Source organism: Bacillus sp. AR2-1, assembly GCF_008368755.1.
Classification (GTDB): Bacteria; Bacillota; Bacilli; order Bacillales; family Bacillaceae_G; genus Bacillus_A; species Bacillus_A wiedmannii.
In genome coordinates this window covers 1-57,671 of record NZ_QORY01000043.1, presented here as the reverse complement: position 1 = coordinate 57,671, position 57,671 = coordinate 1, and the positions used below count along the sequence as shown (strand labels likewise).

Here is a 57,671-nt window from a genome sequence, read left to right as displayed (position 1 = left end):
TAAATTAAAAGGAGGTTCGTGCTTTTTAGTACATGCTATTATTACAACCGTTCACATAAGTGCTACCGGAAGAAGCGTAAAAAATGCGACTGTGATTGTCTTTGTGAACCTCGCTATCAAACGTTAACATCTGGACCTTTATTTCGCAATTCGGACACCGACTTCATTCAAGTTTCTGCGCTTAATCAAACAGACGAGCCACAAATTGTAACTATAGCGGTACAAAATTACCAAGATACTTGTGTTGGTGATGTATTTCCCTCTTATGAATATCTTTGTGGGGAGTTAATTAACAATGATAACGGTGGTTCAGATGATGACGTAGGCAATAAGAATGGTAATGGATAATGTATCTATTGCGAACCCGAAGGAGTAACTCCGTTTATTGGTCCAGTTACATTTACGATTCCACCTCAGCAACTTTTTAGCTTAAGGGTGTTTGCCCCCCAAGAACCTATTTTTCACAAGACCCTATATACGTAGTTCGAGTGACACAGCCAGTAAATCCGGCTATTCCAACAGACGCTGCACTACCACTAGACCCTGTCCGACTAGTTATCATAAATACATGGGGCATTAACTTTGGAGGAGTGATTCAGCAAGGGAATACGATGTTGAACGGGCAGTTTTATCCAACCGATCTCCCCAGTTGAACCCATTTAATACGTTATAAACTAAAACAAGCCGACAGGACGGCTTGTTTTTACTTCACATACACATAGGCTTCATTTGCATTTATATAGTATGTTTTTCCTTCGCTATTGTGAAATATACACCCAAAAAACGTACCCAAAGATAAGATATTATTTAAAACGAGAATATTTTTCTTCAACTAGTGTTTGTTGATAAATGTCGCAACTAGTAGTTCTCTCCACTATCCCTTAGAAATTAGCATAGTTTGTATGAATTCTATATCTAGTAGAAAGCTCTCTATCATATAAGAGTATAACAATAGATTAATAAACAAGCAGTTTTTTTACTAAAACATAGAATAGTATGAACCCTAATTGAAGGGAGGTATAAAAGAATGTCCTGGAATAATGATTGCTGGAGTTCTAAGAAAAATCATTGTTGTGATGATTGGTGGAAATCTAAAAATAAGCATCATTGTGATGACGATTGGTGGAAATCTAAAGATAAGCACAATTGCGATGACGATTGGAAGTTTAAGCAAAATAAGTGTCGTTGTAAATGTTTCTTTATTTGTTGTCATTGTAAAAAGAAACATTGTTAAGTTTTTGAGTGCCAGCTTAAAGACAAAGAACATGTCTTTGGGACTGATAAATACTAGGTTATAGTAATTAAGAAGACCGTCTCTAAATGGGACGGTCTTTTCTATTTCTGTCTTAAATAACTATACTCTATTGTCCAAGCTTCCCTCCTACTCTTCGCATAGCATGTACTAAAAAGGAGGTGCGTGATTAATATGTCAAACTTTTATTACGACCGTTCACATAAGTGTTATCGGAAGAAACATAAAAAATGCGACTGTGATTGTCAATGCGAACCTCGCTATCAAACGTATACATCCGGCCCTTTATTTCGTAATGCAGATACGGACTTCATTCAAGTTTCTGCATTTAATCAAACTTACATAGTATGCCTTTCCTAGTAGTTATGGATAGTAATCGAAATTTATTTGTAATCTATCTAAATATCCAATTATCAATAAATATTGATTTAATTAACAAATATAAATATAATATTAATTGCTATATTTATATTTATTAATGAAATAAGTAATTAATTTGTAAAAAAATTAATTAAAAGGAGCTCACTAATGAAATTCAAACAAATTATTATAGCAGGCGCTGTTCTTGCTACATCAACGTTTACCTCTTTAACAAATGCACAAGCTGAGACTGGATTTCGCGATGTTCCTTCAGATCATTGGTCTTATAATGCAATTATGGATTTAAAAGAGAAACAGATCTTTGCTGGTTATGGAAATGGTATATTTGGTTTTGGTGATCCCATCACACGAGGTCAAGTTGCTAGATTGTTATATACTTATATGCAACCAGTGACTGATCCTACTGACCCTCCTTTCAAAAATCCATTCAATGATGTAAAAGGTACTATGTTTGAAAAAGAAATTTTAGCGATTGCTAAAGCTGGAATTATGAATGGATATGGTAATGGTAAATTTGGCCCAGATGATACTTTAACTCGTGAACAGTTGGCTGCTGTATTAAAAAAGGCTTTCAGATTAAGAACATCATCTATAACTACATTTGAAGATGTTGAAAAAAATTATTGGGCTACTGACGCAATCAGTGCACTTCAAGAAAATAAAATTGTAGTTGGAACAGGAAATAATATGTTTGAACCTAAAAAAATTGTAACTCGTGAACAATATGCACAGTTTCTATATAATGCAATTAATTTTGTAGAAGCAAAACCTGAATTACCACCGTTTGATCTCCCTAGCTCTATGATTACAAGTGAATTTCATTACGACAGTAGTAGCTGGACAAACAGTTCACCGTTGCTAATAAATTCTGTATCTAAAGAAGCTCAAAATCTAATAACTAAAATAAACAATAATTATAATGAAGATTTCAAATACGAAAGCGTATATATCAGCGGCGGCCAGATGGGCGATGGTGAAAGGGTAGAATTACTTTCCTCTAATCCTAATTTAGGAAAGATTTATGATTATGGACAAGGGCAACTCTATTTAGTAGGTGAGAATGAAAATGATTTCATGATTACATTTATAATTGATAAAGCTACTGTAGAGTTAGCAAAAAATTGGATTACCTTAATAAATTCAGATTTAAATCTAGATAAAGAAATTAACGATATTGTTGCATTACCTTTCAAAAATTCAGGGGAGCGAGATTATCACGCATACTTAGATAAGGGTAACTACAAAATGGAGTTAGGCACAATGCTTGCATCAAATGGTTATGAAAGAATATACATAAATGTTAAAAGAAAATAATTAATAGATAAAAAAACAAGGTTTTCATTGGAAACCTTGTTTTTTTAATTCACTTTAGATATTCATAGTATCACTTATGCACATCTATCCATCCGATAAAGTAACAAGTAGCTAAACAGAAATATTTAATACATTATTGAACGGGTAGTTTACTCCAACTTATCCATTTCTACTTGGTGCCCATATTCCTCAGCTAATCCCACTTAATACGAAATAAATAAAAAAGCCGCCCAACAGGACTGTTTTTTTTAATAAAACTATTCTTTTGTAAGGGAATATTTAACATATATAGACTTCATTTACAATTAAGTAGATTCTATTTCACGCGAATATTATTATATTAATCTAAAGTTTCTGTATCTACATTTTTTTCTTTTTGTCTCATAATTTTAATTGGGAAAGGGAGGAAAAAAATGGTTCAAATCAAGGTAACACCTGAAATGCTAGAAGAAGTCGCAAATCGTGCAAGTAATACCAGAATCGCATTAGAATCTATACATAATAATTTATGTAATGAAATTGATCATTTGTGTTTTCAATGGATTGGTGCCTCTAATCAACAATTCATTCAAATGTTCAATGATGCGAGACCAAAAGCTTTTACATCTATCAATTCACTTATACAAGTGGAAGAAGATTTGAAACGAATTGCCGAAAAATTCCGCAATACAGATAATCAAGATGTTACAATGGAAAAAGGTGCAATGTGTGGACCACTATCATCAGAAAAAGAGGGTTTTGATGGTAAAAAACTAGCTAGGGATATAGCGGGTGAAATAAGTGGTGAGTATGATGTTCGTCGTGTTTGGGATGGTATTGATCCATCTACTGGCGAAAAACTTTCGGGGTGGGAACGTGCTGGAGCAGGTGTCATGGCTGTAGCCGGACTTACACCCTTTGGAAAGATAGCTAAAGTAGGAAAAGGAGTTAAAATGACTGCTAAGGCTACTGAGGCTGTAAATACAGCTAAAAAAGTACCTGTTGGGAAAGCCAGCGGGACTAAGTCAATTATTTCATCCGAAATGGAAGAGAAAATTCTTTTGGGACAGAGAAAAAATCCTAATAAAAATGAAATTATTGGAGGACATTCATCAAATATTAAAAATAGTCATCCTAATTATGCTACAGAGACGATTAAGGTCAATCCAAATGGTACGAAAGATATCAAATATACGACTCAATTCCCTGACGGGAAATTGGCTAAAATAAAAAATAGTACAATATTTCCAGATAGTTGGAGTGATACAAAGATTTTAGATAGTATAACTGATATAGGTAACTCTTCCCCGTTAGGTATTAGAGGGAGAGATGGAGCAACTTTTCATAGGGAAATTATTGACGGCGTAGAAATTGATGTAATAAAAATAGGTGACAATGTGGTTAGTGGATATCCAACAGGTCAAATTAATGCACCATTACCAGGTGGATTTACCAAATAGAGGAGGAACATAAATGTATGAAAAAGTAGATGCAGTATTATCTGAAAATAGCTCAGATAACTACTTCTATGATGATGAATTTATGTATGTACAAGAGTTGATAAGTGAATTTACTGAAAATGATTGGGATAAATTGCTTCAAAATCTAAAGGACAGAGATGATAAATATAAAATTAGATTAGTATATTGTATAGATGAAGATACTGGGATGAATGGATTCAATTTATTACTAGATTTACTCAATGCGAATGATGAATTAGCTGAATATGTAATAGACTCTTTGCGTTCTTTTAACAATGAAGAATATAAAAAAATAATCGCTTCCAACAAGAAAATAATGGATAAAGCAGAGAGTCTACTGAAAAAATCGAGTCTGCCAGTTAAAAGAATTTTAGAAGCATTTTTACAACAAAATACACAGTCTTAGTATTTATATCTTTAGAAACAGAATTGTTTAAACTAAATAAAAACGAACTCTATTATTCGATTGGCGTCAAATAATAGAGGATTGACTAGTAAGTGTATCACCTGAAATTCCCAGAAGCGTATGGCGTGAAGCTGAAGCATCTGAAATAGAGCCTTCACATTGCTTGATATTTTTTGCCGTTCTTTATAAATACTGGCTGCAAAGTGAATCTTGGCTGTAATTCAAAGCTGGTAATTTCACCTGCAGCTTGCCGTATTTTTAATCCGGAGTAATAATCGGCTTCAGCTTTACTATCAAATACATGACCGTCTAGTTTAACTTTTTTATTGTTATATTTACTCATAACTTTTCTCTTTCGCTTCACTAATTAACTGAGTGATTTTATATACAGTATTTTGTGCACATTCCATGTTTCTTCACCCCTTGAATATTTTTCAAAAATCAATACATACTATTTTCAAGCCGCTTACTCCACGGCTGGTACTTCCTTCTTTTACAGTAAGAGGCAGATTGGTTCATCACTTTTCTAATTCTTACTGTATATTTTTAAAAATATCGAAAATAATACCAACAAGCTGTTTGAACTAGCAGCTTCACTCTTCTCGCAATGGGAATGCAATTTATCACAATTAGCTAACTCATTCGACTAACTGGCAGACAACCGAAAATGTTGTCTGCTTTTTGTATGGAATTTTTCATTTTACATATACTACTTTTGAGCCTGTTGCCAATGCAAGCCATTTGGTGTTTTGAATTCCGACTAAGCTTTTTGTTGCATAGATTATTACATCTTTGACAACACTGTTTTAAAGCGCGTTTTCTGGTTATTCGTAGTTCTAATCCAGAATAATTTTTCTCCTATAAAGGACGGCAGGTACGACTGCTCGTCCTTTTTTACTTATACCGCATACTCTCCTTTTTGGTAGTTTTGCACCACTTTCCCCTCATCATCGTAGTAAGCAATTTCCCAAAAAGGATGACAGTTGTGCTTCTCAATTTCTCCATCGAACAAAACGAACAAATGAGTTTTCCAGTTTCCGACGATCGTACCCCACATGCCAGCTATATTTACTCGCATACCCATGTAAGCGAAATGCAGGTTGCGATAATTCTGCATTCTCTTGAAAGCTTTCTCTGCGCTGTACATGCGCTTGATATCAAAAACGCCTTCATTCTCGCACTTTACAAACTTCATAAATTCAACCATTGGCATTGTTAGAAATCTTGTTCTGAACTTCTGCCAGTACAGGAATCTTGCTTTTCCTTCCGTTTCCGCTACTACAAATTCTTCATTTGGCCAATGTTCGAAAATAGTTGTGAGTTTGAATTTGTAAAGGACCACCATTCTTCCACCTCTCCCTTAATTCGCAATCAACTTACGGAACAATTCTTCGTTTCTTGTGTCTAGTGCATGATCGATAAGTTGTGCTTTGGCGAGTTTTTCTAAATCATTAACTACCTGTGCTAGTTCCAATCTTTCAGTAAAAGGTATATCTGTTTCATCAGATACTTCACCTTCTAATACCTCAATGAATAACGGATATCTGAATTTATCAGCGAAGTTTAATTCAATAAAAATTGTTTCTTTTTGATTAAAACGGATCTGATCAAAAGCTTTGTCTGGATCATCAGAAACTAAATTGTTTTTATAAAATTTAAATGGTACTGTTTTTGTGCATTGCGTAGACATAAACAATGAAATTGGTTTATCGAATTTAACTCGTTCTACAAAATGAACCCTTTTTAATGCCCCTTCATTTTTCAGTAAATATTCCAAAATCCAAAGGCACTCTCTCCACTTCATTTTGTAATGCTCTTTGAACCATTCAATAAATTCACGCTTTTTCTCAACCGACACGATGCTCATGCAGTAACCCCCTTTTCCATCCTTCAAATTTTTCTATCCAAGCATTCCAATTTTCTTTTTGCGTTGCTGCTTATTTGTCCCATTATTGATCCACTCCTTTTTTCTCCGCTTGTTTTTGTTTCCCATCTAAAATTTCAACCGCATTGGTTAGAGCTGAAGGTAAAGTGATTCCAATACGACCAGCATTTACTAACAATGAAAGCAATTCATTCCCGATGAAAAAGAAAATCGTTGCTTCACGAATTACACTGTTTGTTCCCATAATTGCATCATCTTGAGTGGCTGCTGCGACCAAAAGAAAAAGCACCACCTTTTTGGCGATGCCTTTAAAACCAACTTTACTTTTTAACTCTCCATTAATTCCTGCTGCGAATACACCGGTAATATAGTCAATTGCTGCCATAATAACAAGAACTTTCAACGTTGTATCCCGTCCTCCCAAAAAGTATCCGCAGAAGCCACCGAATAAAACTATAAATGCTTTCAGTAATACATCCATACGATCCATCTTTTCACTCCTTATTTATAATAAAAAAAGAGAGACGCTTGTCCCTCTCTTAATAAGTACTTTTATTTTTATATTTTAAATCATCCCTTTTAATATTAAACCCAAAACTGACATAGTGATTGCGCTAATAATAATTCGCAAAATCCAAGTTGTATTCATGCTAATCTTTTCTAATTGCTTATTAATTGTTGCTATGTCTTTCTCATTAATTGTTGTGCGGGTTTCTAAATTACGAATATCTCGCATGATTTCTTTTTGTTCTGCTTTTAAACTATCAATTTTCACATAAACATCTTCCAATACGTTCACATCCTTTTATCATCTTAATAAAGCAATCTTTACATGATATGAGACAACCTTATTCATGGTGAATTTATCGCAGGAAATCCCATACAAAATCCGTATTTTGTGCAAAATAAAAACAGCTTACGGCTGCTCTGATTTCTCATTTATTAATTTTCGAACTAACTCTTCTAACGTTGCTATCTTGTTGTTTATTAATGTAATCTCTTATAAATAAATTATGAATCGCCTTTAAATAAGGCGATTTTTTATTTTTTAAAATCAATAACAATCACATAAAAACGTTACTATTAATCGGAAACAATAAATTTCTTAACTTGATGGTAATGGATCATTATGTTCCTTTGACGAATTACGCTTCTTTTTATGCCGTTTCTTCACTTACTCATATCTTCTATTTTATGTAACTAAGCCAAATACTTTATCGCGGTCTGGACTACGCTGTCTCGCCATCTACATTTCACCTGTCACCTCACGTTCAAGTTTTTATATTTTCATGAGTTCACTACTTATGCTGATTGCTAAATAAATTTTATTTAAAAATATTTCTCGTTTATTTGTTACGAACTTCCTTTTGGTTTGTATATAGCAATGTAAGATAAAAAAGAGCTAAGGGAGTCGGGACATGAACCTTAAAATCAAAACACCAAACGGATTTAAATCAGATTTTTACATTTCACCAGAATTTATTAGCACTATCGGATTATCCATCTTATATCTCCACCTAGCAGGAATCATTTGATTCTTACTTTTCTTTTTCGTTCGTTTGTTTTGTTAAACGCTAAATCCAATTGAGACTGCGCCTTTCAAATTATTAAGTATTAAAAATCTTAATAAAAAAGAGTGCTATAAAGATATGCACTCTTTTAAAAGGCTTTACCAATCTCGACGATCATCACGATCACGGTCATGATTACGTCTGCGACGACACTCATCACAATCGCAGTCACGTCTACAATGACAGTCGTTAAAATCGTTTCTTCTGCGTCTACGACCGCATCCGCAAAATACTAAATCATCCCAAAATCTATTGCAATCTCGAGAATGTCCAAAATTATTGTTGCATCTCATAGATATGATTCCCTCCTCTAAAAATAGAATTCATCATATTCTATGAATAAAAGTTGAAAACAGCTTGTTTACTAGCCTATGTTTTTTGTTTTACACTAATAATATTCCAATTTGCAAGTCTGCCTCGCTCCTTATCTTTCCTTAACAACAAACAAGACACCAACCAGATCATGGCAGCGTCTACGATAATTGATATTGGTCTTATCATTCGGCATCATTCCTATTTCTTAAATAAAACAGAATCAACGATTGTTAAAACTACCCAAGCTATTCCGAGAAACACTGCAATTATTGGCGTCAACCAGAAGTAGTGATACCATTTTGTGTAACTACTCATCTTCCACCATTCATGGAGTGGATTAAGCCCTATCATTTATAACAACCCTCCCCCATTTTGTTCAATAAAAAGAGAGCACCTGCGCCAGTAGATGCTCTTAATGTGATAAAGAGTTTCTTATGAGTATTGAAATAAGGTAGATACAAGCGAGTGAGCCTGTCCTACACTCTTCAATATATGTAAAGGGGCAAACGAAAAAGAGCAATCCCCTATATATAATTAAAGCACCTGTATATCAAACGTTTATATCACCAATCAACCCAGCAAATATACCAGGCTCAATAAGAAACACAAAAGCCACGACACTCACACATCGTGGCTGACTATATAAATTCAATTGGTCTTTTCGTCCTTCTTGCGGATTCTTACCGCCCTTGCCCGTTCTCCGGTAACGTTTTGATAAAGGGGCTACGCTATCCCCACACTATTCTTCTTTCAAAGAACTGTATAGATATAGAGTAATATTGATTCTGTTTTGAGAAATCCCCGGAAACGTTCCCTTTTTATCGAAAAAAAGCCCTGCATTTATGCAGGTCAAATATAAATTAGTGACTTTACTTAGATAAGATTACTGATGGATTTCATATCACTTATTCTGTTGGAGACGGAAATCTTGCAGCTTCAAAATGCGTACTATTTTCTACAGTAGAGATAACTCCAGCTACGCTACTTTGTGCAAAAACCTCGACTACATCCCCAGCATTCAATTGAATTATTGATGAAACGGCAACAACATTAGCAAAGTTTATTGGACCAAAAAAATCATTATCTATTGCAATTGCTGGATTTCCATTAACTCGAATTTCTACCCGCGCTCTATAGTTTACGTTTAGATTATTGGGAATGAACGCAATTGTTCCAATAACAGAATAAACACCTCTTGTCTTTGGTATAAAAATGGATGTTGCAGGGTTATATTCATTTGCTAAATCAAATTGTTCATTTTGGAATAAGACTTTTACAAAAGTATTTGCTGGCACAATCTGATTAACTGTGCTCACAGCTCTAAAAGCAGATGCTCTTACAAGATTGTATTGGTTATCATCAGAACAACAATTCACTTTTACATTAACCCAAGGCTTTTCATCATGTTTTTTATCACATTTGTCATAACTCTTACTACTTTTATGACAATCATGATATTTCTTTTTGTTATCCTTACAATGATCATAGTAGGAATAAGACATACTAGTTTCCCCCTTTTAAATTTATTACTACATACTATGTAAGATAGATTGAAAAGGTTTGGACGAGCTATTATTATTTTTAATAGAATTAAAAAACCCTACCAATTGGCAGGGCAGGGAAATAATATAACATGTAAAGCGGAACAACCTCATCTTAACCAATCTATACAACATTACAAAATATTAGAATCCCATTTCCGATACCTCAAAACTAAGTTTATATAATCCCCACAGCTGTAGCTATCAACTGAATATCACTTTTTTCCTTCTGATAAAACGGATCACGCTTTATCATTAATTCGTTGTACACAAACGAATCTTTAACCTTTCGATTCCCTAAGTACTTCATTTCAATTATCCTACGTTCCTCTTCATCAAGAGATGTTACAACGTCCGTTCAATTTGTTTAACACGTATCTCATGATTCTTTTCGTCACCTTTCATTTTAGGAAAAAGAACGATGCCCCCCCGCTCGAGCCAGTTCTTCTTGATTTTTCATCCGGACGCACAATGCTTTGTAGTTTTTCAGCTCCTTCACCACAAGTCTATGCATCTCCTTTTCATCGATGTCTTTAAAAAATGACAATTGATTCATACGATACGGTTCCCCTCCGTTCGATCTACTCACTTATAAACGAATTATTTTGTTTAAATTTATACAGCATCTATTAAACACATAATAATTATAATTTTTTACTAGTATACAAGCCGTATCTTTTAAAAGAAGCACAACATAGAATAAAATACAGGACAAGACTTTCAAAAAACTTGTCTGAGTTTATTCTCAAAAAAGAGGTGAACATAAATGCCTATCGTTAAGCCCTTTATAGCTGGAAGACGATTTGTAAGTACAGCAGCAACAGGGACTGTCGCTGGAGCAGATTTAACTTTTGCTAACACAGACTTCACTGATGACACTGGTGCTGTAACAACATTCCCTGCTTCTTATGCTTTTTTAACACTTTATATTAATGGCGTTATTCAAACAGGGGATACTATTACTGGTGTGACTACTACAGCTGCTACTATTGTAGGAGGAGCTGTCCTAGATGGAGGAACTCCTATCGCAATCGAATTTACAATAACGTAAATTTAGTTATCTTTTTAGAGGTTTCATTAAAAGAAACCTCTAATTTTAAAAAATGAAGTTAATTTTAGTAGCAACTACATAATGCGGTGCATATACTATTATAGGATGATTGGTATTTATACTCACTCTTGAAAAGAGCACTTATATGGTGCTCTTTTTTAGTTTTAAACTAATACAAAATGAAATTTTTACCACATAGCTAATTGTTAAATATTTTACGCTTATACATTATAATGGAATAGTTATTGTATATTGGCATTAAGAGGAGCGTCTTGATTAAGCGCTTCTCTTTTTTTATAAAATAGCGTTTTTGTTCAAAATGATGACCTTATCTATTCGGACACATTTACAAAAAAACTCATGATATGGTTAATTAGTCGATTACCTCATTACTTGACGATTACCCTTAGAAGCCCCGCAAACAATCGGGGTTTCTTTTATTAAAATAACTATTTTGTTGCATTTCCCAAGGGTTGAATTCCGAATCCTCTTTCTTTATTAAACTCCTTCATCTTTATAAAATTCTTGTAAACTCCCATATGAGTTTATAGTCATTTTCTCCCTCGCCATTGGTAAAGCTGCACTAACGCTAATAGAAATACTTATAGGTAATGCAATTTGCATTTGTTTCACCTTTTGGCTACATTTCACACAGAACTTGTCATTTGTTCCATCTTCCATGTCAATCCACTTATGTTTGCATTTCATTCTGTCCCTCTCGCCTTTAGATAATTTTCTGCGAATCGTAATTTCTGATCAATATACGAATCATTTTCTTCTCCACCACTTGCCAACCAATCTCTTACATGATTATGAATATCTTGAAGAACTACTAAAGGTAATTGTGAAGAAAGCTTATTTATTTGCTCTAAATATGTCATTTCTTTCTCTCTCCTGAATAAAACTCAAAATTCCGTCAATACTTTAGACACATGGTTATCTTTCTCCGATTTTCTTATAAAAGCAGTTAGCTTTTGCTAGCTGCTCTTTTATTTGTGACCAAGTGAAATCTTTACTAAAAATAATGAACTTTCAAAGCTACTGAATTGTAAATATAAATACACTACTATATATCTATAAAGGGGCGTTTTTATATAAATCCATATCAAAGAATATCTTTTATAATGATTATTTTAGTACCACTCCTTTTCTTAACTGTCACCCTAGTAACTGGTCGATAGGGGTTCTTCTTTTGGAGCCTACTGCCTAGTTTTATAAGTGGGATAATAGCTTTCAACTCTATAAAAAAAACACGACAGTAGAAAAAAACTTTACAAAGTGTGCCTTTACAAGGCGCTCTTTTTTACATGTACTTACCAAATAGTATTTTTATTGAATTTTCATTGACTTTACGTTGACCTTTTGTTGACTTTTTCTTCACATTTAAAAGAAACGAACATACGATATTGTATGTAGTCTCTCCGCTCATAGGGATCTACCTTTCTTATCGAAGAGCATGCTTATATGTGTGCTCTTTTTACTTACAATGAAATAACAATTTTATTTAATATCCATTTCCTCTTGCATAAGAACTACAGTTTTAAACATTACTTGCTCAAAATCTTTTTCATCCATGTATGGCTTTACAATCTCTAGAATCGCAATAACCCATTCAAATTTGTTCACATTCTCACTTATATAACTACATATAAATATTAAGTTTCTCATTTAATTAACCTAGTGTTATAATGCAAGAGATTGATAATCATATTTATCTATTAAAGAAGGGTTCTCAAATTTCAGCACCTTGACGCATACCGTTAGGGGCTGAACTACTTTGTTGCGATAAGAATGATGTAATATTTATCATTTACAATAATTTTACAATAAAACTAAAAAAGAACACCTTAAGTCGGTGCCCTTCTTGCAAATATCAACCTTTATGTAATTGAACATACAGATAAAACTAATCCCCCAAATGTAATTGCACCTAGTAATCCTAATACAAATCCAGTTATGCAAATACAATCAGCAAGACAAATGGAAGACTGCGATAATGGAACAAATGACCTACTTGTACTCGATCCATATTGTTTTATTTTCTCATAATTCATATCTAAAATTAATTGTAGACATGCTATACCTTCCTCAATAGAATGAAGAGATTCTTTTTCTAATCGATCCAATAATTTACTATTAAAAGTAATTGGAAGAGGATACCGTTTATCTAATTTCATATGTTGATAAATTAATTGTAAACGAGATAATATATTATTTTTCTTTTTTTCACATGTTACTGTGTGTTTCATTTTATTAAATTCATTTAATAACAGTGTCAATTCATCTCTGTTTCCGTATAAATCCCTTGCTATTTTTCTCTTTAGTTTGTACGAATGGATAATAGATTTAAGTTCAATCATTTTAATACACTTCCTAATAGAATTTTACTTACCTCAATATTTTAAAAATAAACAGTACTTTTAAATCTTATTTAAAATACACTCAAGTATCTTCATTTACTATCGATTAACATTACATTAATCTTACATAGTTGTAATAATTGCTTTCGCTACCCACTAACTAGAAGCAACAGATTCCTTATTTGATGGTAAAAATATAAAAAAGCAATGATTAGGTTTTAAGTCTAGTCATTGCTTTATATATCTTATCTTGATTTACAACTAAAAATCTAAATATCATTCTTTCACTTGAATGCTACATGTGTTTTTATTAAATTCTTTAATAAAAATTATATAATACTTCACTATTGGATTCCTTTTTTCTCTTATCAATATTCATATGTTACAATAGTACCAGTTGTATCAGTAGTACCATTAAAACCACTAAAACAATTAGAACAACTACCACAGCCGCCACAGCCGCCACAACCTCCACAACCTCCACAACCAAAACAACCGAAGCAACCAATACAACGGAATCCACCACAACGAAATCCACCACAGCGACCTGCACAACCTCCACAACGACCACAACCGCCACAGCGACGAGCAGCATCTTCAATATAGTAATATGGATATTGGTTTTGTTGGTCCCAATACACAATATTTCCAGATTGGTAATCATTAAGGCTTAACGCTTGTAGTTCTTGTTGAAACTTATTCATTTTCATTACCTCCGTTTATAAACTTCAACTTTTCCAATGCTTTCTTATATTTCTGTTCGTTAAATCTAAGTAGAAATAGCGCTATAAACTAAGTTCAATACGTACCCCTACAAAATATGACCTATCACTAGATAATGCACCTTGTTCATATACCTATTTTTAGGTTATTTTTTCCATAGGCTCATTTTTATAAATTGAAAAAAGACGCACTTAGATTGATGCGTCTTTTTGCGATACTTCTTTTGTGAAATCATATACATAAGTATTATCCATACCCCTACTCATTATCCAATGACATCTTCTACTTCTGTATTCACTGGCCACTTTTCTAAAGTATAAGCCATTTCCCAAAATGAATATTCATATTGACTACTAATAATAAAATGCTGTTTCATTCGCTTCCGGTCAGACTTTGTCACTTTTTCAGCGATAGTATCTAACCGTGTAATTTGCTCTTCAACTAATGTACGGAACCAATCAGATCCATAAGCAGAAATCCATTCGTTATAAATTGGCTCTTCTGGCTGACATTCTTTTAAACGCTCCCCAATTTCATAATACAACCAATAGCAAGGTAAAATTGCTGCAATGATATCGCCTAAATGTCCTTCATACGCAGCACGATACATATGTGAAGTATAAGCGTATGCAGTTGGAGCAGGGATAAAATTATCTTTCTCTTCTTGTGTTATCCCTAGTTTCTTCGCAAAGTTCTCATGTAAAGATAATTCCGCCTCGTATGTATTTTGAGCATGGTGTGCCATACGAGCTGTCGTTTCTAATTCCAGTGCTTTTGCAGCTCCTAAAGTTTGTACTCTAGCGAAGTGACTCAAATAATATGAATCTTGAAGTACGTAATAGCGAAAACTAGCTAAATCTAACGTTCCTTCACCAAGTTGTTTTACAAAAGGGTGATGAAAACTAGCTTCCCAAATTGAATCTACTTCTTGACGTAATGATTGTGAAAATGTCATTTAAATCCCTCCAATAAAGTATAAAATTTAAGTATTTACCCACAGTTATTAAATCTGTAAAATAAAAAAACTTTCTTTACAAACGTAAAGAAAGTGAAATTGACAGTATTTATTCATAAAATAGTAATGTCTTCCCACTTCCCTACGCTAGTATTAACCAGATCAGGTACTAAGAGTCTCAAATTCTCATTTGATCTCAGCCTATAATAGGCCCCCCTAGTGGATAAATATTTAATTTTCGTATTGTATTCATCATAACATACTTCATGTTACTGTCAAAAGTATTCATGATAGCGCTTCTTAAAATCCTTCTTCTTTTCTTGCTTTTAATGAAGTTTCAATAATCATATCTAATAGTTTACTATAATGAATACCAGCTGCATCTGCACTTTTCGGTAGTAAACTTGCTTGTGTCATCCCTGGTAATGTATTAACCTCCATTACATATGGAATTCCGTCCTTTACCATCATATCCACCCTTGCATAAACGCTGCATTTCAATGCTTTATAACAAGCCAGTGACGCTTTGTTTACACGTTCCTTCAATTCTCCTGGAAGTTCGATAACTTCTTCAATTGTACTAACATCATCATATTTTGCATTGTAATCAAAGAACTCAGCTGCATGTCGGATTGAAATAATAGGTAACTGTTTTCCATCAAAAATTGAACATGTAATCTCATCACCTTTTATATACTTCTCTATTACTACTTCAGAATCCCATTCAAACACAGTTTCCAGCATTGAAATTAATTCATCTTTATCATATACAATCTTTACCCCAACACTTGATCCACCAGAGTTTGGTTTTACCACTAACGGAAATCCTAACTTCTCTAATTCATCAAGATTTAGATCCGCCATTTTTGTAAGTTCAATCCAATCGGGTGTTTCTATACCTTCATAGCGTAAAATCTTTTTCGAAATATTTTTGTCCATACATATACCGCTAGATAACATATTGCTCCCGCTATATGGAATACCTAAACTTTCAAGCGTGCCTTGAACCGTCCCATCTTCTCCATATTTTCCGTGTAATGCAAGCAGCGCAAAATCAATGTCTTTCGCTTTTTCGATTAAATCCATTTTTTCATTTAACGTAATTGGTACGATTTCATATTTATTTTTATCTAAATTTGCAATCATTTCATTTCCAGTCATAATTGATACTTGTTTTTCAGAGGATACTCCCCCCATAATAACGCCAATTCTCATTTCCTCAACTCCAAATTTCAGTTTTTATTGTATCACCGATTATTTTGATTCCACGAACTATTTCTTCTTCTTTCAGACGTGAAAATCCTAATCGAAAAGTAGTCGCTCCTCCTCCATCAGAATAAAAAACATCTCCTGGAGAAAATGTAACCCCTTGCTCATAACACTTTTGTAAAAGTGTGCGGGCATGAATTTTTTCTTCTAACTCTATAAATAAATGAAGTCCACCATCACCGGTCATTCTTTGAAACGGAATGTACTCGTTACACGCCCCAACAGCTAATTCATATTTCTTCTTATAAACTGATCTTGCCTTTTTTAAATATTTTTCAAAATATCCTTCATGTAAATATTGAAATAGAACAGCTTGATCTAACGTAGATGTGTGAATCGTTCTTGCTCTTTTTACACTTTCTAAATGATGAATCAGTTCTTTATCGGCGATGATCCAGCCTACACGTAAACCAGGGAAAAGTACCTTTGAAAAGCTACTAATATAAATTACATTATTACCAGCGCCAGCAAAAGTTAATAATGGTGCTAAGTGTGAACCTGAATAACGTAGCTCTTCATTAAATCCATCTTCTATAATAGGAACCTTATATTTGGAGAATAATCTCATCAGTTCCGTTCTTTTCTCCGAACTCGTAACAATACCGGTTGGATTATGATAGGAAGGAATTAAATATGCGAAATCAAACTCTTTTTCACGCAAACTTTTTTCTACTTCGTTCGTATCGATGCCATCTTCATTCATATTAATTCCGTGAACTTCAAGTCCATGTAAACGGAAAAGCTTCAATGCAGCATGGTGAGTTGGATTCTCACAAATAACCCGCCCTGATTTCTTCGATAACGAGGATAGCACGATGTCTAATCCTTCTGTAAATCCATTTGTAATTAAAATATCTTTGTTCGAAATATCTACACCTTTCATTTCCATATAATGAAGTAGATAATTCATTAAAGGTCTATAACCTTTTGCGTATCCGTAGTTTAATACGACATCCCCTTCAATGGACATACGAGTAAGAAAAGCTCTTTTGAAATTTTCCACATCAAATAGCTTTTCGTCCGGAGCAATGCTATTAAAAACAATCATTCCTTTTTCCCAGCGAACACCATGTTTCATTAAATCTAATTCATCCGCTAATAAGGTAACTGTATTAAGTTTATGTTTCCAATCTATTTCAACAGACGAAGTGTTCGATATATCAACCTTCGCTACAAAATTCCCTTTCCCTTTAACTGCATAAATGAGTCCTTCTTGCTCTAAATCCGCATAAGCAGCGAGTACAGTATTTCTGCTCACACTTAGTAATTCACTTAGTTCCCTAGTTGAAGGGATTTTTTGATCCCCGAGCAAATGACCTTTCATAATCATCTTTTTCAAATAATCTTTCAATTGAATATAAACGGGACGATCTTTCACAACTTTAAAATCTTTAAACAATTCCTTACCCCCTGCAATCATTTTTGCATATTTATTTCATTCTCAAAAGGTCCACTACATATGTATTTTTTATAAAGGGCGGTACGGTCTTATAAAGTGGAACTTTAATCAATGGGGCTGATTATCACCCACTGATTATTATCCCTTAGTAACAGGCATTTTACTGCCTATTACTAAGGGATAAATCTTTGCGGTATAAGTTAATTACATCTTTTAAAGCTGCTGCTGCGGCCCCACGTGGATTGGAAGCACCACCAATTGTAGTAACTTGCCCCATCGTATCTGTAAAGAACGTAATTCCTTTTTCTGTTCCATTTACTTTTGCTAGTGGATGATCTTTATCTATTTCGTACGGTTCCACATGAAGAGCCACTTTACCATCCTTATCCTTATATGCTGAAGCTATTAATTTAATATATTTATTTTGTTCTTTAGCATTTCGAATTTGTTGTTTTGTAACATGTTCAATACCCTTTATATGTATATCAGTAAGCGTATTTTCTGTTCCCATTAAACTGTTTGTCAAAAGTAACAATTTACACGCACTATCAGAACCACTTACATCTAATATTGGGTTCGTTTCAGCAATTCCTTTACTTTGCGCTTCTTTCAGTGCTTCTTCAAACGTAATATCTTCCTCATTCATTTTCGAAAGGATATAATTTGTAGTCCCGTTTAATATTCCTTCTATTTTTTCAATATGGCAACCAGCTAAACTAAATTGACCAATATCAAGTGTCGGTAATGCCGCCGCAGTTGCACCACTATATCGAATTCGTACATTTGCGATTTTTGCTGCTTCATTTATTTCTCTCCAGTTTGTAACGAGTGCGCCTTTTGAAATTGCTACAATATCCATATGGTTCTCAATCGCTTGTTTTATATATTGTTTTCCTGGATTTCCATCTTTAAGGTTTGTAACTGTTGATTCTACTAATACAGTTCCACTTATGCTAGTTGTTGCTCGTTCCTCTGGATGATGTTCAATGTATTCTTCAATTGCAGCGCTACCGCCACCATACATTAATAAGTGATGAATAGATAATCCATCCTCATTATGTATTGCAACATTTCTACCTAATACAGCGCTTACCACTAAATCTATTCCATATGATTCATTTATATATAAATATTTTTCATTTAATAATTTTATAAACTCTCTTCCTACTGTCCCATATCCAGATAATACAACTTGAACTTTCATAATATCCCCCCATATTTTTCTACCATATCCCTCTTTCAATATAATATAAAGCGCCCTCGAATTCCATCGAGAGCGCTTTATTATTACCTATTTCGGTAATCTTGATAATTTTTCTGCAATTGTTCTATAAAACTCTTGAATGCTAGAAAAACCTAACGTATCTGAAACACTAAGTCCTACCATATCGAGATGGTCCCAATTTGCTTTTGTTTCAATATGATTCCATTTCCCAATCTGTAAATGCTCATTACTATTTACAATAGCATTAGATGAGGGCGCGACCATAGAATTTGTATTTACTACACCGTCATTTTGCCACCAAGAAGTATCAATTAATGGTCGATTTTCTTCATATCTTGCATAGGAACCTAAGAAAAACGCATTACCCATTAACACCTTATTCATCGTTATATGAGGTAGATGTAAACCTGTTATAGGTGCCGCTTGTGATGCATGACCACTATATGATAAGTAATACACATCTGATTGCGTTTTTACCCAATTATTAAGCTCCTTTGCACCATCTGTACTTAAATCCCATTGACTTATATCTTTTGTATCTTCCCAAAGTGAACTATTTACAATACGATCAGTATATTGGAAAAAAGACTCTCCAGTATTCTTTTTTAACCCCCATTGATCCAATTTAAAATCATATAACGATAAATTATTATTCCCTCCAAAACTTGCAGCTGTAATGAGTAAATCTTTAACGAACGGTAGTAGAAGACTACCATCCGCAAGTGTCGTGCCATTGTGAGGAGTTGCTAATGTTGTCACACTATGAACATATGATTTCTTGCCCTCAAATAGTGGTGATATATTCGTGTTCGGATGATTTTTCACATGATTTTTTTCTTCAAAACTACCTTCTTTTAATAGCTGTACTAATGTTCTAATTGTTTGTCCGCCCATGCTATGCCCAACTAAATGAACTTTATTTGTTTCACTCCAATTCGGTGCAAAACCACTATAAGTTCTACCAAAACGATTATGTCCATGTTTCTCAGCATGTGCGGCACCGTAGTCTACTGTACCTCCATTAATTTGCGCATATAATTCACATGCACGATCCCAGTTACTAGAAACTGGTCCAACAGCAGCAGTATGTACTGTATAGCCACTTCTTTTTAAATCTTCTTGTATATCATGAACACCACCCCAATATTTAACCCCTAACATTTCCTCTCTACCCCACCCAGCAAATCCATTCACTAATATGATAGGATAATCATTTTGTTGTTTCTCTTCAGCGTAAGTTATTTTTGCTGCGAATAAAAACACAGTCCCTATTGCGAATAAACATATTTTTAAAAATAATTTCCCCATGCTTCCTCCCCCTAATAAAACGTTTACATTTCCCTATTAAAAATGAGTTCTTAACTTAAACATAATGTAAAGTATTTTATATACATTGTATATAGAGAAAACATACACAAATGTTGATAAATATTAATTCAAGTGAGGAATTACTTTTTACAATATAACTTGTAAATCTAATTATTTAAATTTATAATTAAATATAGGTTCCTTATATTAAATAGCTTTAATAATTATAAGAAAACTAATTTTATTACTTAAGGAGGAGGAAAAGGCATGCAAATCGGATTAAATATTCATACGTTATCTCAACCTACTAAAATAACTCCATCTAATCTTGAGCATAATACTATCTCTTCTACTAAACTTGAAGATAAAAAATCAAATGATCCCATCAAATTTGATATTCGTTCATCTGAAAAAGAAATGAAACAACCTGAGCATAAATTTAACGAATTAGATTTATGGAAGATGTTAAAAGATAAAGGTGTTCCTTTATGGATCATACTTGAAATGCTACAAAGGTCTCGTAAGGAAAAAGAATCTCAAAATAATTCAGTTCAAAATTCAAATGCGATTGAAGAACCGAGCGAGACGCGATTAAATGAAGTAATGTAAACTATGTTATCTAAATGGTCTAAAATTAAAAAGAGTTCAGGGCTGATAAAATTCCTATCAACCTTGAACTCTTTTTTATGATTTTTCTCCAATCGTGACAAATTGAACTGATACTTCTTCCTCAAAATCTTTAATTAACTTTCTTACTTTTACATATTCATTAGTCAATGTATTATCTGTCGACATTTTAGGTTTTTCGTCACCTAAAGATTCTTTCAGATGAAGAAGTTGCATTTTTGTTTCATTTGCCTGTATTTCTTTATATACACTATTGCTCGCCACAATTACATACCATAGTGTTCCATAATTTCGATTATTACCAAGCCAAGCATCACTATCATATGTAACTGGTATCACTTTTCCTTCTATTTCAATACTTTTTATATTCTTTTCTTCTTCATTTATAAATAATAGTGAACTTTCTTTTGGAAAACTCGGTAACGTATCTAAAGGTTTAGAATGAGATGAATGATCTCTTTTACGAAAAATTTTTGCTTTAATCATCGCTTTTGCAGTAGATGCATTTAATATCAAAACCCTTTTTTGGTCAAATCTACCTGTTTTCACCGAAAAAACTTCATGTTCTTTCGTATTTTCCTTATAACGATTCATAATTGTTGAAGTATGATTCTCATCTCCAATGATTAATACGCCGTTAGCTGGAAATCTGTTTTCATTTTTAGAGCATGCACTTAAACTTATTAAAATTAATATACTTAATATGAAAATAGAGAGTGGTTTTTTCATCACAGTTCCTTTCATAACTCAAATTGTTTTTTTACATGCTTTTCTACAATCTTACTTGCTGATATTCTCTACTGTTCCATAGTTTTATAAAGCTTTTGTAAGTAACGCCAACGAGTTATAAAGAAATATAAAACTTGTATACATATAAATGAAATTAAAATTATGATAGAGCTATTCATAATAGAAAAATCGACTAATTGTTGTAATGCCATATAAGCGACCACAGTATGAATCACTGCAACTATAATCGGTAAGAAGAACATTAATACTAATTGTCTTGTTACAACTTTTTTCAACTCTCGTTTACTTAATCCCATTTTCGAAATCATCTTATATTGCTGCTGATCGCGGTCCAAATCAGTATATAACCGGAAATAAATAAAACTAGCAGCGAAAGTAAAGAAGACGATTCCAACTAAAACACTTGCCATAAGTAATAACCCATTCGTTTGTTTTGCACTTAACAACTCTATAGTTAGTGCTCTAAATTCAAAATGTATGTCTCTAGGATCTTGATCGAATATGTCACTTAATTGGTTTGAAATCTCTTTCGTTTTTATCCAATCATCTACAACAAATCCATAAGTTCGATATTGAATAATATTTTCAAAATCTAGATTACTATTAAGCGGAATTTCATCATACACATGATCTTGAATCGCAATATTAATCCCTTCCGTATCGTGTGGCAAAACTAAATTATCTACAGTTTTTTTCACATGAAATGTCTTTGTCCAATCGCCTTGAATGACTTCAATATTCTTTTTATAATCACCATTTTTAAACTCTTGTTTTTGTGATACGACTCCAGGGATTAATAACATTTCATCTTCTTTTTCAATCGTTTCTTGTTGGTACCCGAGTGCTCTCGCAAGTTCGTTATATTCACTTAACTTCATTACATTTACATTACTTTCTGTATAAATATCTGAAGTGGAAGCCATTCGATATGGAATATTAGAATCAGCAAGATGTTTTTTTATAATCGAGAGATGTTTATCCGTTATTTTATTTTTATCAGGAGCTGTATACAGAAATGTATACGGGTTTGTCATCCTTACCAAATCTTTGTTTCCAAGAGCTGCTGTCGTGCCAATTGCTGTAAAAGCAACTGCTGAAATAATAGATACTATAAAAAACATTGTTGCATTATCTTTCATACGGTATATTAATTCTGAAAATGTTAATATATTGGTTCTCTTTAAAAAGAAAGATTCACTCCTTTTCACAAGATGCAATATATAAACGCTACACTGTGTATATAAAAAGTACGTTCCTATAATTACTAGGAGAACACCCATTCCGAGCGTAATAAAACTATAACTTGGGATAAAGCGAAATACTAAAATATAGCCATATCCTATACTAAATAAAGAAAAAATTGATAATAAAATTGACGATTTCGGTTCAGGCTTTGGCTTTTCCCCTGCTTGAATAAGTTCCACAAGTTCTGTTACTTTTATCATTTTAAAAGTAACTAGCGAAACAATTAAAAATAAGAATAGAAACGTGATGCCAGTTAATAATACCGCCTTTACTGGTATATAAAAAGGTAAGCCGTTACTAATCATTAATACACTGGCACTTATTAATAAAACTAGTTTAGAAAATATAAGTCCAATAAGAACCCCTATACAAATTGAACCAAGTCCAATTAACATATTTTCAATTAACAATAACTTCTTAAGCTGTCTCATTGACATACCTTGCATCATTAAAATGCCAAATTCTTTCTTACGCGTTTTTAAAAACGAACTCACTGAATATAGAATGAAGAAGAATGAAAAGACAAAAATCAAACCTTGAGAAACTTCAAATCCTAATGTACCAAATGTACTTATTGTTTTACTTGTCGATTTCAACTCCCCCTGTAAATCAGGATGGAATAATAAAAGAGCATACGTAAAGAAAATCATTATAGAAAATGCACTACTTAAAAAATGGGCAGCATATGTACGCTTATTACGAAAAATATTATTAAATGCGAATTGACGAAAAGTCATGCCTTTTCCCTCCTAACAAAGAAAGGACATCCATAATCTTTTGATAAAATGCTTGCCTGCTTTCACCACGATAAATTTCGTTATATAGTTGACCATCTTTAATAAAAATTACTCGGCTGCAAAAACTCGCTGCATACGGATCATGAGTCACTAACATCATCGTAGCTTTTTCTTCCTTATTTAGAGTATCTAACATCTCCATTACATCATTTGAAGATTTAGAATCTAAATTCCCTGTTGGTTCATCTGCGAGTAATAATTGCGGCTTATGAACAATTGCACGAGCAATTGCTGTTCTTTGAGCTTGGCCTCCTGATATTTCAAACGTTCTTTTATTCAATATATCTGTAATATTTAATTTCTCTGCGATTTCTTGTACGCATTTGTTCATTTCTTGCACAGAAACGCCATCTAATGTCATCGGCAATACGATATTTTCCTTCACTGTAAGCGTGCTAAGTAAATTAAATGATTGGAAAACAAATCCTAATTGTTTCCTACGGAATAAAGCTAAATCTTCTGATGATAACTGGAAAGGATTTGTACCGTTTATTACTATTTCTCCTGAGGACGGAGAATCGATAGTAGATACCATATTTAATAATGTAGTTTTCCCGCTACCAGATGGACCCATAATCCCTACAAATTCGCCTTCTTGAATCGATAAATCAATATCTACTAATGCTTTAAAAGGTATTTTCCCTTTATATACTTTACTAATATTTTTCGCATGTAAAATTTCCATTTCTATTCTCCCTTCATTTGCACTTCTCACAATAGAGTGTAAATGAATTCTCTTATAGCTCATATTGATTCATCTTTCATTTATCTTACACGCTTGTAAGATTTCTAAAAAAACTGATAATAATACTATATACAAATTAAAATTAACGCATAACTATCTTATAATAATTGTATAGTGATAGGAAATACAATTGTATATCAAACCTTTATTATAAAAATGAGAAAAGACCGATTGCTTTATCGGTCTTTTCCTTCCCAAAATTATATTTTTAACTAACGCTTTTAATTGAAATGTTTTTGCGTCACCATTTTAATTCTTTTTCACTTTATAATACCCTCTACAAAAAATTGATTGCTTCGGTTTGATCGCAATTAACAAAGAATTGTATATGTCTGAAGCAGAAATTATTGCGTTTATCCAACATACAAATAATAAGATTGACCTAAAATTGCCTGATACAAAAGATGATATAATGCCAGGAATGACCGATAGTACAATAATAGGTAAACTCATAAAGATCCAAAAACGCGTTTTGGATAGAATTGCATTTGTATTTAGCCAAAAAAATATTCCGCTGCAAGTTAAGCTAATATCCCCCATTTTATTTATAACAATAACGTGTAGATATTCATGAATGATGAAGACTAAAATACCTAAAATGATAAGATAAAATATATTAATATGAGTGAAACTTGCTCCAAAATAATACGGTATTAGAAAAATAATGATTTGAAGTACATATACAAACTTCATATAATATTTTCGGTGCCAATCATTTTGTATAAAAGGAGTCCATTCTGACAAATCCATACTTATTTGTGGTAAGTAACGAAACCAAAGTATAATAAGCTTTCTCCTCCCTTGTTTAAACTATTTCATACTTTTAAAAAATGTAATCCACTAACACTTAACCGTTAATTTTAGATACAAACTCCTTTATGCTTTTATTAAAGCTTAAGGTAATTCATTTACAGAATTATTAGAGTGAAAATTTAGTGTTTTCACAAATAAACACTTTCGACAAAATATTCCAAATCCCTTTTCAAATATGTTGTTTATAAAATGGTTCTTGCATGTACAACTTAATACATCTGTTTTCGGTGAAAAGCACACAATGCAAAAAAGCTTAGAACTTTAGCTCTAAGCTTTTTAATGATTTCATTACATTTTCGCTCCTTTTAAAGAGCGCTATTTTTTATCCATTCGGATTTACTCAATACATAATGATTATAAATTTGATTTTCTATCATCTGTTGACCCAAATAAGTAAATCTACATTTTTCAATGACCTTATTTGATGGTGCGTTGTTTATTAATGCAATTGCGTTAAGGACATCCACATTTGTATTTTTAAACAAATAGTCAATCAGTCCTTTAGTTGCTTTCGTTGCATATCCATTATTATGATATTCACTTGAAACAGCATACATAATTTCTCTATTCGGTGCAGGAAGCTCATCTTTCATACTTGTGCAGCACCATCCAACAAATTCATTTGTCGTTTTCTTAAATATTCCTAGTCTTAATATGTGATCATCTATGTTAGTCGTAGTTCTCACTGCATTAAGAAATGCTTTATTTTCTGGTATTTCATAATTTGTAACCCAATTAACTCGTTGTTCTTTCGTTGATTTCCAGTCCGGTAAAAACTTTTCTATGTCCGGTTGATTTGCTATTTTATAAATACTTTCTGCATCTTTGACCGTAAACTCTTGTAGGTATATATCACCACAATCTATTTTAAATAGCTTAGTCAAACCCTCTTCTCCCATGTCTAATCCCCCTTACTTACGTTAAAGCGCCTTAATCTGCTTCGTAAGTTCCATAAACCGTTCATCTAGTTCTTTATATTCTTTGTCTTTAGGAGTTAAAAAGCTTAATTTCCCTAATACTTCTTGTCTTTCTGTTTCTAACGTTAAACGTAGCTCTTCAATTTCATCTCTTGTTTTCGTAGGTTCTTCGAGCTGCTTTTGTATCGTATTGTTTACAAACACAAGTTTTGCCGTAGTTGTTTTCTCCAAAAAATATCGATCGTGAGAAACGATAACAAGTGTTCCATTATACTCAGCTAATGTGTTTTCAAGCTGTTCACGTGATGGCAGATCAAGGTGATTCGTCGGTTCATCTAAAATAAGTACATCTTTTTCATCTAAAATATAAGCCATAAGCTTACATTTTACTCGTTCCCCCATACTCATATACTCAATCGGCTCTTTCCATTGAGAAGCTTGAAAACCTAAATGTTTCATTAAATTTTGAACTTTCCCTCTTTCTTCAAATGACTCTTTATAAAATAAATCTTCTGGTGTTTTATCAAGTGGTAAATCAAATACTTCTTGTGTTAAATAACCAATGTTTGCTGATGGTGAAATCCATACTTCTCCTTCAGCAGTTTCTGTTCCCATAATCATCTTTAGTAACGTTGTTTTCCCACTACCATTCGGTCCAATAATCGCAACCTTCTCACCGTGCTGAATTGTAAAATTAACGTTTTCAAATAATGTTCGTTTATTAAATTCTTTCCGCAATTGTTTTACTTCTAAGAAACGTTTTCCTACTTTTTTACTCGCTTGAATAGAAAATTCAACTGAATAATCTTCTTTCACACGTTCTACTTTCGTTTTCTCTAGCTCTTTTTCAAGACGTTTTCGTTTCGATTTAACTTGCGCGTCCATTCGCTTCGCCTTTACACGATAAAATTCTTTAACACCTTCTTGTTTTGTAGACTGCGCATGTGCCTTTTGTGACCATGAACTTAATTCTTTTATATGTGTTTCTACTTGTTCTATTTTCTTTTGTTGTTTTTCATATTCACGCTGTTGCTTCATTCTTTTATGTTCACGTGCTTTCATATAACTCGTATAATTCCCGCTATGATCAATTAATTTCTTATCCTCAATTGACCATATTCTAGTCGCAACAACATCTAAAAAATATCGATCATGTGATACGACGATAACTGTACCTTTCATATTTTTTATTTGTTTAATAAGAAATTCCGTACTCATCTCATCTAGATGATTTGTCGGTTCGTCTAATATTAAGACATTAGGATTTTGGGCAAACCCTTTTGCTAATCGAACTTTTAGCTTTTCACCACCACTTAAAGTAAGGAAATCATTCGTTGGCACGCCCCATTTCGCAAGTAGTTCTGCTTCTTTTGCAATCATATCCTTGCTAACGAAAGATTCTTTTTCTTGTTCAACATATGCAGTTGTCATATTCATTTGAAGCCATTCAACAGTACCTTTTGACGGTTCAATCTTCCCATTTATTAATTGAAGTAATGTTGATTTACCAGCCCCGTTTTTACCAATTAATCCGATAACATCCCCTTGTTTTACTGTCACATTCATTTTCTCTAACAAAGTATTTTCCTTTATTTCAACATAAACATCATTTAATTTTAATAGTTCTTTCATAATACCGATCCCTTTCATTAAGGGAGAATAAAAAAATCCTCCCAAATAAATTTGGCAGGATTAGTCGTTAAAATATTTATACCCAAATAAGCTATTACACAACATAAATAGCAATACCGTTGTATGGAAATTGGGCAGACTAATCCTATTTTTTAGAAATTGAAATTTATTGAATTTCAACATTTAAAAATAAGATTAGTTAATCATCGTCCACCCATCATTCCTTTCCGTCGTTAGTAACCATATTGTACCATGATAGTACTGTATGAGTAAATGCAATTATATGTGCTATTATAAAGTTTGCTTTCTTCAAGGGCTATTTATCATTTCTTAAATTCATTTTGAACAAACAGCATTTATTGTACTACTTGCTTTATATTTCCCCAAAAAGTAAAACCCTAAGTACCCCCTCTTATATAATTTTTATATAAATTTATGATTAATTATATGTTATTCGTTATCCAATAATATCTTATTGTTTTTCGATAAATTTTTATTGATTACTCTCCTATAATAAGATATTATATGTTTACAGAAAATATTAATATAAGGATTGAATTTATGGACAAAACATTAAAAATTACAAATTCAAATATTATTTTAAGGATCGTTCTCATCCCGATTATAGTAGGAGTAATTGTTGGTATACTAACTAAATTGGGGCAAGGTATACTTCCAGGAAATTGGAATTCATTAGTTAACCTAGGAAGCGTTTGGTTAGTTCCATCCTTTTTCGTGGCTAGCTTGAGTTATTCTAAACGTACAGCTATACTTTCTGGCATCCTTGCGCTACTCGGCATGATATTAGGCTACTATGGTTATGCAATAGTTATTAAAAATGTAGCTCACTCTATTTATTTTATATCTGTATGGATTGTATGTGCATGTATAGGAGGAACTATCTTTGGAATTGCAGGTTTTCTATGGAAAGATACTACAAATCCACTTCATAAATTCGGAAGCGCGCTTATTAGTGGAGTTTTTGTAACAGATGGACTTCACATTCTTTTACATTTTGAAGACTATAGTCACATGTTACCTGTTGGATATACCGAAGTGATAGTCGGGATTATCTTGATTCTTGTATTAGAACGCTCTAATGCTAATCGAATTTCTTCTTTCTTAATGATGGTTCCTATCACTATTTTAGGATTAATTGGATATAAATTATTAAGTTTGTTTGCTTAATATCATGGAAAAACAAAAGACTCATTCTATTATAATCCATAATACATATCACGAATTCAAACATTATACTTATTAATGTTGATACACTTATTCATAGGATGGATTCATGAAGCTGTCTCTTTCAAAGAGATGGCTTTTTTCTTACAAAAACTATTCATCAGCTTTATATTAAATCCTTCTAATTTAACAATCGTATTTATTAGTGTGTCATTATACATACTAATATGATCTTTTACCATTTCATATACTCGATATAAAGTGAAACCTTAATAGATAGTTAATCCCCCACCTAACTTCTTTGCTTTCGCTGAATTTTGAAGTGGGGTCTTACTGCCCATTAAAGCGGGATAAAATAAGGCTAAAAAACTTATCTTCAAAGTTCTTTAGCCTAAATCACTTATTTACACATTAATAAATATAATTCGTACAACCGTACCTTTACCAACTTCTGAATGGATTTCTACACTATGTCCTAATTGTTTTGTAATTTCATATACAAGATATAGCCCCATTCCAGTTGACTCTTTAAAATCTCTACCATTTTCCCCTGTAAAGAAAGGTTTAAATACTCTAGGTAAATCTTGCTTCGGTATCCCTACGCCATTATCGGCAATTTCAAGTATAACGTTATTATCTTCCTTACAAGCTTTCACTTTAATCTTTTCTCTACTACCTGAAGAATATTTAATTGCATTCGATAGTATTTGTCCAATTAAAAATTGTAACCATTTCGCATCACTTTCTACAATAATGTCTTTATCGATTTTAAGCTCTGGATACACAAAATTTCGGATAAAGAAGCGTTTATGTTCATGAACAGAATCATTCACTATTTTATGTAGTTGTACTCTTTCTACATAAAAATCTTGCGTAAATGCTTCTAAACGTGCGACATATAGAGCCATCTCTAATCCCTTTTTTAGCCTATCTGTTTCCTCATTAATACTTTCAAACCGCGGATCGACTTCATCTTGTGTAATTAATTCTATTACAGATAAAGGTGTTTTCATTTGATGTATCCACTGGTTCATAAAGGTTAAATGATCATTATTTTTTCTCTCTTGTATTTGCAGCTGATTTTGATAATGTCGATATTGCACCTCAAGTAAGTCCTGAAGTGCAGTAGATAAAACTGCAAAATCTGATTTTTGAACAGAATCATCCAAAGAATGCATCGGATTTGCTAATCTTTCATAGAACGTACGATGAGTAAAGTAACGAAATACTAAATAACCTACCATAAAAAAGACGCCTAAAAACATTGCATATAATGCCGTTGCAATATGTTTATGCCCGTCAAACCAATATACAAGAAATATGACTAGTAGCTGAATTATTGTAAAACAAATGAGCGGTATATGATCACGAATAAATAATTTTATCATTTCTCTATACCATTATCCCAAGTAATATGTAATCTATAACCGACACTACGAATCGTTTCAATTGCATCTTCAATCTGTAATGTTTTTAACTTTTTACGCACACGAGTTGTATTTACACTCAATGTATTATCATCAACATAAGATTCACTATCCCATAATTTATTTAATAACACTTCTCTACCCACAACACGCGGATAATTTTTCATTAACATTTCTAATAAAATAGCTTCATTTCTCGTTATATCAATTTCTTGATTCTTAAGCTTCAATACAAGCCTTTCGGGATATAAACAAAGACCTTGTTGCTCAACCATCCGTTCTTCTACTTTTGGTGCATAATCTCCGTAAGCACGTCTTAAATGACTACGAATTTTAGCCATTACAACTTCGTAATGGAATGGCTTTGAAATGAAATCATCGCCACCGTTTTCTAGCGCCATAACTTGATCCATTGTGCCTTCACGAGCCGAAATAAATAATATCGGACATGTAGAAACTCCTCGAATTTGACGACACCAATAGTACCCATCAAAACTTGGTAAATTAATATCTAATAAAACTAACTCTGGTTGTTCTTCTAAAAAAATGTTTAATACATTTTGAAAATCCGATACAATAATTCCTTCATACCCGTATTTCGCGACATGTGTTGATAATAGTTCTGCAATTTTCATATCGTCTTCTACAATCATAATTTTAACCATGTGTTTACTCCTTTTTCGATCCACAATCTTATATTCAATTATATAAAATAAATACTACCTTTTTTTATATAATCCGTAAATCAAAAAAGGATACTTTTATACAAAAGCATCCTTCTGTTATTATTCTTATTTAATATGAAATTCACTCAAAGTAAACCCCAGTTTCTCCACATAATTCATACCTAATTCCATCCGAGCAGTCTTCAGCGGATCCACAACTTGGCATACTTTTAAATCACCGGCAGCTGATAATAAAAGTGTTGCATCATCTTTAGACATTTCTAATTCTTCATGTAAAAATGTCACCATATTACGTACAGCGCGATTCGCTGCATCATCTAACAATTTCTCTGAAGCAATCGTCATAAGTTTTTCTTTTTGGATCGCCATTGGTAGTGGCCATTTCTTTCCTTTTATAATCTGAACAGTTACCGTCACCTCACCAGCAACCTCTACTCCACTAACACCAATTTCACCATCACCCATCGCTGCGTGTAAATCGCCTAATGCTAATAGAGCACCAGGAACATTTACAGGTAATAATAATGTTGTCCCTTCTTTTATTTCTTTACAATCCATATTCCCGCCGTGATCATGCGGTGTGCCACATGAAATGCTCTCTTCTTTCGGCGCAGTACCAATTACACCAATCATTGGATTAATCGGGATTTGCAGTTCATTTGAAAATAAAACATGTTCATTATGTATCGGGACAATTTTCACGGTATTTTCATTTAGCTCTTCACCCATTACACCAAGATTCGTACCTGTAGTTAAAACACCTTGCTCTGCAATTTTTATCTTTTCAATCTTAACAACTAATATATCACCAGGTTCTGCACCAATGATATATACAGGTCCAGTCGCTGGATTAATTCGGTTCCAATCTAATTCTTGAAACGCAACATCTTCAGAATCAATTTGATTTTCAAAGCAATCATATGTTTCAAATACAAGACGACTCCCAATTTCTACTTCCATACATGGTTTGTTTTCTGGTGACATTGCGTAAATAATATGGTCTTTATGAATTCGATACATTTTATCTCTCCCCTTTTATATTAGTCTACAATTACTAATTAGCTTTTTTCACAAAAGCTCCTTTGAAAAATTAATAAATTTACATATAGAAAAGCACCTAGCTTATTTTCATACATACACTCTTTACTAAAACAGGTAAAGAAAGGTGGTAGCACTATGCCCCTTATTCCATATAACGAAAGCGATGTTGATTTACTAGCTCGTTTAATTCGTGCTGAAGCTGAAGGAGAAGGTCGACAAGGTGAACAACTTGTTGGTTGCGTAGTAGTAAATCGTGTATTTTGTGATTGCTTAGATTTTAAACAACTTCGAACTGTACGTGATGCAGTATATCAAAGCCCTGGCGGATTTGAAGCAGTGCAATACGGATATTTTTATCAACGCGCGCGTGATTCAGAAAAAGACATCGCAAGAAAAGTTTTACAAGGTGAATGGCGCTGGCCAGCACGTTGGGCTCTTTGGTATTTCCGTCCAGTTGGTGTTTGTCCACCTGAATGGTATAACCAGCCATTTGTCGGGCAATTTAAAAGCCATTGTTTTTATGAACCACGTGGTGATGAATGTCCGAAAATGTATTCACGGTAGCAAAATATGAAACGCAAGTACTTAGCTTAGATCTCTGAGTACTTGCGTTTCCTTTATTTTTTAGAAATCTAATAATGTGATGAATTTTTCAATGCCTACTACATGTATTAATAACGGTATACGTGGGCCGCTAGACTGATTTATAATGAGCCTATATATAATAATAAATAATTGTTTTTGATTTTCTTTCATTATTTTTTTATTTTCATGATGACAAATCGAATACAATTGTTCCATTAAGTTAGAGTAATCTTTGTTAGAACGAAGAAGTATGGTGCAAGCTTCTACTAGCCACTCTTTCTGCTTTTCATCTATTGTGTTGTAAAACTCTATATTTCTCTCTTGATTTACAGCAATTAATTTTTCAGTTTGAAAGTTTCTAACCCAATACTCTGCACGTTTGCTTATCGCTATCATATCCTCTAATGCATAATTCCTATCTATTTTTTCTAATATACCTTGTAAAATAGATGAATCAAAATTTAATAGCGGTAACGTTCCTGCTACTTGATTAAATTTCGGATATTCTTTAATTCTGCTATCAACTCTAGAAAGTTTAATTGCATCAAATAAATCTTCATTTTTGAGCGTTTTATTCTCATAACTTTCTTTCAATCGTTCATATTCTGTATAATTGCGAATCACATCTTCATCAAGACCGATATGAAAAGCTGCGTTTGGTCTATATTTAGCAAACATAAAAAGAATTACTTCTGGTAAATATACTTTTAACAAATCATTAGGTGTAATACTATTCCCTGAAGAACTTGACATTTTTTCATGATTCCCTTTAATTCTAATGAAATCATAAGCAACATAATGAGGAGCTTCACGATTAAATATTTTCATTGCAATTTCCTTTGATACATTATAACTACCCGTTTCCGAAGAATGATCTCTTCCGCCCGGTTCAAAAATAACATCCTCTATCATCCATCTCATCGGCCAATCGATTTTCCAATTCAGTTTCATTTTATTTGTATTTAATACCGATAATTCAGTTTGATTTCCGCATTCACATTTATATCGTACTGTTTTTAATACTTCATCAAAATGTGTAATCGTTGTTGCATCTTTCCCGCATTTCTCACAATATAATGTGACTGGATAAAAGCTCTCTCGCTCTTCTTCACTACACTCTCCTATTTTAAAACTCATTAAAATATCATATATTTCTTTTCTTTTATATAAAGCCTCTAATATGTTTTTGTTATATCTTCCACTTCTATATTCAGCATGTTGATATATGAATTCCACTTCACCCCCAAATACTTGAAGCGATTTCTCAAACTCTTTTTCAAAATGCTCTGCATAGGAGTTATGACAGCCATATGGATCTGGAATATCACAGTATGGCATACCAATATATTTTGCAAAAGATGGATCAATATTTTTAGGAACTTTTCTAAACCTATTATAATCATCCCATGAAAATATAAAACGAGTCTTTTTCCCTAAATCTTGAAGTGCTCTTACAACGAAATAAGTCGTTATTATTTCGCGAAAGTTCCCGATATGAATAGAACCAGATGGACTTATTCCAGATGCGCAAACAAAAGTTTCTTTATTTGGATGTTTTCTTATTAATTCATGTGCTACTTCATCCGCCCAATACATATATTACTCACCTCAATTGATTTTTTATTTTCACACTTTCAGTTTTATGCAATAAAAAAACTCCCACCCCCAAGATTATTCATCTTGAGGACGAGAGTTATTAGCTTCGCGGTACCACCTCAGTTTGTTAATATGTCGCCATATTAACCTCTTCAGGTACGGCAAAATATGCGTATACCCTATCTCTATAACGGGAGAATCCGTCGCACCATCCCTAAACAAATTAGTTCCTTGCGCAGCTCCAAGCCTTTTTTCGTCAAGCTGTATACCGCTCTTTCTCAGCTACCAGAGCTCTCTGTACGTATTCTTTCTTAACTACTCTTCTCTTCCATGCCATTTTAAATATTAGTTTTTTCATATGATAATTTATAACACCTTTATTGTCAAACTTTTTCGAATAAAAACTCTATCTAAATAAATGCTTTATCGCTTCTAATTGAATTTTGTGGCTACACTCATCGCAACAATATGTTCCTTTCGTTTTCTCTTTAAATCGTTTATATTTTTCACTACCTTCGTAAACACGAAATACATTTTTGCAAGAAAAGCAAACAATTTCATAAAACATCATATGCATTTTCCTCTCCATGTTTATACATTTTTTTAATCACTTAAGAAAATCAGTTTTCTATAGTACAAATCTTAATATCCTCTGACTAAAAGGTTTACCTTCATTCTTATCGAATTATATAAATATCTTATAAGTTGAGGTGAACATCTTGATCAGTAATATAGAATTGGTTTTAGATGCTAAAGCAAGTTTAGCTGAAGGACCATGTTGGAATGAAAATATTGGAGCTGAAACTATATGAACCGTATCGATTACATAAGAAACGAAGAAAGGAAATATCATGACCTTTGCTATGAACAATACAAACTATTTGAAACTGGTTCTTGGCTTTATAAACCGGTTAAAACAGTTCTGGACTTGATGGATTACTTTGAAGGACAAACTAACTTACAAGTACTTGACCTCGGCTCTGGCGTTGGTAGAAATAGTATTCCAATTGCACAAAAAATAAAAAATGCTAGCGGCACTGTTACATGTGTGGACTTACTTGATTCCGCTTTAACAAAATTACAAACTTACAGCAAAGAACATGATGTATTTGAAGTCATAAAAACAGAACAAGCAGCTATTGAAAACTACTATATTGTCCCTAACACTTATAATTATATCGTTGCAGTATCAAGTTTAGAGCATGTTCAATCAGAAGAAGATTTTAAAAAAGTGCTCCATTCTATGAAAAAAGGTACAAAGATTGGTGGTATCAATTGTTTCATTATTAACTCGAACATACAAGAAATTGACTTACATACGAATGAAGAATTAGTTGCTTTAATTGAAATTAATCTTCCCACTGAAGATATGCTACATCTATTAAAAAGCATTTATAAAGAATGGCAAGAAATAGAAATTGAAATAAAAGAATTAGCGTATAATATAGTCCGAAACGAAAGACACATTCAATTAAAAACAAATGCTATAACATTTGTTTTTCAGAAATAAAACTATAAAAGGTAAGGTTTTTTCCTCATATATTCATAGAAACACCCTTACCTTTCAATTGTAAATCCTTGGAAAATTGCTTCGTTATTAGTTTTAACTTCATTTAAAACATTATTTTTATTAGAAATACTATTTAGCTATTAATTGAATTCATTCATTTATTAATAATTGCTTGTCGAGCTTTTTCTTTATCATCAAAATGAATAGTTGAATCTTTTAAAATTTGATACGTTTCATGCCCCTTCCCTGCAATCAAAACAATATCATTAGTAGATGCCATGTGTATTGCATGATTTATAGCTAGTTCACGATCTACTTCTATTTTATAATTCAAATTATTATTCTGTGAAAATCCTTTTTCAATATCTTTAATTATTGCCTTCGGGTCTTCCGAACGTGGATTGTCAGAAGTAATAAAAATAAAATCGCTATAACTTCCAGCAATTCCACCCATTATAGATCGTTTTTTTGCGTCTCTATCTCCACCGCAACCGAAAACAGTAATGATTTTACCTTTTGAAAACTCGCTAATTGTAGAGAGGACATTTTCTAACGCATCCGGTGTATGAGCGTAGTCCACTATTACAAGGAAATCTTGGTTTTCGTCTATAATTTCCATTCTACCTTCAATGCTCTTTAAGTTACATAAGCTGTCACTAATGTTTGTAAGCGGAATACCTTCAACCAATGCAGCTGTTATTGCTGCTAATGCATTATAGACATTAAAGCGGCCTACTAGATTTAGATTGATTTCTATTTCTCCATTAAAGGAAGAAACTAAAAACTGAATTCCTTTTGAACTTAAAGTTATGCTCTTCGCTTGAACATCTGCTCCATTATGTATCCCATATGTGATCACTTCAGCAGAAGTAACTTTTTTAAAGTATTCTACCGATGGATCATCTGCATTCAAAATAGCAATTTTTTGATCTATAGTAGAAAAATCATTTCCTAATCTTGAAAAAAGAAGACCTTTTACGTGCTTATATTCCTGAAATGTTCCGTGATAATCCAAATGATCTTGCGTTAAATTTGTGAAAACAGCAGTTTTAAAGTTACATCCTTTAACTCTCTCCATATGTAACCCCTGTGAAGTAACTTCCATAACACAATAATCTACATTTTGATTTTTCATCATTTGCAAATTCCGTTGAAGCGTTGGAGGTTCTTGTGTATTAATATCAGTAGGATACCATTTCGAACCAACTTTCACTCCGTTATTCCCCATAAGCCCTGTTTGAAATCCATAATCAGTTAAAATTTTTTCAAGTAAATAGGAAGTGGTTGTTTTACCATTTGTTCCTGTAATTCCAATTAGCTTCATTTTATTAGACGGGTAACCATAGAAATGTGACGCAATAACTGCCATAGCGTATCGTGCATCATTAACAATTATTTTAGGTATTTCAATATTTACATCTCTTTCTACAATTAACGCCACAGCGCCATTTTTTACTGCATCTTCAACAAATTGATGCCGATCTTCAAGAAAACCATCAATACCTGATACACATATAAATAGATTTCCACTAGTTATTTTTCTAGAATCCATTTCTAAGCCCGTAATTTCTACATCCATATCCCCAACGATTTCTTTAATCAAAAATAAATTCGCCAGTTCTTTAAGTTTCAAATCCCCGTCCCCCTTTATACATCCTCCTATTAATTTTACCATTTTATTCAAAGTTTATGGTTTTAAATTCCATATTAGTTGAACGCAATATAATCATCTTTAATAAACAAAAAAATAAAAGAGCACTTGTTTCCGCAAGTACTCTTTTTGGGGATTTTGAGATACCCTATTAAAGAAAGTTAAGGTTACTTAAAGTTAATAGGTAATTATATTATATGCTTGTCCTTTTTATTTGTGCATAATCAATATATAAACATCTTTAGTAATTGTTAATAACTTTTATCCCGCTTTAATGGGCAGTAAGACCCCCACCTCAAAATTCAGCGAAAGCAAAGAAGTTAGGTGGGGGTCTTACTGCCCATTAAAGTCCGATTGGTTCAACTAATAATCAGTGGGGGATGGAGAACCCCCCCACTGATTAAAGTTTCACTTTATTTATAGTTCTTTCTTGCATTTTATCATTAAGAAATTGATTGAAGGTTTATTTGTCATGTTCTTATTTGGTTCATCAATTTCCGAAACTTGTACTAATCCATATTTATTAAAATCTTGTTTTATAGATTCAGAATCATAGAAGAACATGTTTACGCCTTCCATTATCTCATAATAGTCTTGCTCCAACTGTTTTCCTTTTCCATACATTGGAGCTTTTTTTGAAACTGTTGTAAAAACCATATATCTGCCTGGTTTTAACTGATTATAACAATCTTTAATAAATTTCTCTCTTTCCTGCTCATTCAACAAATGAAGAAGTGCATGACTAAATATCCCATCATATAGTTTATTATCAAAAGGCATTTTGTTTACCGAACCGTGATACATACTAACATCTTCTAGTCCGTTTTCTCTTGCTAAATCGATCGCTGTTTTCGAAATTTCAATGCCTGTTACATTTATACCATTTTCGATAAATACCTTTGCGTTTCTCCCATATCCAATACCCGGAACTAATATGTCTTTAACATTGTTTTCCACAAAAAAATCTTTTGTCAAAATTGCAGATTCTGTAGGTTCAAACCCCCACATCGTTTGCTTCTCAATAAAGCTTGATTCCCAAAATTCCATTATATTTCTATCTCCTTATTCTTATCTCATGTTTAATATCAGATGAAAGCCATATTCATTTTAAAGCTGCTTTTTTCACCACAGTCACTATAGCTCCATTGAATATAGCATAATAATAAGCCTATATCTATTTTAAAGATTGGTGTAAAACTCACTCTTTTTTATCAACCCATATGTTTTTGTAGAAAAATAAAAAAGCCAATACTTTTGTTGTGGTATTAGCTTTTCTCAGGAGAAATTATCTTTTTGTATTGTGCTGATTTAATATTTTTTCTAACATTTCTAAAGTTATCGGTTGAGCTTTCTCTATTAATTGATAACCAATACGTCCATTCGGCTCAGCTGTAACTTGCTGCAAACTCTTTAAATCATGAATTCCTTTTTCTCTTAATTGCATATAAAGTTGTTGTTCAGACATTTTTGCCTTCATCAAGTTCGCTTTAATAATCTCTCCGTTTTCAACAATTACAAAGCTACTGCCATTTAGGAATTGTTCCGCCTTCCTTGATTTCAGTTCAAAGAAATGAATGATAAGAAGTACGCTTGCAAATATTACAGCTGCAAATATAGATGGGACTACTTTCCTACTTAATACAGGCTCTACAATAATACGTGCTATTGATACTACTATAATGATTTCAGCTCTCGTCATTTGGCTAACAGATTTACTACCCGTCATTTTTAATGCAAGAATCCCAGTAAAAATTAAAATAATACTTTCAAAAATAATATGCATAATAGCCCAATCCTTTAATGGTAAATGTTATTAGCATTCCCATTTTATATAGCATTCTAAATGAACTTTAATTAAACTTTTTTGTGAAAATTAAAAGTTACATATATAAAAAATGGATCTATTTAGATCAATCTTTTTTCAATAAGGATTTGATAATCCATCTTCTATTGTCAAAAAAAACAAAAGCACCCAAATGGATGCGTATAGATTAAACTTATTCATTATTACTTTCTCCACTTTCATCATCAACTGATTTCAAGTCTAACATGCTGCCTATATCGGGCGGTAAAGCTAACTCTATACCAGCTACTGGTTGATTATCTTCATTAAACCATTGTTTCTTAAATTTAATCAATTCTTCATTTTTCTTATTTTCATCCATATTACCCCGCCTTTTATGTACATGATATTAAATACTTTACTTAATATGTACATTAAGAAAGATAATATACTTTTTATACATAATGAAAAAGCAAAACCCCTGCCTGGTTTACATACCCGATGTACCTATAAAAAAATTCTCGTACATGTTACTCCGCGCTCTGTTATCATATTAGTGTCGAAACATATGTAGGCTATGTGACAAGTATCTGTTCGTTTTGTTCATTATTCATATGAGACAAATACTTTTAAAGGAGTAATTATTCCTTGACTTAATTCCTTAAAACATTGAATGCGTCCTGTATATAAATGTTAAAAATGAAGAGTTATCTAACGAAGAGCTTCTAAGCTTATTTTGTGTACGGTACCACTATGAAAGAATCCCAAAGTTACTACGAGAATACATCATGAGCGATGTTGTCATTGATTTAGATACGGACTATATTTATATTCCTAATAGATAGCAGTAAACTAGTTGAAATGAATAGAAATTACGATTCAGCTAAGTGTTTAATAAAATAAGTGAATGCCCAAATTAATGTCGCAAATTGAGTGACAAAATACATTGTCCATTCAAAACCAGTCAATTTCCTCTCTCGTTTCACTTTCTTTAAGTATCTGTAAAATATAAATGTACTTAAAAACATAAGTAACAATGATAATTGCTGTAAATCATCGACTATACGTACCCCCATAGACTCCATCAACCTCCTATTCAAAGTAAATACTATACCTTAAGGATATCACCTATTGGTAGTTTATTTCCATTTAAAACAATTATGTCCTAAACGAAATGAGCACTCAACAATTGAGTGCTCTAAAAAGTATTAACGTAACAATTTTCTTCTAGTTTTTATAACTCAGTTCTATCACTTCCAATATAAGATTACTATCATATTTCCTTTTATAGAGGTAACGTCAGGAAAATACGAATTTTCAACGTTAAGGAATTTTCATTACTCCATAACCATTTTTAAGTTATATTCAAAAACCATGCTTTGACATTGTCTAGAGCATGGTAATTATTTAAACAAATATAAATCTGCTAAGTTAATTTTTTAGCTCATCTATTTATTGAATTCATTAACTGGAAGAAGTATTCAGGTTTATGAGTCTTATTTAGGTTATACCATGCATGTAATGTATCTGGTGCAAATACATCTAATTTTTTCAGTACTTCCATCGCAAATTCCAGAGGAGCTATTCCTGATGCAGTAACTAAATTCGCATCAGATACCGCAGATCCCAACTCATAGAACTTTTCTCCTTTATAGTTAGGACATACCATTTTAGTGTATTCTAAATTATTACTTGTATGCTTTCTAGTATCTAAGTATCCCATATTGGCAAGGGCCTCAGTTGCACCACAAATTGCAGCAACAATAGTGCCAAACTTTAAAGCTTGGCCAATTCTTTCCAAGATAGGCTGATGAATTTCTTCACTCCAAGTAGTCCCTCCTGGTAAAATTAAAAGATCTTTACTCTCAAAAGTACATTCATCAAGGGAAATATCTGGTTTTATGCTCAGTCCCCCCATAGTAGTAATCATTTCTTTATTAGCTCCTACTGTAATTACTTTTAAAGGTACTAAATCTTTTTTAAAATATCTTCCTGAGTTTAGTTCGGTAATTAAATATCCATATTCCCAGTCCGACATTGTATTAAATACATATAGAAAAACTTTTTTTGTTTGCATCCCATATCACTCCAATCACAATTGATATGGATATTATAATATAACTTCCCTGACAGTTAACGTCAGGGAAGTTATCATACTTCATAAAATTTTATTAATTCCGACAGTACTTCAATAAGTCTTTTCTTAAGACTTATTGGCTCAATAACTTTAATAGATTTATTGTACGGTAAAAGTAAATAAGGTACATATGTATGTATCATATCTTTTTCAAGAAGAAAAACTGCTTGATTTGAAGTCCGCTCTTGTAAATAATGTCCTAAAAACCAATGTTGGCAAATATCAGCCAATACACTTTTATCCCCACTAATAACCAAAGAAATAATCCCTTCCTTATCTTCTATAGTTGGAAGAAGATTTTTTATAAAAAAGTCACGTGCTGAAAAATTTTCTGGCTGGTTAAACTTATTTTCGGTTAGCATTAAACTTTCAATTCGATCTACTCTAAAACTACGGATATCATTCCTAAGATGACAAAATCCAATCACATACCACTTATTATTCCAATAGATAATTCTGTACGGATCGACCAATCTATAATTCAATTGCTTTTTGCCACTTTTATAGTAAAGAATTTTTACTGAATACCCGTCAGTTACAGCCTGCTCCAATTCCTTCAAAAAATGTTCCATAGAGGATGAACTAAATCGACTTATTACTTCTAGACTACTTAAATGTTGGTTTATCTTTGCTTCCTGCTCTTGATTTGAGTATTTACTTAGTTTTGAAATGGCCCTATTTAATGCTTCACCTCCATAATATCCGGCTTCTTCTGCAAAAACAGCAGCGTGAAATAGTGAAGTTTGCTCTTCAAAATCAAAAAAAAGAGGAGCCTCAATAAAATTGTTTAATAAAGTGTATCCACCGTTATGTCCTGGTTCTGAAATTATAGGTACACCACTTGTTGAAATCGTATCAATATAACGATACACAGTCCTTATATTCATCTCTAACTTTTCTGAAATTTGTTTTGCAGTAATTTTTTTACCTGATCGAAGCATCCATAAAATCGCTAACATATTATCAATTTTAGGCATGTAATTCCACCTCTCTATGGAATTTATCCCCTATTATATATTTCTGATTTTTAGTATAACTCATCAACTGTTCCTTTCCGATAGCTTTCTATATAATGAGGTCCTAGACACATTTGTAATTTCACAAATTTGATTTACAGTCATATCTACCTCTTTATAAAGCTTTACTGCATAATTCATTCCTGCATGATTTTTATGGTACTTCTTTAACCGACCTTTAAACTTTCCTTCTTTCTTAGCCAGTTCAATCCCTTCACGCTGCCGCATACGGATAAGATCACGTTCTAATTGGTTTACAACCGCCATAACCGTAATTAAGAATTGGCTGTAGGGATTATCTTCTAATAAATCTAGCCATGTATCTTTGAAGGATTTTAATTATCATCTTTATTATAATATTTAGTAACAACAATAGCTTCAATTATTATAGCGATACACACAAACAAGAGAATTATTTTGCGCCTCACAACAAACCTCCTTTTTCATTTTTTTCTTTTTTAAATTGAAAGGTTATACGTTCCACTTGTTTGATTTCCTCAATTACTTTACGAATTCCTACTTCAATCCTATCTTCCTTTACATTAGATACGTTTAACTTTAATAGTCTTTCTTTCGGAAAACCTCTCATATAATTTTCATCAATAGTATCAATACTTATTTGCATTTCATTTAATCTTTGGAAAAACATTTCGGAAATACTCGTTTTTTGTAATTCTAAACAAGTATGGATTCCAATTGTATTATGCTTTTTATATATAAATAAAAGCGGGTTTTCACTATGAGTTCTTTCTAATGTTTCTGCTAGTTTTTTAGATCTATCGTGATAGGAAGATTTAATTTTATTTTTATGACGTTCAAACATGCCACTCTTTATATAAATTTCTAAAGCAGCTTGAGATATCATTGGGCTATCAATATCTAAAATCTTTTTATATTTATGGAAATCATTTGCAATGGATGGCGGAATGACCGCAACTCCAACCCGTAAACCTGGAAAAATAATCTTCGAATAACTTTTTAAATATATTACATGATTACAATTATCCAAGTTATATAACGGATCTGCTTTTGAATCCATTTCTAAATCTGCTAAATAATCATCTTCCACTATAAATACATTATATTTCTTAGCCAGTAGCACGATTTTTTCTTTCTCATCTTTAGAGTAAGAAGTTCCAAGTGGATGATGATATCTTGGTATTGTATAAAAGAATTTTATTTTACCTGTTCGAAAAATGCGTTCCAATTCATTTAAGTCAATACCTTCATTCGTACGTTTAATACCGATTACAGGAATTTTGTTTATTTCTAGATATTCAATATATAGATGATATGTTGGTTGTTCAATTAATATCGTTTCACTTTCATTTGGAAATGGTATAGAAGTTAATATTGCTAGCGCCTGCTGTACACCTGACGTTATAAAAATATTCTCTTCTTTAGTGAAAACTTGATAGTTTGCCAGTTGTTTTTGAATAACCGGAATTAAAGATGGTAAACCTTTCGGCGTCCCATATACAAACAGGTCATTTTTATATGTATCAATGGCTTTATTAATACAATGTTGAAAATCTAAATATGGAAAAACATCTGGATCCGGTGCTGAGGAAGCAAAATCAATTATCTCATCATTTTCTACAAAACTCCCTGACTTTCGAACAACGTAGTATCCACTTTGAGGGACAGAATAAATAATATGACGCTTTTCTAATTCATGTAGTGCCCGAATAACTGTCGCCTTATTGCATTCATATTTCGTAACGAGTGTCCGAATAGACGGTAGTTTCTTTCCTTCTTTTATCTCTCCATGTTGAATCATGTTTTCTATATCATTAAAAATATGTAAATACTTATACATTATTTCACCCCTTATGCAAGGACTTAAAAAGTTTCCTCATTCTTAAGCAAACAGAAATACATTCCATCTATTACTTTAAATTTTAACATTATTTCACATTTCCTTCTTTTAACAAGGAAATTACAATTAATAAATAGAATATCTCCATGAATAAATAAAAAGTGAGGGATATGTCATGCAGCGCTTAAATACAATTGATATTAGTAACGTTCTAGAATTAGAAAAGACTCTTTCTACTTTATTAAATGAAGAGATTTCTTCAAAACTAGAGCTTGAAAACTGGTTAAAAAAACAATCTACAGTCATTTGGGAAATTGAAGAACAATTAAGATCGCACTATATCGCCTTTCAATGTAATACAGATAATAAAAAAATAGAAGATACTTTTGAATATGATCAACAATATGTACGACCTCTTTTGAAACGTTATCAAAATTCATTTGATAATAAATATTTAGAGTCTCCTTTTCGAATGGAACTTGATTCAAAAACGTATAGCTTACTAGATAAAAAAATAAAGAATACGCAGACTTTATTTTTTGAAAAGAACATTGATTTAGAAGTAAGAGAAGACAAACTAGTAACCGAATACTTCGAAATTACCGGTGGTTTAACCGCGCTATGGGACGGTGAAGAAAAAACAATTACTGAACTACAGTCTTACTTACAAGATCCGGATCGTCATATACGAAAAAAAGCAAAAACGCTCATTTCTGAAACATTTTTATCTGTTGAAGATACATTACAAAATATATTAAATGAATTAATCGCAATCCGTCATCAAAAGGCGCAAAACATTCAATTACATAATTATCGTGATTATATGTTTAAAAAACATGAACGTTTTGATTATACAGCAGAAGATTGCTATGAGCTTGCTGAATCTATTCGTAAATACGTAGTACCACTTATCGATAAAATATTTAATGAGAAAAAATCTGAACTTCAAGTGGATAGTCTTCGTCCATGGGATCTAAAAGCAACCGCACCAAATCAAAAAGCATTAAAACCAATCGAAGACGCGAGTGATTTAATCGAAAAAAGTTCTCATGTTTTACACAAACTAGACCCTGAATTTGCAACATTACTGGACCGTATGCATAAAAATAATTGCTTAGATTTAGAAAGTCGTAAAGGAAAAGGACCTGGAGGATTTTGCGAACACTTACCTGCTTCGCAACTATCTTTTATTTTCATGAATCTCAATCATACACATTATGACGTTACTACTTTCCTCCATGAAATGGGCCATAGTATTCATAATGAATGTATGAAGCAACTAGAGCTACAAAAATATTTAGAAATCCCTTCCGAATCAGCTGAGCTTGCTAGCATGACAATGGAATTATTTTCGATGGAGTATTGGGATACATTTTATGAGAATACAGAAGAATTTATAAAAGCAAAATTAGATTTCTTTAAAGATATTGTTAAGTACTTACCACAAATGCTTATCGTTGATCAATTTCAACATTGGATGTATGAAAATCCTAATCATACTGCTAAAGAAAGAAATGAAAAGTATTTAGAATTACATAAAACATACCAATCGAACGTCGTAAATATTGAAGGGTATGAAAATTGGATTGCAACTAGCTGGTTACCTGTACTACACATATTTGAATTACCATTCTATTACATCGAATACGCTATCGCACAACTTGGTGCACTACAAATGTATAAACAATATAAAGAAAACCCTAAACAAGCAATAGAAAATTATAAAAAAGCTTTATCATTAGGTAGCTCTAAATCTTTACCGGAAATATATGAAGCGGCTGGCATTCGTTTTGATTTTTCTGGCGAAACAATTAAAGAACTAATGTTATTTGTAGAGGGCGAATTAGAGTCACTTAAACAATTATAAGAAGGAAGCTGTTCCTATATTTTAGGTTCAGCTTTCTTCTTTATTTTATTTATTAATTCTATGTACTGAGAATCACCATATCCGATTGTTGGAAAAATTTGAAACAACTTTATTAATAATTCATGATTTGATAAACCTTGATTTTTAGAGATGAATTTCATTACGATATTATCTTCTTTTAGCATTTCTAAATATAAGTCTATAGCCTGATACATTACAGGTGGTACTTTATAGGATGTTTTTTTATGGTTTACTAATACTTCATTGTATATAGAAGAATAATTCCCCAATTCAAGTTCAATTTGATTTACTTTAAATTCATCTTCTCTGAAGTTATTTAAGTATACTTTCCCTTCATAGCAAGACTGTTCAAGGTATGAAAGTAAAGTAAGTAGATTCATTTGGCAAAACATATCTTCACCGAACCATAAAACAATACATTTATACTTTTTTGTAAAAAGATTTTCTAACGGATCTATAACCTTTTTTGTATAACTTTCTACTGAACTGTTGTGTCCTTCTGCTCTTATATTAATAAACTCTTCATTAAAAACTCGTGTAGTAGCCGTGTTTACACAAATTGCTTCGTTAAATGGAGCGTAATCAGACTCACCCATTAGCTTTTCAGCTTTAAATTCTTCATACATCATTTGACCATTCAATATGTTTAATACATCTTTATCAAACAACTCATTATTATTGCTACGTAACTGCTCAACCTCAAATTTTCTAGAAATATTCATTTTAAACTCCCCTTCTTTATTTATATTGAGTTTAACAAATGATTGAATAGGCATGTTGTTAAGTTGATATTCTCTTGGATTCATTCCAAAAACATTTTTGAAAGCTCTACTATAAGCCTCTTGCGAAGAATAATCATAATCTAATGCAATATCTATTATCTTTCTATCATTCTTCAAATCCTCCGTAGATAAATACAGTCTTCTTAAAAGAATATAGCGCCTAATACTAATGCCTGTTACTTGGTGAAATCTAAAAGAACAGTAATACGGAGAATAACCCATATAACGCGATAATTCATTTAATGAAAATCCTTCTTTTAAATTGCTCTCAATCCAATCAATCATCTTCTGTATATGTTCATTCATTTCCTTCACTCCTTATTTATAATAATAAAAGAGGTTCGTTTCTTTCTTTTGATATTTCTTGTGTTTTATAACATGAGCCATTCTCTAAGATTTTCAAAATTTATATGTAAGTATTAATTTTATTTTTTTAGCTATCTTATTTTTTGATACATTCTATTAACTTTTCAATTTAGCGTTAATTAGTATGATGGATACACCTTACCACTTTTTAAAAGTCAATTTACATCATATTTTATTTTAAAGGATTTCAACTATTAAACACGAATTTTGTAAATTAAGATTCTTTTAGTTCTCTAGTTAAAAAATATAAGTTTGGAAAGGACGCTACAATGAACGAGCTAGAAAAAGAAATACTCCAATTAATAAATGAACGATATCCATTAAATTTTATTAACATTAAACCTATAACGAATGAAATGTATCAATGTCTTACAAAACTAGGTTCATACTTCATTAGAATTACAAACTACAAAAAATATGAAGAACAATTAGAAGAAGTTGCATATACGAACTTTTTATATGAAAATGGTTTAGCAGTTCCTCCAATAATACCTTCTCTTAATAAGAATTTAGTAGAAAAGTTAACATTAGACAAGGAGATTTTTGCTGTATTATATAAAGCTGCGCCTGGCATACATTTACCAAGGTACGAATGGAATTCTAATATATTTAGAAAGCTTGGTAAACAAATTGGAAAATTACATCGTATTTCTAAAAGCTTTGAAAAGACTAAACCGGTTAAACATATAAACGATTGGTATGAAAATGAAGAGTATAATTTTCTTAAGTATATCCCTAAAGAAGAAACTACTATAAGAGAAATTGCATCTGACGTTTTAACTTCTATAAAAAAGCTACAAAAATCCACTTCAAATTACGGCTTAATTCACGGTGATTTATGGTTAGAAAACATTTTAGTTGAAAACAATTCAAACTTAACAATGATTGATTTTCAAGACTGTGAAAAACATTTTTACATATTTGATTTAGCCGTTCCTATTTATAGTGCGATAGAATATTCATTTGCTGGAAATGGGAATATAGCAGACTATGAACATTCTATTACAAAAGCACTATTTGCCGGGTATCAAGAGGAAAATGAACTACCAAAAGAGATGATAGACAGGTTTCCATTGTTTATAAAATTAAAGGAGATTTTTGAATATAGCTTAATGCATATGTATTGGGATAAAGAAGAATTAACTGAGGACCAAGTACGAATAATGAACCTTTATAGGATGAAGATCGAAAATAAATATACCTATATCAATGTTTAAAAATGCTGTTGTTTAACTACAAGGGAACTTTAGTTAAACAACAGCATTTATTAATTGGCTACTAAACAGCCTTGTTTTATTACTTATACATACTTAGTCAATAATCTGTTTACATACACTTCATTTTGCGGAGATACTTTCTCAGAAAATCTAGCTGCAATCATAATAGGGGCCCATTGAAAGATCTCATCTCTTGTTAGATCGGTATTACTGCAATATATTTGTAAATACATTTCTGCTAATTCTATATGAGACTGCGCATACAATAAATATGTACGAAACACATCTGCACGAATATCACCTGAACAAGCATCTACCCAGTCTATAATATTTACATTCTTTTCACTCAAAATTAGATTAAATGGATGGAAATCGCCATGGCATAATCTAGGTTCAAATTTGATTGAATGTAACGTATTCAATATATTTCCCTTTTCTTTTTCATCCAATTTATAAACAGATTTAATTTGTCGCTCTAATCTTTCTCTCATTGATTCTATTTCATCTGTGTTCACACGAATAGCATGAATCTTTTTTTGTTCATTCACACAAATATTTATGTAATGTTCTGACTCATTTAGATTATTAAACAGGAGATCACCTATACTGTCACCTTTTACGTATTCCATAATAATTGCCTGTCTATTTTGTATCTTTGTCACTTCAAATACGTTTGGAACTGATAGTCCGCATGAATACGCATATTTTTGTTTTTTTGCTTCATTTATAGACTCTGTATCTGGAAGATATTCTTTAAATAATTTTACAACCTTACTATCATAGAGATAGATTGCCGCTGTATTCCCTTTAGCTATCGGATTTCCTAAATTCAATTCATTTCTCTCCTTATTGTAAATTAAGCTGACACCTTATACTCCTATATAAATTCAGTGTAATTATGCGGAAACCCTTCCCTAAGAAAATATAAAAAACTTACCACTTTCTATCCTTAAATAGAAAGTGGTAAGTTTAATTTACTAGGAATATCGGAAGGAAAATGTGGTGTATGCACAATTGAAAATGCATATCCTTGCTCAATAAATGATACTTCATTATGTTTACATTGAAATGGTACACTATTTCTCTTAAAATTAATTTGAATTTTCTGTAAAAATGCAAGATCTGGTGTTCCGAAAGAAACGTGTACTTTCGGTGGTAAAGCTTTCATCGCAATCGGAATCCAAGGCCGCTGCCACCAAGTAGCAACGATGTATGCAGTGCCACCTATAACAAAGTTGAAAATATCCCCATCTTCCATCGTTTTCATATTAAGATTTGATTTTAGCCACTCTGTAAATACAGGTACACTTTTAACGGGAAGCCCGATTTCCCTTACATATAAAATGTTTAAAGGGGAATGCGGTACTAATACATCTTCTTTAACATAACTATGTGCGATAATTTCGAGTAGATTTCCATCTCCGTCTTTAAAGTATACATTGAATAGATCATTCCCTTCACCAATTACATTTCCATTTTGCCATTTCACAATGAGTAATCCAGAATACTTTAGCCATCTTGCTGTTTCATGAAATTTTGAATATGGAATCTCAAAAGCGAAATGTGCAGGAGCGATTGGTTCATATACTTCTTGAAAACTAATGGTTGTATAGGGTATTACTTCAAATTGAATAAATGATGCCGTTTCTTTTTTTATTGGAAAAGATAATATATCCTTATAAACTTGTTTTGCCCCCTCTATGGAAACCGTTTGTAGTTTTATATCTGATATATGTGTAATCACGTTACATTCCCCCTGTTTCTTATTATCTATTCGTATTGTATTACACTTATAAACAGATAGAATCAAACGGAAGGATGGATTTTTTAAATAAAAACTACAACTTTAGTATGACTATTTTAGCTTCTTTCATTGTTAATATAGTATTGTTTCCATACAAAAAAGCTACCTTTCCTTAAACGAAAAGCAACTTTTACAATAGAACATATTATGATTTTACAGCAATAATCATAAACCTTTTTGAATTCGTACGAATCCCTTTTTCAGAACTATTTGCGTCAATGAACTTTTGTAAAATAGTAAAATCCTCTTCCTCTTCTCCAAATCTAGGAATAATAGGTGTATGTTTTAACAAGAAAATAAGATCTTCAGGCGAACTGTAATAATCAATAATATTATATTCACGTACTTGCACGAGTTCAAATCCTGCACTACTAAGTTCACCCATATACTTTTCTTTTAAAGTTCCATCTCTTTCACCAAAGCATTGTCCTCTTCCAAATGCCTCTTTCAAGTTCAATTTATCATGTTCACTAACTTGTTGTGTTAAAAACAAAGCACCTTTTTTCATTACTTTTGCTAATTCGGATGCTATAAACGGAGCGTGACAACTAGAAGCAATATCAAAATACGCATGTGGAAACATTAAAACTTCAGAATCCATTTGAAGAAACTCAACATTTTGTACATTTGATTTTCTCAAATTGGAATGTGCTTTTTCAATCATTCCGTCAGAATTATCTATTCCAACTAACAATTTAGCCGAAGATGCTATGTTAAGTACATTTTCTCCTCCACCTGTACCAACATCTAGTAAAATATGTGATGGCTTGCATCTTTCTTTTACCTCTCTATAAAAGTCCCATGAATCTCCTACAGTTTCACATTTTATTTTACTAAAATCCCATCCATTTAATCTTCCTACTTTATCATAAAAGTTTTTGTACTCTAATTCGTTCATTTTTTGTTTTCCCCTTTAGTGATATGTAATCATAAACTTATTAGTTAATTATATATTACAAAATATAAAATTTCAGAAAAACATTCCAAACACCATATTTAGTTTACATAACGTTTTTATAATCTATTACTATTTGTACATTCTAAATGCCTCCTTTCCCACTACCACACAAACTACTCAAAACAGCGCTTACTGATTTTCCATGTTTAGATAAGCTATATTCCACTTTAGGTGCTATTTCTTGAGGAATTTCCCGGTTATTAATTGATCTCGTTCCAATCCCACTTAAGTTCCTTGAGATATATCTAGGATTAAAAAGCCCCTTATAAATGTGGATTTATAATCCTAATTTAGAAACTGCTGAAGTAATACAGGGTCCTTTTTTAAAAGTTCTGCTAAAAACAAAAGTTGCGGAAAAGGTTTTAAGATTAATTCTTTATCCATTTTTTCTTTCAATATGGCTATTCCACCTTGCTTAATATAATCGTTTAGTGTGATTGCCTTACTACAAATAAGTCTAATATCACTTACTGAAAGTAATAAGAGCCCGTTCGTTTCAGAAGATGGAGTTGGTTCATTTTCTGAATATGCCATATACATAATAGATAAAGTTTCATCTGGACTATCAATAATTAATATTGGATCGATTTCATTTTCTACTTTTATTTTCTTTGATTGTGCATTCCAATTCTGTTTGTAGTATGTACTTGGTGAACTCAAAATAGTAATATCAATAGTAGCTTCTTCTCTCACTTCTCTTTTAGCAGTTTCTACTGCTGTTTCTTCATCTTCTTTATCTCCTCCAAGCCTTACTACACCTAATGTATCTCCTTTACTCGTTGGTCCAACCTGAAAAACAATTAAATTTTTATACATTACATACGCACCAGATGTTCTTACATTCTTATTTATATGTATCAATATTCTACCTCCTAAGAATCTTTGAATAAGATAGTTTACTATAATTTTATTATGTATTTAAATGATCTTCAATCCAATTCACAGCATCAACTAGATTTTGCGCTATATAATCATATACCACTTCTTCCCACAAATTTCTATACTTTGTTAATGAACTTTCTCCCCATCCTGTTCTCACTAAAATCTTTTTCATATTAGCCCTTTCAGCTGCAAACATATCTGTACTCCCTGTATCTCCAATAAGAAAACATTCTTTTAAGCATAAATCATGTTTTTCTGCTGCTTTTAAAAGTAAACCTATATTCGGTTTTTGGCAGTCGCAACTACTATTTATTTTATGTGGACAATAGTACATTCCATCTATATATACACCTTCATCTTTTAAAATTTGTTGCATCTTTTGAAATCCTTTAAACAGTTCTTTTTCGGTAAAATATCCCCTTCCAATTCTAGTTTGATTTGTATATAAAAACACTTTTAATTCTAAGTTATTTAACCTTTGAATTGCTTTAGGTGCAAAATCAAATATTGTAAATTCATTCGGGTGAACTCCTCCACCTGTCCCTCCAATTGTTCCATCTCTATCTAAAAATACTGCCTTCATTTTTATTTCCTCCTTAAAGTTTAAAAATACCTCTAAAAAGTAGGATTCATCTAAAAATTACAGAATTCTATATATAACAAGTATTGGACGGATGATTTTCAAATTCCTCTATAATAAAGGTGGTTCAAAAAGTTGTGAAATTTATACTAGAACGCAGGCTTACCATTAAGACAACTTTCTCTAAAGAATACAAGATTTTCATTTTTGGTTTACTCATTTCACGAATTGGGGATTCACTATATACTTTTGCATTGCCTTGGATTGCCTATCAATTAACCGGTTCAGCTGTAATTATGAGTTCTTTATTTGCTATTAATGTATTGCCAATTGTTTTATTCGGCCCTTTAGTTGGTGTAATAATTGATCGATACGATCGAAAAAAGTTACTTTGGATAGCTGATATTACCAATATTATTTTAGTAAGTCTCGTACCAATTCTACACGCATTACATCTATTAGAGATCTGGCATTTATACGTAATTACTTTTATCTTAGCAGTTATGTCTATGCTTTTTGATGTAACAACTGTTACAGTCATTCCACACATTGCAGGTGCATCATTAACAAAAGCTAATTCTTTCTATCAAATGATCAATCAATTGGCTAGTTTGTTTGGTCCAATTATAGCTGGGATTTTCATTTCTTTTATTGGCGGCTTTCAGGTGCTTTGGATTAATGTTCTTTCATTTATTGCAACATTAGTTGCTGTGATATTATTACCGTCTATGAAAACCGTAAACAAGAAATGCGAAGATAAAAATGCACTTCAAAATGTACTAGCTGATTTAGTTAATGGATTTAAATGGCTCAAAAATGATCGCTTAAATTTAGCTTTATCTTTTCAAGCTATGATAGGAAACTTTGGTGCAAGTGCGGTATTAGGTATATTCATGTATTATTTATTATCCACATTACAACTTACCCCGGAACAAAGTGGTTTTAATTATACATTAATTGGAATAGGTGGTCTTTTAGGAAGCTTGATTGCAGTTCCTTTAGAAAAGAGGTTGCAGCGCGGCCTTCTAATTCCTTTACTCCTATTCGCTGGAGCAATCGGCTTAACTTTTGCGCTTTGGAGCACATATTGGCTTGCTCCCGGCATTGCTTTCGGTATTGCAATGACTTGCAATATTGCATGGAATACAATTGTAGCCACAGTTCGCCAAGAAACCGTTCCATCAAATATGCAAGGAAGGGTTTTAGGATTTTCGCGTGTACTTACACGATTAGCTATGCCACTCGGGGCATTAGTAGGAGGTATTATTTCAGCCTATAATCCAGTACTTGTATTTGTTTTAGCTGCTTTCACGAAGCTGCTTGAAGTTGTTATTGCACTTTATAGTCCGATACGAAAACTATGATGGAAGGAAAGATAATTATGTATGATTGGTTAATTGAAATTGAGAAACTTAAATATCTATTACAATGCGCTAATTTTGTAGATTTGCAAAGAAAATTGTGCTAGTCATTGATGAATCGAATCAAGAAATAATTTCTCTTGATATTTATGGATAAATTGATAAAGAAAAAAGGCATTATGTATATGCCTTTTTTCTTTATCATCATTTTACTGGATAACAAACTTCTGTAACCCACTTATTAGGATCCGATTCCATCGCTGGGCTCACATGATAAATGTTAAACATCGGGCCTGCTAATTCGTAACCTTCTGTCTCAATCCATTTTGCTGCAGCCTCATTTACAGCTGTCATTTGTTCATAACTTCCATTAACTGTTATAGACGCCACATGAGTTGATTCAATATTTTTAAATGTAACATCATTTGTATTTTCATGTTTTCCTAAAATACTTAGCTGTATTTCTACATCCAAATCATTTTCTTTGTATTCACGATCATGGAAAACCGCAATACTATAACTCGGATGAGCAATACTAATATTTTTCATATGAATTTCTTGCATTAATATACTCCATACATCCCCTTCGCAATTATACGATGGAATAATCTTTCTAACACTAGCTACATTTCTTTCTGGAATTTCTTTTATTGAAACATGATAGTTCATCTCAACAACATCCTCTCTCATCGTTTTCATTGAGGCTTCGAGAAGACGTAATTGTTTTTGGAGGTTATTCATGTTTTCCTTAATTTGAGCACTACGATTTAAAAATTGTTCCTTAATACCATCTATATTATCGGATTCTACTATTTCTTTAATAGTAGCAATATTAAATCCCATATCTTTTAACGTTTGAATTCGATTTACTTTTTTCAATTGGGCTGCTGAATAGTATCGATATCCACTTTGCTCATCGACTTTTACTGGCTGTAATAATTCCACTTTATCGTAGTGTCTCAACATACGTATACTAATGGAAGATAGTTTTGAAAAATCCCCTATTTTAAACATGTTTTCCTCCTATGAATTACATCTACTTCGAAGCTCAACTTCATCTTAAACAATGACATCGTGTGAGAGTCAACTGTTTATAACGCTTAAATTATATTTCTTTAATTATTTACCTTTATACCTTTTTCCTCCTTAAGGCTATAAAGATTGAAATTAGCCCGTTCACAGCTAATAAAGTTACAATAATACTTGTAAATAAAGCTACGTCTGGCGCAAACATTTTAATCGTGCGCCATGGTGATCTTGTACTATAAGTAAGAATTGGGATGAACGTAATAAATAATAGTAGGTATAGAATCCCTATGGATAACCAAATTACCTTTTTTGCAGTTTTCATATGTTTATACTTTTTAATTAACATAAATGATATTATGAAAAGTATAAGTGTAACTATCAACAAAATAATTTGTGTAAATGGTATGTTTTTAGGGGAATTAACCGGTTCTTCTCCATTCAAAATACTAATAATCCCATTTTTCAATACCGATAGTGCTGATTCTTCTAAAACATGATTTTTATTTGTTAAAATCACACCACTCCAGCCACTTTTATTTAAAATAAATATTTCTGCACGAGCATCGGGCGTTGATCCTGAATGCCAAATCATCGTGTTGCTTTCATTTATATTTGCTGTTCTTAATCCAAAACCATAACTTTTTTCTGAATTTATTTTATAAAGTGGTGAAAGGTAAAGATCCATGTTTTCTTGCTTTAAGAAATGAGCATCCTCTGACCGATTCAAAAACATAGTATACTGAATCATATCTTCTAAATTTGCAGTAATATAGCCATACGGTGCCCCGGCATTATCATAGGCGACTATACTTTTTTTCGGTATGCCAAACCAAGACTGATAACCTGTTAAATAACCTTTTTCATATGCAGTCTCTTTACTTGCTGCCGCACCATTCATATTTAATGGCTGAAAAATGTGCTTTTCCATATATGATGAAAATGTTTCATTTGTAACGGCCTCAATAAGTGCACCAAGTATTATATAATTCGCATTACTATATTGATATTTTTCACCTGGTGGAGCAGTTAATTTTACATTTGAAAGTTTCATTACACTTTCTTTTAATGCTGTAGAACTTTTGGATTGCTTATCCGATAATGATAAGCCCTCATATGTGCTTATTCCACTTGTATGAGTTAGTAGATGTTGGATTGTTATAGTTGAGGATATTTGAGAATCTTTTAGTTTAAACCAGGGGAGGTATCGTTGAACTGCATCCTCTAATTTTATTTTTTTATCTTCTATTAATTTCACTATAGCTAAAGCTGTTAAAGATTTACTTATTGAGCCGATTGCAAATGGGGTTTTACTAGTTACCTTTTTTTCAGATTCTCCAGTAATCCCCATCGTTTTTGTGAAGAATACATCCTTATTATGTACAATTGCAACAGAAGCTCCCGGAATGTTCTGTTCCTTTATAAATTTTTCAATATACTTATCTAATGCAATTTTAATATTTTGCTGAGCGTAAACTTTTGGATCTGTAATACATAACATTAATACATTACAAAGAATATAAATTAGAGACAGTTTATAGATCGTATTCTTCATTATGCTTTAGACAGCTTTCTTTTTTTATAACTTACTAAACTAATAAATACTGCTACAGAGAGCATAAAACTAATCATTATTAATAATGAATTCCACCATTGATTTTCTGAAATACGATATAAAAGATTATACTGAAATGTATTTTTACTATTAGTTGGATCAAATGATCTAGTTAAAAATATTGTGAATGTAGTTTGCGAGATGAGGTAAGTAATAACTGCGATGAATATGCCGCGTAACATAGATGTGTTTAATTTACCCTTTTTATTTTTAAGTTGTTTCATTTTAACTTGTAAATCAATTTCATTTATTTCTAAATAATCTTGAACAAATAATTGGGGTGTACCTAAATCATCTATACTATCTTCACCATGTTCACGACATTCTTGAATATGTTCTAATATTTGTCGCTTTACATTTTCCATTTCTTCTAAACTAATATCGTATCGCTTTAATTCCTTAAGTACGTCTGTTAAAAATTGCTTTTCTTTACCTATCAATCTATTCCTCATTTCAGAAGGTCTCCTTTCAAACCACTTTTTAATAATGTTTGAATATCCGATTGCAATTCTAACCACTCGTTAATTTTCTTCTCAAGACGTATTTTTCCGTTTTCATTAATTTCATAATAAATCCTAACTTTACCATTGTCTGTTACTACTTGATAAGTATTAACCCACTCTTGATTTTTCAACTTAGTTAATATGGGGTAAATACTTCCTACTCCTTTCAATTTTAAATTGTTTACTTCAAGTTCTTTCATAATCTCATAACCATAACTTTTCTTTTTCGACAAAATAGATAATACACACATTTCTAAATGACCTTTAATTAAACTTGTTCTATCCATAGGATAAATTTAACAGAAATATATA

Annotated in this window: 62 protein-coding genes, 2 pseudogenes, 1 riboswitch and 1 other annotated feature; of the genes and pseudogenes, 13 read left to right on the top strand and 51 right to left on the bottom strand. The window is 32.1% G+C overall.

Annotated elements, in window-relative coordinates:
* Window positions 1–488 precede the first annotated feature (488 nt).
* The 5 genes from DT250_RS32490 (at window position 489) to DT250_RS30645 (ending at window position 4,813) form a co-directional block, all read left to right on the top strand.
* Complete coding sequence (locus tag DT250_RS32490; protein ID WP_252195181.1) at window positions 489–653, top strand: hypothetical protein; 165 nt, start codon at window positions 489–491, stop codon at window positions 651–653.
* Window positions 654–1,040: 387 nt separating this feature from the next.
* Window positions 1,041–1,298, top strand: a complete 258-nt coding sequence (locus DT250_RS30665) for a hypothetical protein (RefSeq protein WP_088610433.1) — start codon at window positions 1,041–1,043, stop codon at window positions 1,296–1,298.
* A gap of 482 nt (window positions 1,299–1,780) precedes the next feature.
* Window positions 1,781–2,947, top strand: a complete 1,167-nt coding sequence (locus DT250_RS30655; protein ID WP_088063580.1) for an S-layer homology domain-containing protein — start codon at window positions 1,781–1,783, stop codon at window positions 2,945–2,947.
* 413 nt (window positions 2,948–3,360) lie between these two features.
* A complete protein-coding gene (locus tag DT250_RS30650) occupies window positions 3,361–4,386 on the top strand; it encodes a WXG100 family type VII secretion target (RefSeq protein ID WP_088063579.1) in 1,026 nt (341 codons plus the stop codon).
* Between the two features lie 13 nt (window positions 4,387–4,399).
* Window positions 4,400–4,813, top strand: a complete 414-nt coding sequence (locus tag DT250_RS30645; RefSeq protein WP_000273069.1) for a hypothetical protein — start codon at window positions 4,400–4,402, stop codon at window positions 4,811–4,813.
* A 154-nt stretch (window positions 4,814–4,967) separates the two neighbouring features.
* On the opposite strand, the gene DT250_RS30640 is transcribed toward DT250_RS30645, so the two are convergent.
* The 10 genes from DT250_RS30640 to DT250_RS31955 all read right to left on the bottom strand — a co-directional run bounded on the left by DT250_RS30640 (window position 4,968) and on the right by DT250_RS31955 (window position 10,681).
* Window positions 4,968–5,156 (bottom strand): DUF1064 domain-containing protein, encoded by a 189-nt coding sequence (locus DT250_RS30640; protein ID WP_149214319.1) that lies wholly within the window; start codon window positions 5,154–5,156, stop codon window positions 4,968–4,970.
* 555 nt (window positions 5,157–5,711) lie between these two features.
* The gene (locus DT250_RS30635; protein ID WP_255450552.1) at window positions 5,712–6,158 is read right to left on the bottom strand and encodes an MFS transporter; all 447 of its coding nucleotides are present in this window, start codon (window positions 6,156–6,158) and stop codon (window positions 5,712–5,714) included.
* A gap of 15 nt (window positions 6,159–6,173) precedes the next feature.
* Window positions 6,174–6,680 (bottom strand): YpiB family protein, encoded by a 507-nt coding sequence (locus DT250_RS30630; RefSeq protein WP_088610337.1) that lies wholly within the window; start codon window positions 6,678–6,680, stop codon window positions 6,174–6,176.
* 82 nt (window positions 6,681–6,762) lie between these two features.
* Window positions 6,763–7,188 carry a phage holin family protein gene (locus tag DT250_RS30625; RefSeq protein WP_098816171.1) on the bottom strand — a complete coding sequence of 142 codons (426 nt, stop codon included), beginning with the start codon at window positions 7,186–7,188 and terminating at the stop codon, window positions 6,763–6,765.
* Between the two features lie 75 nt (window positions 7,189–7,263).
* Entirely contained in the window at window positions 7,264–7,488 is a 225-nt protein-coding gene (locus DT250_RS30620; protein WP_000390479.1) for a hypothetical protein, read from the bottom strand.
* Window positions 7,489–8,367: 879 nt separating this feature from the next.
* Window positions 8,368–8,562 carry a hypothetical protein gene (locus tag DT250_RS30605; protein ID WP_149214318.1) on the bottom strand — a complete coding sequence of 65 codons (195 nt, stop codon included), beginning with the start codon at window positions 8,560–8,562 and terminating at the stop codon, window positions 8,368–8,370.
* A 220-nt stretch (window positions 8,563–8,782) separates the two neighbouring features.
* Window positions 8,783–8,935: a hypothetical protein gene (locus DT250_RS31960; protein WP_157639288.1), complete on the bottom strand. Its 153-nt coding sequence runs from the start codon at window positions 8,933–8,935 to the stop codon at window positions 8,783–8,785.
* A 554-nt stretch (window positions 8,936–9,489) separates the two neighbouring features.
* Entirely contained in the window at window positions 9,490–10,086 is a 597-nt protein-coding gene (locus tag DT250_RS30600) for a hypothetical protein (RefSeq protein WP_000122592.1), read from the bottom strand.
* Window positions 10,087–10,303: 217 nt separating this feature from the next.
* Window positions 10,304–10,435, bottom strand: coding sequence for a hypothetical protein (locus DT250_RS32485; protein WP_255258669.1), 132 nt, complete (start codon window positions 10,433–10,435; stop codon window positions 10,304–10,306).
* A gap of 96 nt (window positions 10,436–10,531) precedes the next feature.
* The gene (locus DT250_RS31955) at window positions 10,532–10,681 is read right to left on the bottom strand and encodes a hypothetical protein (RefSeq protein WP_179952883.1); all 150 of its coding nucleotides are present in this window, start codon (window positions 10,679–10,681) and stop codon (window positions 10,532–10,534) included.
* A gap of 210 nt (window positions 10,682–10,891) precedes the next feature.
* Here DT250_RS31955 and DT250_RS30595 point away from each other — a divergent pair, with 210 nt between their 5' ends.
* Window positions 10,892–11,176, top strand: a complete 285-nt coding sequence (locus DT250_RS30595; RefSeq protein ID WP_001123250.1) for a DUF4183 domain-containing protein — start codon at window positions 10,892–10,894, stop codon at window positions 11,174–11,176.
* 498 nt (window positions 11,177–11,674) lie between these two features.
* Here DT250_RS30595 and DT250_RS30590 read toward each other — a convergent pair whose 3' ends face one another.
* The 10 genes from DT250_RS30590 to DT250_RS30555 form a co-directional block, all read right to left on the bottom strand.
* Complete coding sequence (locus DT250_RS30590; protein ID WP_052760572.1) at window positions 11,675–11,884, bottom strand: hypothetical protein; 210 nt, start codon at window positions 11,882–11,884, stop codon at window positions 11,675–11,677.
* Window positions 11,881–12,057, bottom strand: a complete 177-nt coding sequence (locus DT250_RS31950) for a DUF6877 family protein (protein ID WP_179952882.1) — start codon at window positions 12,055–12,057, stop codon at window positions 11,881–11,883. Before DT250_RS31950 ends, DT250_RS30590 begins: the two co-directional genes overlap by 4 nt.
* 619 nt (window positions 12,058–12,676) lie before the next feature.
* Complete coding sequence (locus DT250_RS32480) at window positions 12,677–12,802, bottom strand: hypothetical protein (RefSeq protein WP_255258668.1); 126 nt, start codon at window positions 12,800–12,802, stop codon at window positions 12,677–12,679.
* Between the two features lie 254 nt (window positions 12,803–13,056).
* Window positions 13,057–13,536 (bottom strand): homoserine dehydrogenase, encoded by a 480-nt coding sequence (locus tag DT250_RS30585; protein WP_179952881.1) that lies wholly within the window; start codon window positions 13,534–13,536, stop codon window positions 13,057–13,059.
* 368 nt (window positions 13,537–13,904) lie between these two features.
* Window positions 13,905–14,246, bottom strand: coding sequence for a heterocycloanthracin/sonorensin family bacteriocin (locus DT250_RS30580; RefSeq protein ID WP_098133536.1), 342 nt, complete (start codon window positions 14,244–14,246; stop codon window positions 13,905–13,907).
* Window positions 14,247–14,524: 278 nt separating this feature from the next.
* Complete coding sequence (gene tenA, locus DT250_RS30575) at window positions 14,525–15,214, bottom strand: thiaminase II (RefSeq protein ID WP_088063567.1); 690 nt, start codon at window positions 15,212–15,214, stop codon at window positions 14,525–14,527.
* A 122-nt stretch (window positions 15,215–15,336) separates the two neighbouring features.
* A riboswitch (TPP riboswitch) is annotated at window positions 15,337–15,442 on the bottom strand.
* Window positions 15,443–15,514: 72 nt separating this feature from the next.
* Window positions 15,515–16,429 carry a D-alanine--D-alanine ligase gene (gene ddlB, locus DT250_RS30570; RefSeq protein ID WP_088063566.1) on the bottom strand — a complete coding sequence of 305 codons (915 nt, stop codon included), beginning with the start codon at window positions 16,427–16,429 and terminating at the stop codon, window positions 15,515–15,517.
* Between the two features lie 4 nt (window positions 16,430–16,433).
* The gene (gene pdxR / locus DT250_RS30565) at window positions 16,434–17,882 is read right to left on the bottom strand and encodes a MocR-like pyridoxine biosynthesis transcription factor PdxR (protein WP_046959518.1); all 1,449 of its coding nucleotides are present in this window, start codon (window positions 17,880–17,882) and stop codon (window positions 16,434–16,436) included.
* 160 nt (window positions 17,883–18,042) lie between these two features.
* A complete protein-coding gene (locus tag DT250_RS30560; RefSeq protein ID WP_088063565.1) occupies window positions 18,043–19,086 on the bottom strand; it encodes a homoserine dehydrogenase in 1,044 nt (347 codons plus the stop codon).
* 87 nt (window positions 19,087–19,173) lie between these two features.
* Window positions 19,174–20,415, bottom strand: a complete 1,242-nt coding sequence (locus DT250_RS30555) for an esterase/lipase family protein (protein ID WP_149214316.1) — start codon at window positions 20,413–20,415, stop codon at window positions 19,174–19,176.
* Window positions 20,416–20,682: 267 nt separating this feature from the next.
* On the opposite strand from DT250_RS30555, the gene DT250_RS30550 reads away from it, so the two are divergent.
* A complete protein-coding gene (locus tag DT250_RS30550) occupies window positions 20,683–21,024 on the top strand; it encodes a DUF3914 domain-containing protein (protein WP_048560973.1) in 342 nt (113 codons plus the stop codon).
* A 75-nt stretch (window positions 21,025–21,099) separates the two neighbouring features.
* Here the strand turns inward: DT250_RS30550 and DT250_RS30545 are convergent, their stop codons facing one another.
* The 6 genes from DT250_RS30545 to abc-f all read right to left on the bottom strand — a co-directional run bounded on the left by DT250_RS30545 (window position 21,100) and on the right by abc-f (window position 27,941).
* Window positions 21,100–21,771, bottom strand: a complete 672-nt coding sequence (locus DT250_RS30545; protein ID WP_149214315.1) for a lipoprotein BA_5634 family protein — start codon at window positions 21,769–21,771, stop codon at window positions 21,100–21,102.
* A gap of 68 nt (window positions 21,772–21,839) precedes the next feature.
* Complete coding sequence (locus DT250_RS30540; protein ID WP_088063562.1) at window positions 21,840–23,774, bottom strand: ABC transporter permease; 1,935 nt, start codon at window positions 23,772–23,774, stop codon at window positions 21,840–21,842.
* Window positions 23,749–24,519, bottom strand: coding sequence for an ABC transporter ATP-binding protein (locus tag DT250_RS30535; RefSeq protein WP_088063561.1), 771 nt, complete (start codon window positions 24,517–24,519; stop codon window positions 23,749–23,751). Before DT250_RS30535 ends, DT250_RS30540 begins: the two co-directional genes overlap by 26 nt.
* Before the next feature lie 309 nt (window positions 24,520–24,828).
* Window positions 24,829–25,329, bottom strand: a complete 501-nt coding sequence (locus DT250_RS30530; RefSeq protein ID WP_149214314.1) for a DUF3267 domain-containing protein — start codon at window positions 25,327–25,329, stop codon at window positions 24,829–24,831.
* Window positions 25,330–25,697: 368 nt separating this feature from the next.
* Window positions 25,698–26,291: a GNAT family N-acetyltransferase gene (locus tag DT250_RS30525; RefSeq protein ID WP_088063559.1), complete on the bottom strand. Its 594-nt coding sequence runs from the start codon at window positions 26,289–26,291 to the stop codon at window positions 25,698–25,700.
* 21 nt (window positions 26,292–26,312) lie between these two features.
* On the bottom strand, window positions 26,313–27,941 hold the full coding sequence (abc-f, locus tag DT250_RS30520; protein ID WP_149214313.1) for a ribosomal protection-like ABC-F family protein: 1,629 nt from the start codon (window positions 27,939–27,941) through the stop codon (window positions 26,313–26,315).
* 561 nt (window positions 27,942–28,502) lie between these two features.
* Here abc-f and DT250_RS30515 point away from each other — a divergent pair.
* Window positions 28,503–29,129 (top strand): DUF6518 family protein, encoded by a 627-nt coding sequence (locus DT250_RS30515; RefSeq protein ID WP_149214312.1) that lies wholly within the window; start codon window positions 28,503–28,505, stop codon window positions 29,127–29,129.
* Window positions 29,130–29,530: 401 nt separating this feature from the next.
* Here the strand turns inward: DT250_RS30515 and DT250_RS30510 are convergent, their stop codons facing one another.
* From DT250_RS30510 to DT250_RS30500, 3 genes are all read right to left on the bottom strand, one after another.
* Window positions 29,531–30,514 carry a sensor histidine kinase gene (locus DT250_RS30510; protein WP_149214311.1) on the bottom strand — a complete coding sequence of 328 codons (984 nt, stop codon included), beginning with the start codon at window positions 30,512–30,514 and terminating at the stop codon, window positions 29,531–29,533.
* The gene (locus tag DT250_RS30505) at window positions 30,511–31,218 is read right to left on the bottom strand and encodes a response regulator transcription factor (protein WP_088063556.1); all 708 of its coding nucleotides are present in this window, start codon (window positions 31,216–31,218) and stop codon (window positions 30,511–30,513) included. The genes DT250_RS30510 and DT250_RS30505 overlap by 4 nt, the downstream gene beginning before the upstream one ends.
* 126 nt (window positions 31,219–31,344) lie before the next feature.
* A complete protein-coding gene (locus tag DT250_RS30500) occupies window positions 31,345–32,259 on the bottom strand; it encodes an acetamidase/formamidase family protein (RefSeq protein ID WP_149214310.1) in 915 nt (304 codons plus the stop codon).
* A gap of 156 nt (window positions 32,260–32,415) precedes the next feature.
* Between DT250_RS30500 and DT250_RS30495 the strand changes: the two genes are divergently transcribed.
* Window positions 32,416–32,844, top strand: a complete 429-nt coding sequence (locus DT250_RS30495; RefSeq protein ID WP_088063554.1) for a cell wall hydrolase — start codon at window positions 32,416–32,418, stop codon at window positions 32,842–32,844.
* A gap of 60 nt (window positions 32,845–32,904) precedes the next feature.
* On the opposite strand, the gene lysS is transcribed toward DT250_RS30495, so the two are convergent.
* Together lysS and DT250_RS30485 are read right to left on the bottom strand one after the other, a co-directional pair.
* Window positions 32,905–34,461: a lysine--tRNA ligase gene (lysS, locus tag DT250_RS30490; RefSeq protein ID WP_149214309.1), complete on the bottom strand. Its 1,557-nt coding sequence runs from the start codon at window positions 34,459–34,461 to the stop codon at window positions 32,905–32,907.
* A gap of 83 nt (window positions 34,462–34,544) precedes the next feature.
* Window positions 34,545–34,801, bottom strand: a binding site (T-box leader).
* A 66-nt stretch (window positions 34,802–34,867) separates the two neighbouring features.
* Window positions 34,868–35,038 (bottom strand): DUF2197 domain-containing protein, encoded by a 171-nt coding sequence (locus DT250_RS30485; protein WP_149214308.1) that lies wholly within the window; start codon window positions 35,036–35,038, stop codon window positions 34,868–34,870.
* A 231-nt stretch (window positions 35,039–35,269) separates the two neighbouring features.
* On the opposite strand from DT250_RS30485, the gene DT250_RS30480 reads away from it, so the two are divergent.
* Window positions 35,270–35,971, top strand: coding sequence for a class I SAM-dependent methyltransferase (locus DT250_RS30480; protein WP_149214307.1), 702 nt, complete (start codon window positions 35,270–35,272; stop codon window positions 35,969–35,971).
* A 154-nt stretch (window positions 35,972–36,125) separates the two neighbouring features.
* Here DT250_RS30480 and DT250_RS30475 read toward each other — a convergent pair whose 3' ends face one another.
* The 9 genes and pseudogenes from DT250_RS30475 to DT250_RS30440 form a co-directional block, all read right to left on the bottom strand.
* Complete coding sequence (locus DT250_RS30475; RefSeq protein ID WP_149214306.1) at window positions 36,126–37,604, bottom strand: UDP-N-acetylmuramoyl-L-alanyl-D-glutamate--2,6-diaminopimelate ligase; 1,479 nt, start codon at window positions 37,602–37,604, stop codon at window positions 36,126–36,128.
* Between the two features lie 435 nt (window positions 37,605–38,039).
* Window positions 38,040–38,669 (bottom strand): class I SAM-dependent methyltransferase, encoded by a 630-nt coding sequence (locus tag DT250_RS30470; protein ID WP_088610241.1) that lies wholly within the window; start codon window positions 38,667–38,669, stop codon window positions 38,040–38,042.
* Window positions 38,670–38,907: 238 nt separating this feature from the next.
* The gene (locus DT250_RS30465; RefSeq protein ID WP_149214305.1) at window positions 38,908–39,405 is read right to left on the bottom strand and encodes a DUF421 domain-containing protein; all 498 of its coding nucleotides are present in this window, start codon (window positions 39,403–39,405) and stop codon (window positions 38,908–38,910) included.
* Between the two features lie 214 nt (window positions 39,406–39,619).
* Complete coding sequence (locus DT250_RS31945) at window positions 39,620–39,787, bottom strand: hypothetical protein (RefSeq protein ID WP_087985878.1); 168 nt, start codon at window positions 39,785–39,787, stop codon at window positions 39,620–39,622.
* 490 nt (window positions 39,788–40,277) lie between these two features.
* Window positions 40,278–40,481, bottom strand: coding sequence for a hypothetical protein (locus tag DT250_RS30460; RefSeq protein ID WP_000538966.1), 204 nt, complete (start codon window positions 40,479–40,481; stop codon window positions 40,278–40,280).
* A 368-nt stretch (window positions 40,482–40,849) separates the two neighbouring features.
* Window positions 40,850–41,482 (bottom strand): type 1 glutamine amidotransferase family protein, encoded by a 633-nt coding sequence (locus DT250_RS30455; RefSeq protein WP_098133533.1) that lies wholly within the window; start codon window positions 41,480–41,482, stop codon window positions 40,850–40,852.
* 74 nt (window positions 41,483–41,556) lie between these two features.
* On the bottom strand, window positions 41,557–42,519 hold the full coding sequence (locus tag DT250_RS30450) for a helix-turn-helix transcriptional regulator (protein ID WP_149214304.1): 963 nt from the start codon (window positions 42,517–42,519) through the stop codon (window positions 41,557–41,559).
* Between the two features lie 63 nt (window positions 42,520–42,582).
* Window positions 42,583–42,897: pseudogene (locus tag DT250_RS30445) on the bottom strand (helix-turn-helix domain-containing protein); the annotation flags it as partial.
* A gap of 85 nt (window positions 42,898–42,982) precedes the next feature.
* Entirely contained in the window at window positions 42,983–44,377 is a 1,395-nt protein-coding gene (locus tag DT250_RS30440; RefSeq protein WP_149214303.1) for an aminotransferase-like domain-containing protein, read from the bottom strand.
* Between the two features lie 175 nt (window positions 44,378–44,552).
* Between DT250_RS30440 and DT250_RS30435 the strand changes: the two genes are divergently transcribed.
* Window positions 44,553–46,244: a M3 family oligoendopeptidase gene (locus DT250_RS30435; RefSeq protein ID WP_149214302.1), complete on the top strand. Its 1,692-nt coding sequence runs from the start codon at window positions 44,553–44,555 to the stop codon at window positions 46,242–46,244.
* A gap of 14 nt (window positions 46,245–46,258) precedes the next feature.
* On the opposite strand, the gene DT250_RS30430 is transcribed toward DT250_RS30435, so the two are convergent.
* Window positions 46,259–47,353 (bottom strand): helix-turn-helix domain-containing protein, encoded by a 1,095-nt coding sequence (locus DT250_RS30430; protein ID WP_149214301.1) that lies wholly within the window; start codon window positions 47,351–47,353, stop codon window positions 46,259–46,261.
* Window positions 47,354–47,682: 329 nt separating this feature from the next.
* On the opposite strand from DT250_RS30430, the gene DT250_RS30425 reads away from it, so the two are divergent.
* The gene (locus DT250_RS30425; protein ID WP_149214300.1) at window positions 47,683–48,630 is read left to right on the top strand and encodes a phosphotransferase enzyme family protein; all 948 of its coding nucleotides are present in this window, start codon (window positions 47,683–47,685) and stop codon (window positions 48,628–48,630) included.
* Between the two features lie 83 nt (window positions 48,631–48,713).
* Here the strand turns inward: DT250_RS30425 and DT250_RS30420 are convergent, their stop codons facing one another.
* The 6 genes and pseudogenes from DT250_RS30420 to DT250_RS30395 form a co-directional block, all read right to left on the bottom strand.
* Entirely contained in the window at window positions 48,714–49,463 is a 750-nt protein-coding gene (locus DT250_RS30420; protein WP_088063539.1) for an aminoglycoside phosphotransferase family protein, read from the bottom strand.
* A 116-nt stretch (window positions 49,464–49,579) separates the two neighbouring features.
* Window positions 49,580–50,374, bottom strand: coding sequence for a VOC family protein (locus DT250_RS30415; RefSeq protein WP_149214299.1), 795 nt, complete (start codon window positions 50,372–50,374; stop codon window positions 49,580–49,582).
* 205 nt (window positions 50,375–50,579) lie between these two features.
* The gene (locus DT250_RS30410) at window positions 50,580–51,332 is read right to left on the bottom strand and encodes a class I SAM-dependent methyltransferase (protein ID WP_149214298.1); all 753 of its coding nucleotides are present in this window, start codon (window positions 51,330–51,332) and stop codon (window positions 50,580–50,582) included.
* A gap of 116 nt (window positions 51,333–51,448) precedes the next feature.
* Window positions 51,449–51,611 (bottom strand): annotated as a pseudogene (locus DT250_RS30405) (winged helix-turn-helix transcriptional regulator); the annotation flags it as partial.
* A gap of 66 nt (window positions 51,612–51,677) precedes the next feature.
* On the bottom strand, window positions 51,678–52,253 hold the full coding sequence (locus tag DT250_RS30400; RefSeq protein ID WP_149214297.1) for an NUDIX hydrolase: 576 nt from the start codon (window positions 52,251–52,253) through the stop codon (window positions 51,678–51,680).
* A gap of 49 nt (window positions 52,254–52,302) precedes the next feature.
* Window positions 52,303–52,857: a D-glycero-alpha-D-manno-heptose-1,7-bisphosphate 7-phosphatase gene (locus tag DT250_RS30395; protein ID WP_149214296.1), complete on the bottom strand. Its 555-nt coding sequence runs from the start codon at window positions 52,855–52,857 to the stop codon at window positions 52,303–52,305.
* Between the two features lie 134 nt (window positions 52,858–52,991).
* Here DT250_RS30395 and DT250_RS30390 point away from each other — a divergent pair, with 134 nt between their 5' ends.
* The gene (locus DT250_RS30390; RefSeq protein ID WP_088063534.1) at window positions 52,992–54,218 is read left to right on the top strand and encodes an MFS transporter; all 1,227 of its coding nucleotides are present in this window, start codon (window positions 52,992–52,994) and stop codon (window positions 54,216–54,218) included.
* A gap of 201 nt (window positions 54,219–54,419) precedes the next feature.
* Here the strand turns inward: DT250_RS30390 and DT250_RS30385 are convergent, their stop codons facing one another.
* The 4 genes from DT250_RS30385 to DT250_RS30370 form a co-directional block, all read right to left on the bottom strand.
* On the bottom strand, window positions 54,420–55,229 hold the full coding sequence (locus tag DT250_RS30385) for a MerR family transcriptional regulator (RefSeq protein WP_149214295.1): 810 nt from the start codon (window positions 55,227–55,229) through the stop codon (window positions 54,420–54,422).
* 115 nt (window positions 55,230–55,344) lie between these two features.
* A complete protein-coding gene (locus DT250_RS30380) occupies window positions 55,345–56,796 on the bottom strand; it encodes a serine hydrolase domain-containing protein (protein ID WP_149214294.1) in 1,452 nt (483 codons plus the stop codon).
* A complete protein-coding gene (locus tag DT250_RS30375) occupies window positions 56,796–57,308 on the bottom strand; it encodes a hypothetical protein (protein ID WP_149214293.1) in 513 nt (170 codons plus the stop codon). Before DT250_RS30375 ends, DT250_RS30380 begins: the two co-directional genes overlap by 1 nt.
* Complete coding sequence (locus DT250_RS30370) at window positions 57,305–57,646, bottom strand: PadR family transcriptional regulator (RefSeq protein ID WP_149214292.1); 342 nt, start codon at window positions 57,644–57,646, stop codon at window positions 57,305–57,307. Before DT250_RS30370 ends, DT250_RS30375 begins: the two co-directional genes overlap by 4 nt.
* Window positions 57,647–57,671: the final 25 nt, after the last annotated feature.

Coding starts and splice junctions, on each gene's coding strand:
- DT250_RS30535 (WP_088063561.1), bottom strand. CDS start 24,519: ATGGAAATTTTACATGCGAAAAATATTAGTAAAGTATATAAAGGGAAA.
- DT250_RS30585 (WP_179952881.1), bottom strand. CDS start 13,536: ATGATTGAACTTAAATCTATTATCCATTCGTACAAACTAAAGAGAAAA.
- lysS (WP_149214309.1), bottom strand. CDS start 34,461: ATGTATTGGGCGGATGAAGTAGCACATGAATTAATAAGAAAACATCCA.
- DT250_RS30495 (WP_088063554.1), top strand. CDS start 32,416: ATGCCCCTTATTCCATATAACGAAAGCGATGTTGATTTACTAGCTCGT.
- DT250_RS30600 (WP_000122592.1), bottom strand. CDS start 10,086: ATGTCTTATTCCTACTATGATCATTGTAAGGATAACAAAAAGAAATAT.
- DT250_RS30435 (WP_149214302.1), top strand. CDS start 44,553: ATGCAGCGCTTAAATACAATTGATATTAGTAACGTTCTAGAATTAGAA.
- DT250_RS30530 (WP_149214314.1), bottom strand. CDS start 25,329: ATGGATTTGTCAGAATGGACTCCTTTTATACAAAATGATTGGCACCGA.
- DT250_RS30375 (WP_149214293.1), bottom strand. CDS start 57,308: ATGAGGAATAGATTGATAGGTAAAGAAAAGCAATTTTTAACAGACGTA.
- DT250_RS30640 (WP_149214319.1), bottom strand. CDS start 5,156: ATGAGTAAATATAACAATAAAAAAGTTAAACTAGACGGTCATGTATTT.
- DT250_RS30395 (WP_149214296.1), bottom strand. CDS start 52,857: ATGAAGGCAGTATTTTTAGATAGAGATGGAACAATTGGAGGGACAGGT.
- DT250_RS31950 (WP_179952882.1), bottom strand. CDS start 12,057: ATGACATATTTAGAGCAAATAAATAAGCTTTCTTCACAATTACCTTTA.
- DT250_RS30545 (WP_149214315.1), bottom strand. CDS start 21,771: ATGAAAAAACCACTCTCTATTTTCATATTAAGTATATTAATTTTAATA.
- abc-f (WP_149214313.1), bottom strand. CDS start 27,941: ATGAAAGAACTATTAAAATTAAATGATGTTTATGTTGAAATAAAGGAA.
- DT250_RS30455 (WP_098133533.1), bottom strand. CDS start 41,482: ATGCAAACAAAAAAAGTTTTTCTATATGTATTTAATACAATGTCGGAC.
- DT250_RS30650 (WP_088063579.1), top strand. CDS start 3,361: ATGGTTCAAATCAAGGTAACACCTGAAATGCTAGAAGAAGTCGCAAAT.
- DT250_RS30625 (WP_098816171.1), bottom strand. CDS start 7,188: ATGGATCGTATGGATGTATTACTGAAAGCATTTATAGTTTTATTCGGT.
- DT250_RS30430 (WP_149214301.1), bottom strand. CDS start 47,353: ATGAATGAACATATACAGAAGATGATTGATTGGATTGAGAGCAATTTA.
- DT250_RS30480 (WP_149214307.1), top strand. CDS start 35,270: ATGAACCGTATCGATTACATAAGAAACGAAGAAAGGAAATATCATGAC.
- DT250_RS30665 (WP_088610433.1), top strand. CDS start 1,041: ATGATTGCTGGAGTTCTAAGAAAAATCATTGTTGTGATGATTGGTGGA.
- DT250_RS31955 (WP_179952883.1), bottom strand. CDS start 10,681: ATGAATCAATTGTCATTTTTTAAAGACATCGATGAAAAGGAGATGCAT.
- DT250_RS30460 (WP_000538966.1), bottom strand. CDS start 40,481: ATGGGGGTACGTATAGTCGATGATTTACAGCAATTATCATTGTTACTT.
- DT250_RS31945 (WP_087985878.1), bottom strand. CDS start 39,787: ATGGATGAAAATAAGAAAAATGAAGAATTGATTAAATTTAAGAAACAA.
- DT250_RS30630 (WP_088610337.1), bottom strand. CDS start 6,680: ATGAGCATCGTGTCGGTTGAGAAAAAGCGTGAATTTATTGAATGGTTC.
- DT250_RS30450 (WP_149214304.1), bottom strand. CDS start 42,519: ATGCCTAAAATTGATAATATGTTAGCGATTTTATGGATGCTTCGATCA.
- DT250_RS30590 (WP_052760572.1), bottom strand. CDS start 11,884: ATGAAATGCAAACATAAGTGGATTGACATGGAAGATGGAACAAATGAC.
- DT250_RS30635 (WP_255450552.1), bottom strand. CDS start 6,158: ATGGTGGTCCTTTACAAATTCAAACTCACAACTATTTTCGAACATTGG.
- DT250_RS30525 (WP_088063559.1), bottom strand. CDS start 26,291: ATGGGAGAAGAGGGTTTGACTAAGCTATTTAAAATAGATTGTGGTGAT.
- tenA (WP_088063567.1), bottom strand. CDS start 15,214: ATGACATTTTCACAATCATTACGTCAAGAAGTAGATTCAATTTGGGAA.
- DT250_RS30540 (WP_088063562.1), bottom strand. CDS start 23,774: ATGACTTTTCGTCAATTCGCATTTAATAATATTTTTCGTAATAAGCGT.
- DT250_RS30595 (WP_001123250.1), top strand. CDS start 10,892: ATGCCTATCGTTAAGCCCTTTATAGCTGGAAGACGATTTGTAAGTACA.
- ddlB (WP_088063566.1), bottom strand. CDS start 16,429: ATGAGAATTGGCGTTATTATGGGGGGAGTATCCTCTGAAAAACAAGTA.
- DT250_RS30470 (WP_088610241.1), bottom strand. CDS start 38,669: ATGGAATTTTGGGAATCAAGCTTTATTGAGAAGCAAACGATGTGGGGG.
- DT250_RS30510 (WP_149214311.1), bottom strand. CDS start 30,514: ATGATAAAATTATTTATTCGTGATCATATACCGCTCATTTGTTTTACA.
- DT250_RS30655 (WP_088063580.1), top strand. CDS start 1,781: ATGAAATTCAAACAAATTATTATAGCAGGCGCTGTTCTTGCTACATCA.
- DT250_RS30580 (WP_098133536.1), bottom strand. CDS start 14,246: ATGAAAATGAATAAGTTTCAACAAGAACTACAAGCGTTAAGCCTTAAT.
- DT250_RS30465 (WP_149214305.1), bottom strand. CDS start 39,405: ATGCATATTATTTTTGAAAGTATTATTTTAATTTTTACTGGGATTCTT.
- DT250_RS30410 (WP_149214298.1), bottom strand. CDS start 51,332: ATGAACGAATTAGAGTACAAAAACTTTTATGATAAAGTAGGAAGATTA.
- DT250_RS30555 (WP_149214316.1), bottom strand. CDS start 20,415: ATGGGGAAATTATTTTTAAAAATATGTTTATTCGCAATAGGGACTGTG.
- DT250_RS32485 (WP_255258669.1), bottom strand. CDS start 10,435: ATGAAGTACTTAGGGAATCGAAAGGTTAAAGATTCGTTTGTGTACAAC.
- DT250_RS31960 (WP_157639288.1), bottom strand. CDS start 8,935: ATGATAGGGCTTAATCCACTCCATGAATGGTGGAAGATGAGTAGTTAC.
- DT250_RS30605 (WP_149214318.1), bottom strand. CDS start 8,562: ATGAGATGCAACAATAATTTTGGACATTCTCGAGATTGCAATAGATTT.
- DT250_RS30500 (WP_149214310.1), bottom strand. CDS start 32,259: ATGTATCGAATTCATAAAGACCATATTATTTACGCAATGTCACCAGAA.
- DT250_RS30550 (WP_048560973.1), top strand. CDS start 20,683: ATGCAAATCGGATTAAATATTCATACGTTATCTCAACCTACTAAAATA.
- DT250_RS30380 (WP_149214294.1), bottom strand. CDS start 56,796: ATGAAGAATACGATCTATAAACTGTCTCTAATTTATATTCTTTGTAAT.
- DT250_RS30425 (WP_149214300.1), top strand. CDS start 47,683: ATGAACGAGCTAGAAAAAGAAATACTCCAATTAATAAATGAACGATAT.
- DT250_RS30560 (WP_088063565.1), bottom strand. CDS start 19,086: ATGAAAGTTCAAGTTGTATTATCTGGATATGGGACAGTAGGAAGAGAG.
- DT250_RS30505 (WP_088063556.1), bottom strand. CDS start 31,218: ATGGTTAAAATTATGATTGTAGAAGACGATATGAAAATTGCAGAACTA.
- DT250_RS30645 (WP_000273069.1), top strand. CDS start 4,400: ATGTATGAAAAAGTAGATGCAGTATTATCTGAAAATAGCTCAGATAAC.
- DT250_RS30440 (WP_149214303.1), bottom strand. CDS start 44,377: ATGTATAAGTATTTACATATTTTTAATGATATAGAAAACATGATTCAA.
- DT250_RS30385 (WP_149214295.1), bottom strand. CDS start 55,229: ATGTTTAAAATAGGGGATTTTTCAAAACTATCTTCCATTAGTATACGT.
- DT250_RS30515 (WP_149214312.1), top strand. CDS start 28,503: ATGGACAAAACATTAAAAATTACAAATTCAAATATTATTTTAAGGATC.
- DT250_RS30370 (WP_149214292.1), bottom strand. CDS start 57,646: ATGGATAGAACAAGTTTAATTAAAGGTCATTTAGAAATGTGTGTATTA.
- DT250_RS30485 (WP_149214308.1), bottom strand. CDS start 35,038: ATGCATATGATGTTTTATGAAATTGTTTGCTTTTCTTGCAAAAATGTA.